At 42.5% G+C, this 57671-nt stretch carries 50 protein-coding genes (2 of these 50 running past the window's edge); 10 read left to right on the plus strand and 40 right to left on the minus strand.

Annotated elements, in window-relative coordinates:
• The 3 genes from MTO98_RS29540 to MTO98_RS29550 all read left to right on the plus strand — a co-directional run.
• A protein-coding gene (locus tag MTO98_RS29540) for a bifunctional YncE family protein/alkaline phosphatase family protein (RefSeq protein ID WP_243482631.1) crosses the window boundary here: on the plus strand, nucleotides 1-1400 show its 3' portion. 1048 nt of this gene lie to the left of the window's left edge; the window shows 1400 of its 2448 coding nt (coding positions 1049-2448); its start codon lies beyond the left edge, outside the window; it ends in the stop codon at nucleotides 1398-1400.
• Nucleotides 1401-1511: 111 nt separating this feature from the next.
• On the plus strand, nucleotides 1512-2381 hold the full coding sequence (locus MTO98_RS29545) for an aldose 1-epimerase family protein (protein WP_243482632.1): 870 nt from the start codon (nucleotides 1512-1514) through the stop codon (nucleotides 2379-2381).
• 89 nt (nucleotides 2382-2470) lie between these two features.
• On the plus strand, nucleotides 2471-2809 hold the full coding sequence (locus MTO98_RS29550) for a hypothetical protein (RefSeq protein ID WP_243482633.1): 339 nt from the start codon (nucleotides 2471-2473) through the stop codon (nucleotides 2807-2809).
• 253 nt (nucleotides 2810-3062) lie between these two features.
• On the opposite strand, the gene secG is transcribed toward MTO98_RS29550, so the two are convergent.
• From secG to MTO98_RS29580, 6 genes are all read right to left on the minus strand, one after another.
• Nucleotides 3063-3434 (minus strand): preprotein translocase subunit SecG, encoded by a 372-nt coding sequence (gene secG / locus MTO98_RS29555; RefSeq protein WP_243482634.1) that lies wholly within the window; start codon nucleotides 3432-3434, stop codon nucleotides 3063-3065.
• A 9-nt stretch (nucleotides 3435-3443) separates the two neighbouring features.
• Nucleotides 3444-4805, minus strand: a complete 1362-nt coding sequence (locus MTO98_RS29560; RefSeq protein ID WP_243482635.1) for a hypothetical protein — start codon at nucleotides 4803-4805, stop codon at nucleotides 3444-3446.
• Between the two features lie 21 nt (nucleotides 4806-4826).
• The gene (locus MTO98_RS29565; RefSeq protein ID WP_243482636.1) at nucleotides 4827-5351 is read right to left on the minus strand and encodes an LptE family protein; all 525 of its coding nucleotides are present in this window, start codon (nucleotides 5349-5351) and stop codon (nucleotides 4827-4829) included.
• Nucleotides 5352-5356: 5 nt separating this feature from the next.
• The gene (locus MTO98_RS29570) at nucleotides 5357-6616 is read right to left on the minus strand and encodes a sigma-54-dependent Fis family transcriptional regulator (RefSeq protein WP_243482638.1); all 1260 of its coding nucleotides are present in this window, start codon (nucleotides 6614-6616) and stop codon (nucleotides 5357-5359) included.
• Between the two features lie 84 nt (nucleotides 6617-6700).
• A complete protein-coding gene (gene miaB / locus MTO98_RS29575; RefSeq protein WP_243482640.1) occupies nucleotides 6701-8125 on the minus strand; it encodes a tRNA (N6-isopentenyl adenosine(37)-C2)-methylthiotransferase MiaB in 1425 nt (474 codons plus the stop codon).
• A gap of 147 nt (nucleotides 8126-8272) precedes the next feature.
• Nucleotides 8273-9130, minus strand: coding sequence for a hypothetical protein (locus MTO98_RS29580; RefSeq protein WP_243482642.1), 858 nt, complete (start codon nucleotides 9128-9130; stop codon nucleotides 8273-8275).
• A 247-nt stretch (nucleotides 9131-9377) separates the two neighbouring features.
• On the opposite strand from MTO98_RS29580, the gene MTO98_RS29585 reads away from it, so the two are divergent.
• Entirely contained in the window at nucleotides 9378-11180 is a 1803-nt protein-coding gene (locus MTO98_RS29585; RefSeq protein ID WP_243482644.1) for a hypothetical protein, read from the plus strand.
• 61 nt (nucleotides 11181-11241) lie between these two features.
• On the opposite strand, the gene MTO98_RS29590 is transcribed toward MTO98_RS29585, so the two are convergent.
• From MTO98_RS29590 to MTO98_RS29665, 16 genes are all read right to left on the minus strand, one after another.
• Complete coding sequence (locus MTO98_RS29590; RefSeq protein WP_243482646.1) at nucleotides 11242-11532, minus strand: type II toxin-antitoxin system RelE/ParE family toxin; 291 nt, start codon at nucleotides 11530-11532, stop codon at nucleotides 11242-11244.
• A complete protein-coding gene (locus tag MTO98_RS29595; RefSeq protein ID WP_243482648.1) occupies nucleotides 11529-11735 on the minus strand; it encodes a DUF2683 family protein in 207 nt (68 codons plus the stop codon). The genes MTO98_RS29590 and MTO98_RS29595 overlap by 4 nt, the downstream gene beginning before the upstream one ends.
• 144 nt (nucleotides 11736-11879) lie before the next feature.
• The gene (gene sprA, locus MTO98_RS29600; RefSeq protein WP_243482650.1) at nucleotides 11880-18893 is read right to left on the minus strand and encodes a cell surface protein SprA; all 7014 of its coding nucleotides are present in this window, start codon (nucleotides 18891-18893) and stop codon (nucleotides 11880-11882) included.
• Nucleotides 18894-18917: 24 nt separating this feature from the next.
• Complete coding sequence (gene ruvA, locus MTO98_RS29605) at nucleotides 18918-19502, minus strand: Holliday junction branch migration protein RuvA (protein WP_243482651.1); 585 nt, start codon at nucleotides 19500-19502, stop codon at nucleotides 18918-18920.
• Nucleotides 19503-19782: 280 nt separating this feature from the next.
• A complete protein-coding gene (locus MTO98_RS29610; protein ID WP_243482653.1) occupies nucleotides 19783-22062 on the minus strand; it encodes an NADP-dependent malic enzyme in 2280 nt (759 codons plus the stop codon).
• A gap of 146 nt (nucleotides 22063-22208) precedes the next feature.
• Entirely contained in the window at nucleotides 22209-22577 is a 369-nt protein-coding gene (locus tag MTO98_RS29615; protein WP_243482654.1) for an iron chaperone, read from the minus strand.
• A gap of 501 nt (nucleotides 22578-23078) precedes the next feature.
• Nucleotides 23079-24353, minus strand: a complete 1275-nt coding sequence (locus MTO98_RS29620) for a lytic transglycosylase domain-containing protein (RefSeq protein ID WP_243482656.1) — start codon at nucleotides 24351-24353, stop codon at nucleotides 23079-23081.
• 66 nt (nucleotides 24354-24419) lie between these two features.
• Nucleotides 24420-25844, minus strand: coding sequence for an Asp-tRNA(Asn)/Glu-tRNA(Gln) amidotransferase subunit GatA (gene gatA, locus MTO98_RS29625; protein WP_243482658.1), 1425 nt, complete (start codon nucleotides 25842-25844; stop codon nucleotides 24420-24422).
• 103 nt (nucleotides 25845-25947) lie between these two features.
• A complete protein-coding gene (locus MTO98_RS29630; protein ID WP_175490113.1) occupies nucleotides 25948-26121 on the minus strand; it encodes a twin-arginine translocase TatA/TatE family subunit in 174 nt (57 codons plus the stop codon).
• A gap of 32 nt (nucleotides 26122-26153) precedes the next feature.
• Nucleotides 26154-26594 carry a twin-arginine translocase TatA/TatE family subunit gene (locus MTO98_RS29635; protein ID WP_243482660.1) on the minus strand — a complete coding sequence of 147 codons (441 nt, stop codon included), beginning with the start codon at nucleotides 26592-26594 and terminating at the stop codon, nucleotides 26154-26156.
• 59 nt (nucleotides 26595-26653) lie between these two features.
• Nucleotides 26654-27964 carry a murein hydrolase activator EnvC gene (locus MTO98_RS29640; RefSeq protein ID WP_243482662.1) on the minus strand — a complete coding sequence of 437 codons (1311 nt, stop codon included), beginning with the start codon at nucleotides 27962-27964 and terminating at the stop codon, nucleotides 26654-26656.
• A 14-nt stretch (nucleotides 27965-27978) separates the two neighbouring features.
• On the minus strand, nucleotides 27979-28764 hold the full coding sequence (locus MTO98_RS29645) for a DUF4292 domain-containing protein (protein WP_243482664.1): 786 nt from the start codon (nucleotides 28762-28764) through the stop codon (nucleotides 27979-27981).
• Complete coding sequence (locus MTO98_RS29650; RefSeq protein WP_243482666.1) at nucleotides 28742-30442, minus strand: tetratricopeptide repeat protein; 1701 nt, start codon at nucleotides 30440-30442, stop codon at nucleotides 28742-28744. Before MTO98_RS29650 ends, MTO98_RS29645 begins: the two co-directional genes overlap by 23 nt.
• Nucleotides 30443-30643: 201 nt before the next feature.
• The gene (gene dut, locus MTO98_RS29655) at nucleotides 30644-31078 is read right to left on the minus strand and encodes a dUTP diphosphatase (protein ID WP_243482668.1); all 435 of its coding nucleotides are present in this window, start codon (nucleotides 31076-31078) and stop codon (nucleotides 30644-30646) included.
• The gene (locus MTO98_RS29660) at nucleotides 31075-32619 is read right to left on the minus strand and encodes a lipopolysaccharide biosynthesis protein (RefSeq protein ID WP_243482671.1); all 1545 of its coding nucleotides are present in this window, start codon (nucleotides 32617-32619) and stop codon (nucleotides 31075-31077) included. The genes dut and MTO98_RS29660 overlap by 4 nt, the downstream gene beginning before the upstream one ends.
• Nucleotides 32620-32632: 13 nt before the next feature.
• Nucleotides 32633-32914, minus strand: a complete 282-nt coding sequence (locus MTO98_RS29665) for an acylphosphatase (protein WP_243482673.1) — start codon at nucleotides 32912-32914, stop codon at nucleotides 32633-32635.
• Nucleotides 32915-33044: 130 nt separating this feature from the next.
• On the opposite strand from MTO98_RS29665, the gene MTO98_RS29670 reads away from it, so the two are divergent.
• Nucleotides 33045-33566, plus strand: a complete 522-nt coding sequence (locus MTO98_RS29670; RefSeq protein ID WP_243482675.1) for a YceI family protein — start codon at nucleotides 33045-33047, stop codon at nucleotides 33564-33566.
• Nucleotides 33567-33820: 254 nt separating this feature from the next.
• Here the strand turns inward: MTO98_RS29670 and MTO98_RS29675 are convergent, their stop codons facing one another.
• Nucleotides 33821-34990 (minus strand): amidohydrolase family protein, encoded by a 1170-nt coding sequence (locus tag MTO98_RS29675; RefSeq protein WP_243482679.1) that lies wholly within the window; start codon nucleotides 34988-34990, stop codon nucleotides 33821-33823.
• 156 nt (nucleotides 34991-35146) lie between these two features.
• Between MTO98_RS29675 and rlmN the strand changes: the two genes are divergently transcribed.
• Nucleotides 35147-36214, plus strand: coding sequence for a 23S rRNA (adenine(2503)-C(2))-methyltransferase RlmN (gene rlmN / locus MTO98_RS29680; protein ID WP_091219047.1), 1068 nt, complete (start codon nucleotides 35147-35149; stop codon nucleotides 36212-36214).
• A 23-nt stretch (nucleotides 36215-36237) separates the two neighbouring features.
• Complete coding sequence (locus MTO98_RS29685) at nucleotides 36238-36936, plus strand: ComF family protein (RefSeq protein WP_243482681.1); 699 nt, start codon at nucleotides 36238-36240, stop codon at nucleotides 36934-36936.
• Between the two features lie 170 nt (nucleotides 36937-37106).
• On the opposite strand, the gene MTO98_RS29690 is transcribed toward MTO98_RS29685, so the two are convergent.
• The 6 genes from MTO98_RS29690 to MTO98_RS29715 form a co-directional block, all read right to left on the minus strand.
• Complete coding sequence (locus MTO98_RS29690; protein WP_243482683.1) at nucleotides 37107-40235, minus strand: PAS domain S-box protein; 3129 nt, start codon at nucleotides 40233-40235, stop codon at nucleotides 37107-37109.
• Between the two features lie 3 nt (nucleotides 40236-40238).
• Nucleotides 40239-41525: a serine hydroxymethyltransferase gene (glyA, locus tag MTO98_RS29695; RefSeq protein ID WP_243482685.1), complete on the minus strand. Its 1287-nt coding sequence runs from the start codon at nucleotides 41523-41525 to the stop codon at nucleotides 40239-40241.
• Between the two features lie 382 nt (nucleotides 41526-41907).
• Entirely contained in the window at nucleotides 41908-42507 is a 600-nt protein-coding gene (locus MTO98_RS29700; RefSeq protein ID WP_243482687.1) for a flavodoxin, read from the minus strand.
• 9 nt (nucleotides 42508-42516) lie between these two features.
• A complete protein-coding gene (locus tag MTO98_RS29705) occupies nucleotides 42517-43005 on the minus strand; it encodes a nuclear transport factor 2 family protein (RefSeq protein WP_243482689.1) in 489 nt (162 codons plus the stop codon).
• Between the two features lie 30 nt (nucleotides 43006-43035).
• Nucleotides 43036-43494, minus strand: a complete 459-nt coding sequence (locus tag MTO98_RS29710; protein ID WP_243482692.1) for a cupin domain-containing protein — start codon at nucleotides 43492-43494, stop codon at nucleotides 43036-43038.
• A 12-nt stretch (nucleotides 43495-43506) separates the two neighbouring features.
• Nucleotides 43507-44358, minus strand: coding sequence for an aldo/keto reductase (locus tag MTO98_RS29715; RefSeq protein ID WP_243482694.1), 852 nt, complete (start codon nucleotides 44356-44358; stop codon nucleotides 43507-43509).
• A 150-nt stretch (nucleotides 44359-44508) separates the two neighbouring features.
• Here MTO98_RS29715 and MTO98_RS29720 point away from each other — a divergent pair, with 150 nt between their 5' ends.
• Nucleotides 44509-45405: an AraC family transcriptional regulator gene (locus tag MTO98_RS29720; protein WP_243482697.1), complete on the plus strand. Its 897-nt coding sequence runs from the start codon at nucleotides 44509-44511 to the stop codon at nucleotides 45403-45405.
• Nucleotides 45406-45617: 212 nt separating this feature from the next.
• Here MTO98_RS29720 and MTO98_RS29725 read toward each other — a convergent pair whose 3' ends face one another.
• A complete protein-coding gene (locus MTO98_RS29725) occupies nucleotides 45618-46379 on the minus strand; it encodes a ScpA family protein (RefSeq protein ID WP_243482699.1) in 762 nt (253 codons plus the stop codon).
• A 264-nt stretch (nucleotides 46380-46643) separates the two neighbouring features.
• Here MTO98_RS29725 and dxs point away from each other — a divergent pair, with 264 nt between their 5' ends.
• Both dxs and MTO98_RS29735 read left to right on the plus strand, forming a co-directional pair.
• The gene (gene dxs, locus MTO98_RS29730) at nucleotides 46644-48575 is read left to right on the plus strand and encodes a 1-deoxy-D-xylulose-5-phosphate synthase (RefSeq protein WP_243487959.1); all 1932 of its coding nucleotides are present in this window, start codon (nucleotides 46644-46646) and stop codon (nucleotides 48573-48575) included.
• Nucleotides 48576-48632: 57 nt separating this feature from the next.
• The gene (locus MTO98_RS29735; protein WP_243482701.1) at nucleotides 48633-49148 is read left to right on the plus strand and encodes an alpha-ketoglutarate-dependent dioxygenase AlkB; all 516 of its coding nucleotides are present in this window, start codon (nucleotides 48633-48635) and stop codon (nucleotides 49146-49148) included.
• Between the two features lie 10 nt (nucleotides 49149-49158).
• On the opposite strand, the gene MTO98_RS29740 is transcribed toward MTO98_RS29735, so the two are convergent.
• The 10 genes from MTO98_RS29740 to MTO98_RS29785 form a co-directional block, all read right to left on the minus strand.
• Nucleotides 49159-49488 carry a type II toxin-antitoxin system PemK/MazF family toxin gene (locus MTO98_RS29740; protein ID WP_243482703.1) on the minus strand — a complete coding sequence of 110 codons (330 nt, stop codon included), beginning with the start codon at nucleotides 49486-49488 and terminating at the stop codon, nucleotides 49159-49161.
• On the minus strand, nucleotides 49473-49691 hold the full coding sequence (locus MTO98_RS29745) for a hypothetical protein (RefSeq protein WP_243482705.1): 219 nt from the start codon (nucleotides 49689-49691) through the stop codon (nucleotides 49473-49475). The genes MTO98_RS29740 and MTO98_RS29745 overlap by 16 nt, the downstream gene beginning before the upstream one ends.
• Before the next feature lie 56 nt (nucleotides 49692-49747).
• Nucleotides 49748-51334, minus strand: coding sequence for a capsule assembly Wzi family protein (locus MTO98_RS29750; RefSeq protein ID WP_243482708.1), 1587 nt, complete (start codon nucleotides 51332-51334; stop codon nucleotides 49748-49750).
• 27 nt (nucleotides 51335-51361) lie between these two features.
• Nucleotides 51362-52498, minus strand: a complete 1137-nt coding sequence (gmd, locus tag MTO98_RS29755; protein WP_243482709.1) for a GDP-mannose 4,6-dehydratase — start codon at nucleotides 52496-52498, stop codon at nucleotides 51362-51364.
• Between the two features lie 143 nt (nucleotides 52499-52641).
• Nucleotides 52642-53205: a DUF3109 family protein gene (locus MTO98_RS29760; RefSeq protein ID WP_243482711.1), complete on the minus strand. Its 564-nt coding sequence runs from the start codon at nucleotides 53203-53205 to the stop codon at nucleotides 52642-52644.
• 13 nt (nucleotides 53206-53218) lie between these two features.
• Entirely contained in the window at nucleotides 53219-54013 is a 795-nt protein-coding gene (locus MTO98_RS29765; RefSeq protein ID WP_243482714.1) for a DUF3108 domain-containing protein, read from the minus strand.
• Between the two features lie 93 nt (nucleotides 54014-54106).
• Nucleotides 54107-54622 (minus strand): DUF2480 family protein, encoded by a 516-nt coding sequence (locus MTO98_RS29770; protein ID WP_243482716.1) that lies wholly within the window; start codon nucleotides 54620-54622, stop codon nucleotides 54107-54109.
• A gap of 220 nt (nucleotides 54623-54842) precedes the next feature.
• Nucleotides 54843-56975: a peptidylprolyl isomerase gene (locus MTO98_RS29775; protein WP_243482718.1), complete on the minus strand. Its 2133-nt coding sequence runs from the start codon at nucleotides 56973-56975 to the stop codon at nucleotides 54843-54845.
• 96 nt (nucleotides 56976-57071) lie between these two features.
• On the minus strand, nucleotides 57072-57650 hold the full coding sequence (lptC, locus tag MTO98_RS29780; RefSeq protein WP_243482720.1) for an LPS export ABC transporter periplasmic protein LptC: 579 nt from the start codon (nucleotides 57648-57650) through the stop codon (nucleotides 57072-57074).
• Nucleotides 57651-57658: 8 nt separating this feature from the next.
• On the minus strand, nucleotides 57659-57671 hold the end of the coding sequence (locus MTO98_RS29785) for a hypothetical protein (protein WP_243482722.1). 1310 nt of this gene lie beyond the right edge of the window; only the last 13 of its 1323 coding nucleotides appear in the window; its start codon lies off the right edge, out of view — the gene reads right to left on this strand; it ends in the stop codon at nucleotides 57659-57661.

The raw sequence follows: 57671 nt of genomic DNA on the forward strand, positions 1-57671 counted from the left end.
ACCCGAGAGGGCCGCAGCCGGTTAAAAAAACGGACAACAGCGGTTATAAGCAAGGTGCTATAAACAGCCGGGAGCAGTATATCGGCGGCTTGTTCAAAGGCACATTGTCCTTTATCAATACACCAACCGATGCAGAGCTAAAAACTTACACTAAACAGGTTTACGCTAATACCCCATTTAATGCCCAGGTTGAGAAAACGGCAAAAGGCGAAGAAGGCAATCCTATTCCACGCAGGGTGGGTGAAAAATCGCCCATTAAATACGTGTTTTATATCATTAAAGAAAACCGCACTTACGACCAGGTTTTAGGCGATATGCAGCAGGGGAACGGAGATACTTCGCTTTGCATTTTCGGCAATAAAGTAACACCTAACCACCACGCCATAGCCAATGAGTTTGTATTGCTTGATAACTTTTATGTTGATGCCGAGGTGAGCGCCGACGGGCACAACTGGAGCATGGCCGCTTATGCTACCGATTTTGTGGAAAAAACATGGCCAACCAGTTATGGCGGCCGCGGCGGTAACTATGATTTTGAAGGTACCCGTAAAGCTGCCTATCCTCGCGATGGATTTATATGGGATTACTGCAAACGTGCTGGTGTAAGCTATCGTACTTACGGCGAATTTGTGAGCGATGGCAACCCCGGCAAGGCAAACCTAAAATCGCTTGAGGGACATTTTTGTGTCCAATCACCGGGGTTCGACCTAAATGTTAAAGATGTTAAACGTACCGAGATCTGGGCGCATGATTTTGATTCGCTGTTAACTATAAATGCTGTGCCGCATTTTAATACCGTGCGTATTTCAAATGATCATACCAGCGGGCAGCGCAAAGGTGCAATATCGCCCATTGCAGCTGTTGGCGACAACGACCTTGCCATTGGCCAGTTCATTGAGCATTTATCGCATAGCCCGATCTGGAAAGAATCAGCAGTTTTTATATTGGAAGACGATGCCCAAAACGGCCCCGACCACGTAGATGCACACCGTTCGCCGGTATTTGTTGCCGGTCCTTATGTAAAACGAAACGCGGTAGTCCATGGCATGTATTCTACCTCGGGTGTTTTACGTACCATGGAACTTATTTTGGGCTTACCGCCAATGAGCCAGTATGATGCGGCTGCTATGCCCTTGTATGATTGCTTTACCAGCAAACCCGATTTTACACCATATACAGCCAAACCCGCGCAGGTTGATTTGGAGCAGCGTAATATAGCTGTAAACGAAAGTAGTAAACGCTCGGAGTTGTTTAATTTTGCTAAAGAAGACGCAGCACCCGACATCGACTTGAATGAAGTGGTTTGGAAGTACGTAAAAGGTGAGTCATCTGTCATGCCTGCGCCAAAAAGGAGCGCCTTTGTAATTTTAGAACCTAAAAAAGAACAGGATGATGATTGATTTGTTAACTTCGTTTAACCGGAAGTTGTCCAATTAACGAATCTTTAATACATTAGTTTAAAGCCCGGTTACTTGTTTGTAACTCCGGGCTTTCACATTAATTATACTCCTATGATCACTTATTTAGAAAACGAGCACATTAAAGTAGCTATTGACACCAAAGGCGCTCAGCTTAGTTCATTTATTAACAAAGCCACAGGTTTTGAACACATGTGGCAGGCCGATGAAAAAATCTGGCCCTGGCACGCCCCCAACCTTTTCCCTATTGTTGGCGGCCTGATCAACAATGAACTTTTGGTGGATGGCGAAAAATATGCAATGTCACGTCATGGGTTTGCCCGGCAGTCGGAGTTTTTTTTATTAGAGTCGGATGAAACTTCCGCGAGTTATTCCTTACCCAATTGTGAGAACACTTTAAAGGTTTATCCCTTCAAATTTGATTTCCAGATCTTGTACCACCTTATCGACAATGCACTCCGCATTACCTATAAAGTGATCAACCTCGATAAAAAGTCGATCTATTTTTCGGTTGGCGGTCACCCGGCCTTCAATGTACCTTTCAATAAAGGCGAAAATTATGAAGACTATTATCTGGAGTTTGAAACCGAAGAGCATTTTGACACGCATCTTTTATCAAAAGATGGCTTTTTCAATGGAGTAACCCACCCCGTGCCAACGCCTAATAAAAAGCTTCATTTAACCCGAAACTTATTTAATGACGATGCGCTTGTTTTTAAAGATCTAAAATCGCGCATGGTAACTATTAAAAGCGACAAGCATGACCAAACCCTGGCGCTTGAGTTTCCGCATTTTAATTATCTTGGTATATGGGCAAAACCCGGGGCTGATTTTGTTTGCATAGAACCATGGCTTGGCTGCGCTGATACAGAGGGCAAACACGTTGATATTAAAGAAAAGGAAGCTATTCAAAAATTAAGCGCGGGGCATGTTTTTGAATCGGCATATTTTGTTTGTTTGTAAACATCAGGTTTACTTTAATTTTAAATTTAGATAAAACATTTTTCACAGTTTTTCTCTTTCATAAAAAGAATCACTTAAATATGAAAACTATGAAAACTAAAATTTATTTATTAGCTCTTACTGTATTGCTGTCGTTTACAGCACTGAATACTTTTGCTGCCGACAGCCACGCGCTTACCCCGCTAAGCAAGGAAGAAATAGCCACCATGACAACCGAGCAAAAACAAGCCCGTGTTGAGGAAATCAAGGCCCGTGTAAATGAGATCAAAGCGATGGATAAATCGGAGCTTACAAAACAGGAACGCAAAGAGCTTCGTACCGAACTTAAAGGGATGAAAAAAGAAGCTAATGCCCTTGGCGGCGGCGGTATTTACCTTTCAGTAGGCGCTATCATTATCATTATTTTAGTATTGATCCTGATATTATAATTGGAATTACTTTGTATAGTAAAAACGCCCCCGACGAAAATCGGGGGCGTTTTTTGTTGGGTTTGATTTATAAATATAACGTTTCCACTACGTCATTGCAAGGTACAAAGCAATCGCGAACTATACAGGGCAGCTCTGTAGGTCGGGTATTGCTTTGTACCTCGCAATGACGTTTTTATATCCCATTCAGAGTGCAACAAAAAAGCCCCTAAACATATTCAGGGGCCTTTAATATCTTAATTAAAATACTTTATTATTTTTTGCCAGTGTCTGCTTTAGGAGCTGCTGCCGGTGAAGCAGATGGTGTTAATGCCGGAGCTGTTGAAGGAAGCGCGTTGCTTGGTTTTGAAGCCTTTTCAATTTGCTCACGTAATGCAGGGTTATCATTGCTTGCAGATGAGCCACCTTTTACAGCTACGTTAATAGCTAATGACAGTACCATCAAAGCGATAGCTAATGCCCAGGTACCTTTTTCTAAAAAATCGCCGGTTTTTTGTACACCCATTAATTGTGATGAGCTTGAAAAATTTGATGACAAACCACCGCCTTTAGGGTTTTGGATAAGTACGATAAGCCCTAACAGAGCGCATACAATTACGGTAACAATGATTAAAACGATATACATTTCTTTATATTAATTAGTTTTCTTTTCTAACTGCTCAATTTGGCTTGCAAAGTAACGGCTTTTTTCCGGGAATTTCAACATCAATTTTTTGTAAGTTGCAATAGCTTTATGATACAACATCTGGTCGATGTAAATCTGTGCCAGGGTTTCACTTACCAGGTCGTTTCTATCTTCCGAACTTTTCTTTGCTTTATTCTCGTTATCAAGCTTATCCATTGATGGCGGCCTGATCTGGGGTTCTTCCTTAATAAACTTCTCAATGATGATATCTTCCTTTCTCTTTATCTCCGGAACATCGGGCTGAGGGGTTCTCTCCAGCTCCTCAAGAGATTGTGAATGGAAGATATTTTCATAATACTGATGCTGTAGTGCATCGGCAGTTTGATTATCGGAAACCACAGGCGCTTTTACCTGTGCAGCTGTTTCAATATTATAAGGCTGATAAGTTGATGCATACTCTTTACGGGTTTTATCTAACCACCACATAAAGGTATATGGCATTTTTTCGTCGTGGTATTTTGATACCACTTCAGGCTGCTCAGAAACCCCACTCTTTGAGGGTTGAGAAACTGGCTCCTGCTCTGCAACTTTGTCTTCGCTTCGTGTATCAGCTACCGAATTATCGAATAAAAAATAATCTGTTGAAGCAATATTACCGATTATCCATTTTTCGGTTACATCGTCCTTTACGTCCTTAGCCTCATCAACAGCAACCGGAGTTGCCGTCACTTCCTGACCGGCGGCATCAGTATTATCAACAGCGGCAGGCTCATTCGCATTAGCCTGACCTATGCTTATATTTTCAATCCCTACAATTTCATCGTACACCTCATCATCTATATCATGAGTGGTGTCAACTGTTTCCCTGTTAGGTTCTGCAACATCCGGGCTGGCACCAACAACTTCTGCCACAGGCTCTGCAACTTCAACTTCATGATGACCGGTACCTGTAAAATCAAAATTGTCCGGCTCTTGATCCGTGCTAAGGGCAGCCCCTTCCGGAACAGGCGGTGGTAAAGTATCCTGAAGCTCATCAACAGCAGTACCAATATTAAAATAATTTTCGGCAACCGGTGTGTTGGCTACAGGAGTAAGATCGCTCAGATCAACTATCTGCGAGGGATTTACCGGAACAAGAACATCCGGTTCATGAATCAGTTTATGTAATAAAGCAGGTTGGTAATAAACCGCTGCACGCTGCACATCTTTTATAGTACCTGCATGAGCAAGCAGGGCACGTAAAATGCCACTTTGCGGGTAGGCATCAACCAGTTGCTGCAGGTTATAGCCGTAAAAAGAACCTGTCTCGGCCGGATTGGCCAACAGTTCATCTAATATTTCGTATTGCCTGCTATTCAAATATTGATCCACGTGGTTGAAAATACAAATTGCCTACCAATTAGAAAAGGCTGCGTTAAAAATATCTTCTATTAACTGCTTATTAATTTGCTGTATCAGGTTCTGCTCCTGCGCAGAAATATCCCCCCGATAGTCGGCAAACTTAGTAAAACTTTGCTCAAAACTCAGCTTTTTCTCTGCCGGAGTTTTCGCGGCGTCAAATGAAAACTTAACCCTAACGGTGATAGTAAGCCTGTTAGCATCGGCAATGGGCGCAACATTATTTGCTGTAGCCTGTATAGAAGCAGGAGCGATAGAATAACCAGTAATGGCACCCGACATAGTTGCATCGGCTTCGCCGCGTACTAAACTGAGGCTGGTTTGTGTACGGATCCTGTCTTTTAACGCTTCGGTAAAAGTTTGGCTCAGGTTATTAACCACCAACGCAGCATTGTTTTCAAAAAACTGTACATTAATGGTTTTAAGACCGGGCGGGATTGATTGATTTTTGAGCGTGTAACATGATGGACATATAAGCACCAGCACTAACACCGAAACAAGTCCCAAAAGTTTTTTCATCAATATTATAAGTTTAGCTCTTTTATCTTCCTGTATAAAGTACGTTCAGAAATTCCTAATTCGTTAGCGGCAAGCTTACGTTTGCCTTTATGCTTTTTCAAAGCCTTACGGATCAGGTCTGATTCCTTTTCAATCAACGACAGTGATTCTTCCACTTCTTCGGCATCATGAGTTATATTAAAGCCGTCGATAGTGTTGTTATTATTACCGCTGTTATTTGTAACGGTATTAACGGGTTGTTGCAAAGTAAATTGTGACTCGTTATTGCCATGCAGCTCAATATCCCGATAAAGCTGGTTTAAGGTTTGCGGATTGTTGGCATAATGCGGCGAAACACCACCATGCTCAATAATATCAGCCACCAGCTTTTTCAGTTCCACCATATCCCGCTTCATGTCAAACAATACTTTGTACAGGATGTCCCGTTCGGAGAAATCCTCTTTAGGTTGATTATCCAGGCGCATGGGCAGGTTGCGTCCGCCGGTTTCATGCGGGATATAAGTAAGCAATGTTTGCGCCGTGATGATCCTGTCGCGCTCCAATACTGCCAATTGCTCGGCCATATTTTTCAACTGCCTTACGTTGCCGGGCCACGAATAGTTTGATAATACCTGTTGCGCCTCTTCATCAAGCTGAATTGGGGGCGTACGGTATTTATCAGTAAAATCGGCGGTAAACTTTCTAAACAGTAAAAACACGTCTTCCTTCCTGTCACGCAATGGCGGGATCTTCAAGGGCACCGTGTTTAAACGATAGTAAAGGTCCTCGCGAAATTTCCCATTCTTTACGGCCTCATACACATCAACATTGGTAGCCGCAATAACGCGCACATTTGTTTTTTCAACTTTTGATGAGCCTACTTTAATATATTGGCCCGATTCAAGCACCCGCAGCAAACGGGCCTGGGTGCCCAGCGGCATTTCGGCAATTTCATCTAAAAATATGGTACCGCCATTTACGGTTTCAAAATACCCTTTACGTTCGCCAACGGCACCTGTGTAAGCACCTTTTTCGTGGCCAAAAAGTTCTGAATCGATAGTACCCTCGGGTATTGCACCACAGTTAACCGCAATGAATGGGCCATGCTTACGCGGGCTCATCTGGTGTATGATGTGCGAAAAAACCTCCTTGCCACTACCACTCTCGCCGGTAATTAATACCGAAATATCAGTAGGCGAAACCTGGTTTGCTATAGTTATAGCCCGGTTAAGCAATGGCGAATTGCCAATGATCCCAAAGCGTTGTTTTATTTCTTGTACTTCCATTGTTTTGTTAGTGAGTGGTTGATTGGGTTTATTAAGTGAATGGTTAATCACCTAACAACTACTCACTCAATCAACCTAATAAACTCAATCAACCACTTTACCGATCAACGTTGCTGTTGTGCTGCGTTCGATAAGTACGTTTACATATTGACCTGGTTTGTAATTTTCTCCAACCGGGAAGATCACCATTGCGTTTTGATCGCTGCGGCCACAATAGTCTTTATCTGATTTTTTGGAAAAGCCTTCAATCAGCACACGCTCTACCCTGCCTATACGGGCCTGCATCCGGTAAAAAGAATACTCCTGCTGTTTGGCTACTATTTCGGTTAAGCGTTTTTGCTTTACTTCTTCCGGGATATCATCAGCGTAGCGTTTCGCTGCCAAAGTTCCCGGTCTTTCGCTATACTTAAACATGTAGGCAAAGTCATACTTTACATAATCCATCATGCTAACAGTATCCTTGTGTTCCTCGTCAGTTTCGCTGCAAAAACCGGTGATCACATCGGTTGATATAGCGCAATCAGGAATGATACGACGGATAGCATCTATCCTGTTGATGTACCAATCCCGGTCATAAGTGCGGTTCATCAGGTCAAGGATGCGGCTATTGCCCGATTGTACCGGCAGGTGGATATAATTACAGATGTTATCATATTTATTGATGGCATAAAGCACATCATCAGTAATATCCTTTGGATGCGAGGTTGAAAACCTAACCCTCAAGTCAGGATTGATAAGCGCAACCAACTCCAGCAGGTTAGCGAAGTTGGTTGTAATAACATCCTCTCCGGTAGTTGAATATTTATATGAATCTACGTTCTGCCCTAATAAAGTAACTTCACGGTAGCCTCTGTCAAACAGATCGCGGCATTCGGCTACTATTGATAACGGATCGCGGCTGCGTTCGCGGCCACGGGTAAACGGAACCACGCAAAATGAGCACATGTTGTCGCATCCGCGCATAATGGATACAAAGGCATTAATGCCATTGCTATTTAAGCGCACCGGGCTGATATCGGCATAAGTTTCCTCACGCGATAGCAATACGTTAACCGCTTTTTGCCCATCATCAACCCGGTCTATCAGGTTTGGCAAATCACGGTATGCATCCGGGCCAACAACAACGTCAACTAATTTTTCTTCTTCCAGAAACTTTGATTTCAGACGTTCGGCCATGCAGCCTAACACGCCCACAACCAACCCCGGATTTTTTACTTTGGCAACAGTGAACTCCTTTAAACGGTTACGCACACGCTGCTCCGCATTTTCGCGGATAGAACAGGTATTGATGAAAATAACATCAGCAATGCTATAGTCGGTAGTGGTTTCAAAACCGCGTTCTGCTAAAATAGAAGCTACAATTTCACTGTCAGAGAAGTTCATGGCGCAGCCATAACTTTCAATATAAAGCTTGCGGCCATTATTTTTAGCTGTTTCGGCTTTTAACATTAACGCCTCGCCCTGCCTGCCCTCATCATGTGTTTTATCCGGAATAAGCAAATCCATCATTTATAATAAAAATTAGTTTGCAAAAATAAACAAAATTTAAATACCTGAATGACATATTGTCAGTATTAAATAAAATCATGTTTTACTTTACAAAAAACGGGTAATACGCTCGTATTACCCGTTCATTAAACTCGGTTTTTATAACGCTTATTGCGTTAAAGCTACCGTATTAGTGTTATTGATTTGCCATATAGCCGCGCCCGGGGTAGGGAAGCTAACCCCCTTGGTACTCCCTTTAACACCATTATCCTGGCCAAAATAATACAATGGATGCCCTTTGTATACCAGTTGTGTTTGCCCAAATACGGTGATCACATCAAAGTCGGCCTTATTTAAAATAGAAGGTACGTTTTGAACTGCGGTTACCGCATCAATTGGCCAGTTGGCATCATGAGCCGCCACACCTGTACTAAATTTGTTTGCCTTAAAGGTATCTTTGGTAAACATATACAGGGTATGTCCGTTAGCATCAGTTATATATTGCGAATTTTCGGCACCGGCAATACCTTTACTGGTGTATTGATTACCATCATGCCCTATTAGCTGTGCATATGAAACCATTACACTGTAATCTGCCTTCGCTATAAACCATGATTTGCCAACACCATCGCCGGTAACATCAGTAGCGGCAACATCTTTTGAATAATAATACAAAGGCCAACCTTTATAGGTAGTTTGCTTGTTTCCATCGGCATTTGTGATAACGCCAAAATCGGAAGCTGTTAAGCCGGTGCCTACAGATGGGTTTTCTTTGTAAAATGCCGGCCAAACTACGGCACACCCGCCGGTACAGGTTGAAACGTTAGCAGCATCATCCGAGAACAGGTAAAGCGCACGGCCATTATTGTCTGTAATGATACTGCCAAAGGTTGCATTGGGAGTAAGCTGAACACCGGTAACAGCCGGAGGATTGGTTGGGTTGTTGTCGTGATTCTTTTTACACGATTGCGCCAATAAAGTTAAGGCAATTAAGCCTGTTAAGGCTAAGTACATTTTTGTTTTCATCGGGAGTCCTAATTAGATTTTAATAATCGTTATGTATAGGTATAACGCCACTAATTTCACGGGGGTTGCTTCTCAGTTAACCAAAAACACAATAACAGTTAAGCACCGGTATATAAACGTGTTCAATGAATGATGAATTAAGTATGAGTTTTAAGAAAAAAACGACCAGTGCCTGTATCAACTGTAACAAAAGTTGCTAACTTGCTGTTAAAGCATTAATACAAAGCAAAAAAACAACAACCGGTAAATGGCGTTAAATTTTTTAAAGCACAAGTGGCAAAAAAGGACATTTAAGTTTGTGCTGATACCGGTGATAGTAATATTACTGCTCGCTGTAGTAGTAAACCAGTATTGGTCGCCTATATTGGCCGGCAAGGTAAAGGATGTGGTATTGAGCAGCAGCGACAGCCTTTATACAGCCGATTTTTCGGATGCTGAACTTCATATCCTGCAGGGCAAGATAGTGATTTACAACATTACGCTTAAGCCCGATACTGCAGTTTACAATCAAAAAAAGCGGTTACGCCTTGCCCCCAATACACTGGTTGAGCTTAAGGTAAAGCGGTTAGTGCTTAACCACGTACACCCCTTCAGTCTCTATTTTCAAAAAAAGTTAAACATTGGCCAGATCATCCTGAACGAGCCGCGGCTGAATGTAAGCTACCAGTTAAACCATACTAAAGATACCGTTGTTAAAGATCACCGCACTGCATGGCAACGCATTTCTAAAAGCTTACGTTGTATTCAAATAGGCGAAATTTTATTGAATGATGTTAACCTGAAATATGAGGACTATTCTGGCAATAAGGTGGCCATTTCCAAACTTAAGGAACTTAATTTTAGTGCCACCGACTTACTGATTGATTCGGCCACGCAATACGATAAATCCCGTTTACTTTACTGCAAGGATATTATAACCGAACTAAATAACTATACCGGGGAAACACCAAGTGGTTTATATACCTATAAAATCAGGCATCTTAAACTTTCAACATTTACATCACAGCTAAATATTGAGGGGCTTGCTATGCAGCCGGCCAAATCAGACGTATTTTTTGGTAAAAGTCAAAAGGACCGCATTGGCCTGCTGGCCGATTCGGTGCAGCTCAATAACTTTGATTATTTAAACTACCATAAGTACCGCACCGTTTCCGCAACGAACCTAACGCTTGCAGGCGGCAAGATAACTGCTTTCACTAATCCGGGAAAAAAACCTGACTCGCTTACTGACAAGGTTAAAACGTTCCCTAATATGATGATCAGGAAATTAAATCTTGACTTAAGGATAGATACCATAAAACTCAGGCATGTGGATGTGATCTATAATGAGTTCAATAAAAAATCGCAAAAAACAGGCACTGTTGCTTTTTATAACACCAGCGGGCGTATTTACAACATAACCAACAATCCATCGGCCATAGCCAAAAACAATATTACCACGGCAGATCTGACAACCTATTTTATGAACCGCGGCCGGTTTGATGTTCAGCTAAAGTTCAATTTAAGTGATGAAGATGCCGCTTTCAGCTATAAAGGCACATTAGGCCCTATGGAGTTTAGCAGGTTAAACCCGGCTACCATGCCCTTGGCCATGGTAAAAATGACATCGGGCAATGTTAAAAAATTCAGCTTTGATATCCAGGCCAACAGCAAAGTATTTAAGGGTAAAGTAGATTTTTTGTATAACGATTTAAAGGTGGTATTGCTAAAACCCGACACTGCTAATGACCGCTTCAAAAGGAAATCGATCATGTCGATATTTGCCAATCTGTTTGTGATCAGGCGCAGCAACCCCGATGATAAGGGAAAACTTACTTCGGCAATGGTAATTTATAAACGCTCTAAAGATTCGCCGTTTTTTAAAACAATATGGAAAACCCTGCTTACCGGGATAAAGCCTTGCATCGGTCTCGACGAAAAGAGTCAGAAAGCCACAAAAGATCGCATTGACGAACATCTTGAAAACAAAAAGGAACGGTTAAAAAGCAAGGCAGACCGCCAAAAGAGGAAAGCGGAGCGTAAAAAGTTAATGGATCAGGGAAAGTTTTGATTTGAAAATTTTCTGATTTGAAGATTACTATCGCCGCTGTTGGCGTTGATTGGAAAGTCAGTTATAAAAACAACTGATCCCGTCGATTATCCCAAAAATATAATAGATGAACAGATGTTTCGGTAACTCTGTAAAATAGCGAGGTTTGTTTACTGATAGCTGCTATTCTTACATTATTATCTATAGATGTGCCTTTATACATGAAAGGATGCTCTGCAATTAACGCTACAACATTTTCAGCTTTTTCCAGAAATTTATCGGCAGATTTTTTTCCGAAACGAATTTCAATAAAGTCATAAATTGCGATAAACGTTTCGTCTGAACTTTGTGTAGATAAAATCTTTAAGCTCATCTCCGGTTCAGTACATCTCTGAATCCGGTGTATGATGTTAATTTCCCCTCATCGGCTTGCTTTAGAGATTCTTTAACCCCCTTAACCACATAATCCGGGTAAACTTCACTTTTTTGTTCAAAAGAGATTTTCATGGCTTTCATAACTGCTTTTAAAGCTACCATCTGCTCTTTATTCTCGGGGTAAACAATCAATGCATCCATATAACAAATATACCCTATGCTTTTGTAAGCACCAAATATTGAGTTGTGGCCATTATTCACTTTCCGGGTAAAAGTTATCAGTGACAACAACGACACAGCATCTCATTTTCAAATCTTCAAATAAACACATTCTCAAATCGGCCTTTACTGCAGCAGCAACTTCAAATTAATACCAAAGTTTGTAAACGATGTATTAAACGTTTGCGAGGTATAGGGCTTGGTAAGGTTTGAATCGTAAAACAAATTCAGGTTAAAACGCTGATTGATCACATAATCAATAGATGGCCTTACGGTTATGTTCTGTGCACCGGATGAGATCTCGGCCGATTCAACATCTGCGCGGTAAATGAGTGTTTTGTTATCCCGAAGCGAAAAATCAAGCTTAAAGTTCACATCCTTATGCTGAAGGCCTTCAAACCAACCAAACGGAAAATGAAAATCTTTGGTATGGTAGCCAAAACCCAAAACAATGATCTTTTCGTTTTGCTGCGCCAGCTGGCTGTTAAGCATACTTAAGCTTAATGAGCGGCTCTGCCGATATTCGGCGTTGGCGGTCATACTGTTTTTGAAACGCATACTTGCACCCAACAGCGGCACAAACTGCTCAAAAATAGTAACCTGCGAAAACTGGTACAGCGGCAGGAAATCATTATTTAAATCGCGTGCAGATGAAGCACCATTTGCTTCCTGGTATTGGAGTAAGGATGTAAAACCACTTACGTTGTATGATGAACGGTACCCGTGGCTCAAATCAAACGAATCAAAAAGATCCTGAAACCAGGAGATTTTGCCCAATCCATTATATGTTACCTGCCAGTTAGGAATTGGTATCTTGGGAAATTGCGACAAACTACCGCCCGACGCATTTTTACCCGCGTACGCCGCCAAAAATGCCGGCACCAATACATTTTGTGAATTTGGGCCGTAACCATCGGCATAACCATCAGTAACACCACTTGAGTTTGGATTGGTATGCCCTAATCTTTGCGATATCACGGTACGGGCATCTAAAAACTTTTGGAAGGTGCTGGATACATTGTTGATCCCCTTGGCCGATTCAAATGCGGTACCAATGGTAAGGAACGATACGCTGTAGTTACCTGACGTTACCGGGCTTAGGGTTTCAATACTATTGCTTGATGCCAGGTATTTAAAGTTAGCCTGGTAATTATGGTCCTGGGTTTTAAATGCAGTAAGTTCGATACGCAAATCTTTAAAAGGCTCTATGATACCCCTAAAGTGCATATCTTCATTTAGCGATGTGGTATACAATTGATTTTGTAAGGTATCACTGGTGATCCAGCCATTTGCAACTGCCTTGGCCCTGATATCCGTTTGGCTGCCCAATAAAAATCCAAGGCCGGGGGCACCGCCGTTTGCGCCAAAAAATCCCGATTGCGGCAGGTATCCCGGCAAAAATGTGCCTTGCGTACGGGTGTAGGTTGCACTAAGGTTTTTAACACTGGTAAGCAAACCAATCAGGATATTGCTCTTCTTATTATTAGGATTATTAGCCTTACGTATAAAAGGGAATTTATTGTAAAACGAAACCATGTTTAAGGTAGGGTTAAGCTGGATAGCCCTTGAGTTTTGAATGCTGTTACCCACATCGTAATCAGTACTGTTGATAGCAAACAATGGCTGTGTTTGCCAGTTAAAGTGTGTACTGTAACGCGCCACGGCCGTTACCCAATCTAATCCCGGTATTTTGTTGATAGGTACCGTATAATTAAAGTTGATGGTATGGTTATAGTTAGTAGTACGGCCAAGCTTTTTCAGATTGTCCCAAAGTGTATCACGCTTTAAACCATTGATCCTGCCGGCGGGCTCATCCACAACCGAAAGATTGGTTGCGTCAATATCCATCTGTAAAGATTTCGACAGGTTCCAGCCTATACCGTATACACGGGTTATGTTGAAATACTTATTGAAAGTAGTTGTAGGGATAGGGATATAATTATTAGGATCATTATCGCGCAGCGTATTCTCTGAGTAAAAACGATCAAAGTTGATACTGAAATTTAACCGCGATGGCAGAATACTAAAGTTCAGGTCCCTGAACAGTGCAAGCATATTGCTTTTGATGATCTTGGCAAAAGGGCTGTAGTATTTGGGCTGATTGGTATAATTGTAAGCGACTGTAAGATTATATGTTTTTTCCACATCATTCTGCGTCACAAAATCATGATGATTGTATTCGGTGTATGCGTAGGTTGCATTAAAGTTTTCGATATCCCAAATATGGTTTAAAGCATTTTGATTAGTCCTTGCCTTATGTACATTGGTAAAGTTGATGCTTTTACGCGTGGTAATGTCAATAGCTGCATTCCTGATAGAGTCGCGCTCTTTGTTGCTGGTGGCTGCCGCCAATGATGCTTTTAACTCAACATCGGGTGCACCGGGATCATACTGCGGCATACTCCTTTGCGACGACAAATTGATGTACGCAGGGATGTGGATACCGCTTTTATCCGGGAAGAATTTGCCGAGCTCCATATTAGCCGATACATCATAGGTTTGGTCATCACTCTGGCTACGATCATTCAACCTTGAATCTAGGGTACCAAAACCAATGGTAGTTTTACTGCCCGATACCGTTATATCGGCAAAGTCGGCGAGCTTGGCATCCATCCTTGCAGTAGCCGCCCAACCGCCGCGCTGATCAAAATCGGTAAGGCGCAACTCATCAAACCAAACAGTTCCTGATTTATCCAGCCCATCATCCGGCAGTACATTGGTACCCTTATACGGATTCCGCACACCAAGCATAATGGTACGCAGTTTGCTCAAATCGGGCTGGCCTTTGATATAAACCACCTTATCCCCTTCTGTGTACTTGAAGAGCTGATTGTATGCCACATTGGAGTGGTTACGGGCCAGCTTTGCCCTGATCAGTAAATCGAGCTCAAGGTCCATCTGATTAACATCCGGCCATATCGCCCCTGCATCACTGGTGCCTGGCTGGGTTATTTTTAATGGCAATTCGTATTCATAGTAGTTATCCTGGTAATCAATCCCGAGGCGGATAAATGCATTCAGATCGTTATCCTTTAAATAGTCACCTTCGGCGTGGATAAACATCTGCATACGTTTGTATTTGCGCAGGTCATTATAAAAAGTACGGAAAGCAGCCCTTGAATACCCATCGCGCAGGCTTTTTACATTTAGGGACAAAGACTGCTCATTAAGCTTGGTATTGGTTTGCAGGTTATTGTAATTACGCTGGCGGTTAATACCGGGCGGCACTACATAAGGTATTGGTGTACGGTTACCGTTCTCTTCAATATTTACCGCCTGTACATCAATGGTCGAATTATCTATCGGCGGATTTGAGATAGCCGGATCGGCAATCACGTTCAAAGGATTCTTTTCAGTATTGAAAGCACGCCATTCGCCGCGAACCAATTCCAATGTAGCGAAACGAAGCACCGCGGTATCGGCAAAGTTGGTCATGAACATCCTCATAAAGCGGATGGCCTTAAAATCCTGGATGTTGCCCACCTTCGATTGATAATCGGTAATAGGGATCCGGAACTGGTACCAGTTAACCGCCTGTGTTGTGCCATTGGGTAGTTTTACCTGTGCAGTAACTTTATCGCTGATATAGTTTTGCCCAACAACCATATCGGCAGGGCGCATAGATACCTTATACTGGAAGTATGAATCCTCCTGGCTCATGTTATTGTCGCGGTTAATATCCTCGCCATCGGGCAGGGATGTTGAAGCCGAATTTTGCAGGCCAAGCTCAGCCTGCGATTGCTGCGCTGTTTTTGAGTTGCCGTCCGTACCGTTGTATTTACTGTAACGGTCAAGGATCCCTGCACGGGCCTGGTCAAGTGCCGGCCCCTGGTAGTACTGGTAATCATCCGATGACGGGTCGGCGGCAATGGCATTTGCCGCCTGCGCATTCAGTTGCCCTTTGATCTGCTGAACAACAGGGGCAAATTTGGTTTGCTCGTCCTGGTCATTCATACCATCCAAACCAACGTCCTGCAGTTTACGCGCATCCGGATTATTATCAAAAGCATTAATAACCGGCTGCAGTTTGGATACACGGCCCCAGTTGGTTTCATCAACCTTGGTCATATCGCCGTCAACTGGCAAACTATTCTCCAAACTTTTACGCCCATCCTTCAAAATATCTTCAGATATTGAGCCTAAGTTGAAATACAGGTCGCCACCGGCCGAGTTGGGTTTATATATGAACGGATCCAAAACCCAAAACTCAATGTATGATACGTTTAACGATTCAAAATCATTTGTCTCCAGCTTTCTGAACATACCGCCCCAGCGGGTTTTAGGGTTTTGCAGGGTACCATCGGGGTTAATACCGGTTGTAGTATAGTTATACGGACCACGAATGGTTGGATAAAAAGCCATGTTCAAAGTGGCCAGGCTCAATGGCTGCCCTGTGGCCGATTGCTTGTACGGAAAAACTTCCTGCTCTATTACCTGCCTCACATAATGATTGGAAAGCTCGCTTCTTGATATCGGGATCGACCCTGTGTTGGTATAAAATACAGGGTCGATATTGTAAAATGCAAGGCGTGCACGGTTATAGCCATAACTCAGGTTATCAAACAGGTTCGATTCGCCAAATAACTGTGGGGTTCCTGAAATTTGCCAGCTGTTGGCCCCTTTAATATCTATTACCGATTGGCTGTTTTCAAAATCATCGAGATAGGATGTACCGTTTTTTGAGCCTGCAAAATTCAATGCTCCGGGACTGCCGGGCATCAGTTTGGCAAACTCGCCATAAAAATTAATAGACGATGGTACCTTGGTATGAATACCGGGGATCTTATCAACCAGCCTTGTTAAAAAACGGGAGTTTGAACTATAATTGGCATCAAATCCCCAAATGGTATTTGAAATGGATTCTTCGCCGGCAATTTCATTTTGGGTGATGGGCTGTTCGGTAAGGTGCATCAAAGTAGCACCTAACTGAAGCTTATCGCTTGCATGATAATCAAGCCTTGTACCATACAGTGATTTTTGCTGCACGCCGAACAATTCGTTATTCTCCAGCTTTACGGTAATTGGCTGACCGGAAGATAACAGCGCCTGGTTCAGGATCCTGATCCTCCCTGCATTATAATCAACAGTATAATCATTCCCCTCGGTTAGTTTTACAGTACCTGCAGTTACATTTACTGAGCCTTGCGGAATATTAACCGCATTCAGCTGGTACTCCGAACCACCCGTTGAGGTATAAGTTCCCTTAATTACGTACCTGTTTAATGCCGGGAAATATTGCTGCGCGATGGTTTTGGTGGAGTCATATAATGGCTGATAAACGTATCGCTTAACAAGGTCAGTCTCACCCGAAGTAAATTTAGCGGCAAGGTCCGAACCAAAAGGCTCCACCACCGGGAACGAAATGCGCCCGTTTTGCGAATCAATGGTGATCCCCTCTAAAAAGTCAAAGTAGCCATCGGGCTTTTTATCACTTTGCTGGTTGAGGTTATCAAGTCCAGCCACCTGGAGCCACAATTTACCTTTCAGATTTTGCCCCTCTTCCATTACCGTTTTTTCAATTCCTGTTTTATCATCAAGGCGGGTAACGGTTAATTTAAAATCGGTAGGTGCTATCTGGAAAGCGCCGAGGGAGTAGATGTTTTTCATCATCAGGTCCCAGGTTGGCAGGTTGGTTTTCAGCAGCTCACCTTTCAGCAATTTCACAAACAGTACGTTAGGGGTATTGGGGTTAACTGCAACGTCGCTGCTAAACTCACCCACCTGGTATTGTACCCCGTTAACCGTATATTGGTAAGCCACCGCCAGTACCTCATCATTATTTAAAGGATAATTTAAGGAGATATAACCTAATTGCGGGTGCAGGGTATATTCCTTATCGGTAAGCTTGCGGGCATAGGTCAGTTTTGAATAGTTATCTGTAGCGCCCGATCCCTGGAAAAAGCTGGCAACATCATTGGAGTTGGTAAGCCTCGCATTTTGCGGCAAAACAGTTAACAGGTTGTTTGATTGCTGTGCAAAGCCAGGTCCCTTAAAACCGGCTGGCAATGCACTGCCGCCACCTACGATTCTTGTTTTATTATAAGGGTTATTTTCACCAAGGTCAATAAAGCCCAATATATCGCGCGAATCGGTAGTTACATTGGTGCGATTGGTTGTCCAAACCTCAATTTTAGTAATGTTGACATTGGAACTGATGATCGGGATATTGGCCAGCGCCCTGTTGTAGTTATTTCTGAAATATTGCGACAGGAAGAAGTGCTTGTTGGCCTCATAATCGGCAGGCGTTAAGCGAAACTCGCCCTGCTGTGAGCCATTGGTAATAGTTATAGTTTTTGATTGCGAGCGTTGCTGCGAAAAGATACTTGTCACGTCAAGCCGCCCGAATTTCAGTTTGGTTTTAACACCGAAAAGAGCCTGGCTACCAGTGATCAGCGTGGTGTTAAGCGGCATACTAACGGTACCGGCTTCAATTTTCTGAATGATCTCATCGGGCGAACCGGTATAATCCAACTTGATCTGGTTTTCAAACTGGAACTGCGCATCGGTATTGTAATTGGTGGTGATCTTTAATTTATCGCCAATGTTACCGGTTACATTCAACTGAATACGCTGATCAAAGTTAAAATTGAACTGACTGCGCTGGCGTGTATTAAAAAGCGGGTTTTGATTTTTATTCACCTGCCCGGCCATAATCATTTCTGCCGATCCCTGCGGACGGATATCAATCACCGAACTGCCAAAGATCTGTTCAAAGGTGCGGCTCCTGATCTTTATAGGAGGTATAAAGCCCGGCTGCTGCGAATCATAGGCATAATTATCTGCCAGTTGCTGGAAATATCCCCGTTGGGTTGATCGTTGTTTAAGTTTTAAATATTGCTCAAACGTAAGGTACTGCGGCGGGCGGTAAAGTAAATTCCCTACCCGTTCATATAAAATATAACGGTTTGTGGCAGGGTCATATTCAATGGTACGTACCAGGCCTGCCGGGTCGGCATTGAAAATACCTTCCCTCATCCGCTGGCTTCGTGGCGCGGTTAGGTTTATCGGTGCATTTGATTTGGCTGTATCATTTTTAGCCGCAGGAGCAGGCTTTTGTTGTGCATACACATTACCCAGCCCCCCGAACACCACAATGAACAACACACTTATAAGTGTCTTATAAGTAAATACTTTGGTCAAAAGTTAGTAGATATATATCCGTAATTATAGAGTTTTTAGTGCGAACTTAATAAGCTCTTCAACCGTTAATTCGCTATTATTTTTCTTTATCTCCTGGTCTAATACCTTTTCGGCGGTGTTGCGGGCAAAACCAAGCATCACCAGTGCCGACAGCGCTTCATCCTTAACCGTTTGGCTCACCGGCACAACAGTTAATGTATCTGGCCCCTCCTTACGCAGCTTATCCTGCAGTTCCAAAATTATCCGCTGGGCAGATTTTGGGCCGATACCTTTTATCCGCTGTATCAGCGAAACATTACCGCTTACAATAGCTGCCTGAATCTCGGCCGGACTTATGGATGATAACATCATCCTTGCCGTATTTGGCCCGATACCTGAAATGGAGATCAAATGTAAGAACAACCTGCGTTCACCCTCTGTAGCAAAGCCGTAAAGCGTGTGCGCATCCTCTTTTACGTGTAACCACGCAAAGAGTTTACATTTTTCGTCGTCGCTAATGCCCGAATAGGTATTTACCGAAATATTAATATGATACCCTACCCCTCCCGCATCTATAACCACATACGATGGGCTTTTAAACATTAGTTTCCCACTAATATAATCATACATATATTATTACTTTATTAAGTTTATTAAAACAATGATGTTAACGGCAAAACAGCCTTTGCAGTGATTATCCAAAGATAAAACTCCGGCGTCATTATATTATATAATGATAAATAAAAAGCTGCTGTATACTTACCTTAAAAAATAAAGACGCTAAGCATTTAAATACCAGCGTCTTTATCAAAAAATATATTATTAGCCCCACCCAAACCCTCCCCGAAAGAGAGGGCATTTTAAAAATTCTCAATAAAGTCTCCCCTACCCGGGGAGATTTAGAGGGGGTTTAACTATTAGTAGCAGCTTTTGCCTGGGCATCAACTACAGCAATGGTTACCATGTTTACAATTTCGCGTACCGAACTGCCTAACTGCAGTACGTGAACCGGTTTTTTCAGCCCAACCAATATTGGCCCTACAGCTTCGGCACCGCCAATTTCCTGCAAAAGTTTATAGGCTATGTTACCTGATTCCAGGTTAGGAAAAATCAGGGTATTGGCCGGTTTACCATTAAGTGTTGAAAACGGAAAGTTATCGTCAAGCAAATCGGCATTTAGCGCAAAGTTGGCCTGCATATCACCATCAACCACCATATCGGGATACTTTTCATGCAATATCGCTACTGTTTCACGTGTTTTTTCAGGAACCTCACCTTCGTTTGAACCGAAGTTGGAGTATGACAATACAGCAATTCTTGGGCTGATGTTGAATTGCTTTACAGAGCGCTCTATCAGCACCGTAATATCAACCAGGTCATTAACGCATGGGTTAACATTCACGGTGGTATCACCAAAAAATACAGGGCCCTTGGCTGTGATCATCATATACATACCAGCCACACGGTTAACGCCATCCTCGGTACCGATGATCTGCAGGGCAGGCTTCACGGTAGTAACGTAATTTTTTGTCAAGCCGGAGATCAAAGCATCGGCCCTGCCAAACTGCACCATACAAGCTCCGTAATAATTACGGTCGACCAGTAATTTTTTGGCCTCATACAGAGTAACCCCTCTGCGCTGACGTTTGTTGTATAGAAACTCGGCGTACTCATCCATATGTTCACAACCTTCGCGCGGGTCAATGATATGCACATCGCCTAAATCAAGGTCATTATCATGGATGATCTTTTTGATCCTGTCGATATTGCCCAGCAAAATAGGAGTTGCAATCCCCTCCTCCTTTACAATCTGTGCCGATCTTAAGATCTTATAATTATCGGCTTCGGCAAATACCACGCGTTTAGGGTTTTGCTTTGCTTTGGCTGTAAGGTTACGCAGCAATTTATCATTGGTACCCAGGCGTGTCCTGAGTTCCTCGGCGTAAGCATCCCAATCGGTGATCACTTTACGGGCTACCCCCGATTCAATAGCTGCTTTTGCTACCGCCATTGACACTTCGGTGATCAGCCTTTGATCCATCGGTTTAGGGATGATATAGTCTTTACCAAATTTAAGGTTGGTAAGATTATAGGCCAGGTTAACAGCTTCGGGAACTGGCTTTTTAGCCATTTCTGCTATGGCATGCGTAGCGGCTATCTTCATTTCCTCGTTAATGGCAGTGGCCCTAACGTCAAGCGCCCCGCGGAAAATATAAGGGAAACCAAGTACATTGTTCACCTGGTTAGGGAAATCAGAACGGCCAGTTGCCATAATGATATCATCGCGTGTTCCGGCGGCAAGGTCATAATCAATTTCGGGCACCGGGTTGGCCATAGCGAAAACGATAGGTTTTTTTGCCATAGTTTTCAGCATATCGGGCGTTACCACATTACCAGCTGAAAGGCCGACAAATACATCGGCATTTTTCATGGCATCGGCCAGTGTTTTGACATCGGTACGGGTGGTAGCAAACTCCATCCTGATCTCGTCAAGATCGGTACGTTGCTGGTTTAATACACCGTTGATATCAAACATCACCAGGTTCTCTTTTTTAACCCCTAATGACAGGTACATTTTTGAACAGGATACCGCGGCGGCACCGGCACCATTAACAACCATTTTTATCTTATCCAGTTTCTTCCCCTGAATTTCGCAGGCATTCATCAAAGCAGCGCCCGATATAATGGCAGTACCATGTTGATCATCATGCATAACGGGAATATTCATTTCGGCCTTTAGCCTGCGTTCAATCTCAAAACAGGTTGGGGCCGAGATATCCTCCAAGTTTACGCCGCCAAATGTTGGCTCAAGCGCCTTAACGATGTTCACAAAATCGTCTACATTTTTAGCGTTCAGCTCAAGGTCGAACACATCTATGTCCGCATAGATCTTGAACAGCAGCCCCTTGCCCTCCATTACAGGCTTGCTGGCCTCGGGACCAATATTGCCTAAACCAAGCACGGCAGTACCGTTGCTGATCACCGCTACCAGGTTGCCTTTGGCGGTATATTTATAAACATCTTCGGTATTATCGGCAATCTTTAAACATGGCTCGGCAACACCCGGAGAGTAGGCCATGGTTAAGTCGCGCTGCGAATTTGTTGGTTTGGTAGGTACAACTTGTATCTTTCCGGGACGGCCTTGCGAGTGGTAATTCAGCGCGTCCTGTTTTCGGTTAGTTTTATTCATTTTTTTCAAATTGAAGCGCCCAAAATTACAATTCTTTTTATGGAACAAACATAAAAAAGCCCCTTTTTACGATTATGTTAAAAAGAGGATAAAATATGGTTAATGTTTTGATAAGATCGATTTAAAAGAATGGATTTGGCAATGTTCTATTTTTTCTTCGTTGCCTTTTCCATATTCTTCTGCACCCTGAACTTTACAATTTTGGTAATTAGGTCAATAGGCAAAGGCTTATCCAACGGAAACTGAACCGAGCCCTTGGCCCCTTTATAGCCGGAAAGCTCTTCTTTAAACTCTTCCAAACCCTGTGGAGCAGGATAAAAACCGATGTGATTTTTGAAACCACCAAAGTGCACCAGGTTACCGTTAAGAATAAATGTTGGGATGGCGTACTTGATAGCTTCTTCAGCATCCGGCGCGGCAGCTTTTATAGTAGCACGCACGGTTTGAAGTTTCTGCTGAACCTCCTCCGGGAAAGCGGCAATGTATTCATCAATAGTTTCTTTTGGCTTCTCCATGTTGATGTTGATTGGTTGAATAAATTTACGAAGCTTTTTTGGCTTTGGAAATTTGAGGCCGCGAACTATAGCAATGACATATCGTTTTTTTTGCTCTCTTGCGCTCGTTTGCAAGTTTAAAAAACAGCTAATCTGCTTCTGCTACGGCGGCCAGAGTCCGCTCGATAGTTGTCACTCGCCAGGAGGCGAGCGGCGGCGTGAGAGTAATTTGGCGCAAACCTTTTGAATTCCCCTCTCGAGAGGGGGCGCGTGGGAACGTGTTGTAGCAGGGGTGTGTTATACAAGCGATAAGCCGCACGTAGAATAACACACCCCTCCACCTCTCTCAAGAGGGGAATCGCACATTCCTACGCTTTTGAGGAGCTTTTTACTTTAAGTTAACGACAATAGCCGGAGGCGGGCGGCGGCGGAAAAAGCTGCTATAAATTCTATTAAAAAAAATCCGAAAGCTGGGTTTCAACTTTCGGACTTGCAGACATCGGACTTTCCAATTAAAAAAGCTTAATTCTTCGAGTACGGCCCGTCATCCTGCACATTGGCAGCTACTTCGCCTACTGATACTTTCAACATAGCCCCTACCGGTGCACGGTTTGTTTTAAGATGGTTCCAAACTTTCAAATCAGATACTTCGCAGCCAAATTTATCGGCAATGGAAGCCAGCGTTTCGCCTTTTCTAACTTTATGATGCGTTGGTATATGGCGTTCAGATTTTACAGAAGGGTATTGCACAGCAGCATAAGCAGCAGGCTTGGCGGTGGCGGTTACCGGAGCATCAACACCATTTAGCACATTATACAATGCCGCATAATTATCTTTTGCAGTTTGCGGAATGATGAGCCTGCGGGGTGTTTTAGGACTGCCGTTAACTACAGCCATCCTGTACGACGGATTAAGAATGGTGATCTCTCTTACACTAACATCAAGCGCCTGGGCAACGCTGCTTAACGGCACTATCCTTTTTACCATTACGGTATCGGTGCGGATAGAGAAGTTACAGGCCTGAGCCACTATGTTATGTTTATTAAAATAATTCATTACATAATTCATGGCAATGAAAGCCGGTACATATCCACGGGTTTCTGCGGGCAGGTACTGACGGATGCTCCAGAAATCGGTTACACCGCCTGCTTTTTCCACAGCGCGTTCCACATTGCTTTTACCGCAATTGTATGAAGCAATGGCCAGCAGCCAGTCGCCAAATTCCTGGTAGGCATCTTTTAAATAAGCAGCCGCAGCATAGCTCGACTGGATAGGATCGCGGCGGTCATCAACATAGTTGTCCATGTTTAGGCCATAGGTTTTTGCTGTTGTACCCATAAACTGCCAAAGCCCGGTTGCCCCCACTCTTGATACCGCATTAGGGTCAAGCTTGGATTCAACAATCGACAGGAATTTTATTTCATCGGGGATCCCGGCTTCGCGGAAAGCCTTTTCGTAAATGGGGAAGTAATATTTGGTTAACCCAGCCACCTGCCCCATTTCCTCGCGGTTGTGCATGTACAGATCGATGTAGGCCTGTACATACTCATTGTAATCAAGCTGGATATCCTTACGGATAGAATCTAACCTGCGCTTATACACCCCACCATACGTACTTAACGGCAACGACTGGTTAAGTACCGGCAAAATAGTAGTATCGGCATTTACAGCATCAGGGTTAAACTTAGTTACTCGGTTTACCGGCGTAAATGATTTTGCCGGGTTTATTGTATTTGTTTCGGCGTGTAAAAGTTGGAGTGATAAGAGGCAAATGGTCAGCGTAAATAATCTCTTCATTTATTCAGGGATTTGATTAATTTATAATGCCCAAAGCATCAGCATTTTACTAAAATATCATTTTTATTACAGATCGAGAAAATATTTGGCAAAATCTAACAGTTGCTGCTCGCCAAAGTGCTTTGTTAATAACTGTAAACCTAACGGCAAACCATTGCTGTTATTGCCCGTAGGTATTGATATAGCCGGAACACCGGTTAGTGAGGCTTGTACGGTAAATATGTCAGAAAGATACATTACCACCGGATCTTTCTCTTCCTTGCCTAATTCAAAGGCCGGTTCGGGAGCCGATGGTACCAGTATAAAATCATACTCTTCCAATATTTCGTTAGTTTTTTCCTGGATCAGTCTGCGTACTTTTTGTGCCTTTGCATAATAAGCGTCATAATAACCGGCACTCAATACAAATGTGCCCAGCATAATGCGGCGCTTTACCTCTTTGCCAAACCCTTCAGACCGGGAACGTTTATAAGTCGACTGAAGATCGGTAGCCAGCGGACTACGGTAGCCATAATGCACACCATCGTACCTTGCCAGGTTTGACGATGCTTCGGCCATAGCCAGGATGTAGTAAGTTGGCACCAGGTAATCCAGCAATTCAAAGGCTATCGGGGTAACTGTATGCCCATCGGCACGCAGCTTATCAATATATTGTACAAGATTATCTTTTACTTCGTTATCAACACCGGGGCTTGATATGGCTTCCTGTAAATAGGCGATTTTCTTTTTACCCGGCTTTTGAAGATTAGTATATGATGCCGGGGGCGGGGCTTGCGATAGCGTGCTATCATAATCATCGGGCCCGGCAAGTACTTCAAGCAATAATGCAGCATCTTCAACAGATTTGGTAATAGGCCCTACCTGGTCAAACGACGAAGCGTAAGCAATAATGCCATGCCTTGAAATTGATCCGTAAGTTGGCTTTAACCCTACAACGCCGCAAAACGAAGCAGGCTGCCTCACTGAACCGCCTGTATCAGTACCAATAGCAGCGTGACACATACCGGCCTGCACAGCAACAGCCGAGCCACCTGATGAACCGCCTGCTACTTTAGTTTCATCAGCATGGTTTTTCACCGGGCCAAAATATGACGACTCGTTAGTAGCGCCCATGGCAAACTCATCGCAGTTACAGCGGCCTATGATCACTGCGTCTTCGGCCAGCAGGCGTTCAACTACAGTTGATGAAAAAATAGAAGTGAAACCGGTTAAAATTTTTGATGAGGCACTAACCTGGTGCCCTTTGTAGCAGATATTATCTTTAATACCTATCACCATGCCGGCTAATTTACCGGCAGTGCCATTCTTTATTTTATCGTCAACGTTTTTTGCAGCAACCAATGCTTCATCGGCAAACACTTCGTTAAAAGCGTTTAAATGAGCATTTTTTTCAATCTCAATCAAATAGCCTTTTACAAGACCTTCAACAGTAATTTCTGCACGTTGCAACCCACTCTTTATTTCGGTTAAAGAGGAATAAATATTAGCCATGGGGCTAAAATAAAAAACTTATCCGTTGAAATAAGAAATAAATCAACAGATAAGTTCATATACTAAATAAAAACGGTATTAAAACCTAATCCCTGTTAGGGTATTAAGCTTTTTTCTCTTCAGATGATGAAGATGAGCCGTCGCTGTTTTGTGCGTCTTTAAATTCCTTAACGCCTTTTCCTAAGCCTCTCATTAATTCAGGGATCTTTTTACCGCCGAATAATAAAAGTATCGCAATGATGATCAGAATAATTTCTGGTGCGCCTAATCCACCCATGATTTTAAGTTTTATGTATGATTAATATTATATTATGACTTGTATTCTTCTTCCTTTTCGGCATCCAAATGGCTACCGGTAATCGTTTTATCTAAATTGATATGACTTTGGTGTTCTGGTTCGGTTGGGGTATTTACGTGATAATCACTTATAGCGATTGTATTTGGAACAGTATTTTCAACAACCGGTTTCTCATGTTCGGTTACAGCTTCAGGAGCTTCTGAGGCTTTTTCATCTAACAGAGGGGTTTCCTCTACTTTAGGCGCAGGTTTCTTTTCTTCGTAATTGTTGATCTGATTGTTGATCTCACGTTTAACATCTTCCGAAGCGTCTTTAAAATCACGGATACCTTTACCAAGGCTCCTTGCAAGACCAGGCAACTTTTCGCCGCCAAATAGCATTAATGCTGCAAAAAGTATCAGTACCATCTCGCCCGTACCAATATTTAAAAATAACAAAACTGAACTTAACATAGCATTCTATTTAAGGATACAAATATATGGAATTAAATTTTCTTATAGTTCATAACTAATTAGTTAGGCGCCAGCCAGATTTTAGGGTTAACCGGAGTTGTTCCTTTATAAATCTCAAAGTGCGCCTCTGTCTCGCCGGTAGATGGATCGGTAGCTACCGTACCTATGGCTTGTTTAGTAGTTACTTTTTGACCACGTGCAACAGTTACCGACCGTAAATTACTGTAGGCCGTAAAATACTCGCCATGCAATATAATTACCAGGTAAGTACCGCTCACATCCCCCACTTTTACAACCGTACCGTCAAACACAGCCCTTACGGTACTGCCCTGGTTGGTACGGATATCAACACCTGTACTTTCACTCCTGATACCTTCAGGTGTAGTGTAAGTACCAAACCCCTGGGTTATTATACCGTTAGCTACCGGCCATGGCAAACCGCCGCGGTTACCCAAAAAGTCGTTAGACAATTTGGCGGCTTCAGGTGTAGCATTCAATACACTTGAAGTACTGCGGGTTGCAACCGGTTTAGCCGGGGCAGGAGTTGCTGGGGCCGGTTTATTATCGGCCTTTGCACGTGCTGCGGCCAACCTTGCAGCTTCTTCGGCCCTGCGCCTTTCTTCTTCTTCGGCCCTGCGCCTTGCTTCCTCAATCTCCCTGCGGATAGCATCATTAATAGCGCGGGTTGTTTTAACAATTTTTACCTGAAGATCTTTTTGCTGTTTCTTAAGGATACCCTCATGCTGCGACAGGTCGCTTACTACTTTTACCTGGTTATTACGCTCATTACCCAGCGTTTCTTTTTCTTTTTGCTGATCTTTTAAAAGGTTACTTTTTTCGTCCTTGGTACGGTCAAGCTCGTTGATCTTAACATGCAACTCTTTCTGCGTACCTTGTATGTAGGCGGCCTGCCGCTCGCGGTAGGTACCAAACTGTTGTAAATATTTTAAACGCTTATAGGCCTGGTTAAAGTCTTTCGACGCAAAAAGGAACATCATTTTATTATATGCACTCTGGTTGCGGTATGCAAACAGGATCATAGCTGCGTACTCCTTTTTAAGCTGATCTAACTGTGACTGTAAGCTACGTACGTTATTATTGCTCTCAGAGATTTGGTTATCCAAAAGTCTTACTTCAGAATTAATGTTCTCTATTTTTTCCTGCCTCAGGTTTATCTGTGCCTTGAGTATACTTAATTGCTTTAATGAAGCCTTCTTGTTGTTTAAAGTTTCATTGTAATCTTCATTTAATTGTTCAAGCTCTTTATTTAGCTGTGCCTTACGACGTTTCAGTTCATCACTGCTTTGAGCACGTACCGTGACGGCCGTTAATATCAATAGTAAAAAGAAAACTGCTTTTAAAAACTTCATTAAATAAATATTAATTATTTGCCAGGCTCGTATCCGTCAGGAATGCTGAACGGATAGTTTTGCTCTATTTCAAAATCGGCCTTAGTATAATGCAAATTAACTTGTATTTTTTTATCTTTTACTACAGATGCTATATCTATTTGTGATGGCAGTACCCGGTTTGTTGCCTGGATAAAGGTATTATTGGTAACCTGTAACGATTGCGCCTGGCTTTGATTATCTAAATTAGTTTGCGTAACCTTATTATCCGGACCAAGTATCAGCTTGTAAACCAGATCATTCAAAACTCCGCTCAGGGTTGTGTTCCCATCAGCATGATCAATAGTTGCCTGCTCATTAACCAGTTCGGGCACCGCGTTACCAATCAGCAACGATTCGAGCGTTTTATAGTTAACCTGCTTGCTGGCGTAAGTATATATATAGCTGAACGGCTTTTTAATATAAACGCTTTGCAGGCGGTTAATGATCATGATACTATCTGGTGTTATTACCGCCCGGGCTGCTTCAATACCCAATAACGCAGTAATAGAAACCCAGATCCTTTTATCTTTTGCAATCCTGATGTTAAGTGTAACATCATTGCTATTGTTGTTAATGCTAAGCTTGGTTTTGGCTTTACCCGCAAAAGTTGTAAAGTTTACCTGGCTTGCCCTTATGGCTGCCAGCTTGCTGACCATGTCATTCGGTTTCGCCGTCGAATCGGCCTTACGGGCAACCAACACCTGTTTACGTGCCTTACAGCTTACCAATACAAGCAGGCAGCAAGCTATAAGTAAACTATTCGCTATATTTTTTTTCATTTATCTTACGATCTAAAACAGGTGATTGTTCACCAAAGCCTTTCGCTTTTTTCCAGTTAGCTACGGCAGCATCTGTATCTCCAAGGAAAAACAATATATCGCCATAATGTTCATACTTAACCGCACTATTTTCTTTATCATGCGTCAGGGCCTTTTCCATCCACTCTTTTGCCTGGGCATATTTCTTTTGCTTAAACAAAATCCAGGCATAAGTATCTTCAAACGATGCTGTGTTAGGTTGTAACTCGTTGGAGTGTGCCGACATTGCTGCCGCCTTTTCCAATTGCTCATTCCTTAACGATAAATAATAAGCATAATTGTTTAATGTGAATGCATTATCCGGATTGTACGTAAGCGCCTTCTCATAACTCTCGTCAGAACTTTTTATGTTCTTTAACTCATGATAGCAATCGCCCAATAATGAAAAACTTAACGAAAGTAGTTCCTTATCCTGAAGTTCTAATGAAGTAGCATTTTTAACATAGCCAACCGCCTTGTTATTATCTTTTTTTTGCGCCCAGGCTACGCCTACAAGATAGTTCATCCATGCCTGGTTAGGGAATAATGACAGTGCATTTTCACCATCTTTAATAGCTGCGTCGAGATCATTATCACCCAATTCCAGCCTTACCAGTTGTTCCTGAACATTGTATACCTGTGCGTTAAGCTGGGCCGATTTTTTAAGTACAGGTTTTGCCTCTTTATATTTGGCATTCTGGATCAGCATATCGCCATAAATAGCATAGGCCCTGGCGTCATTAGGATGGGCAACAGTTAAAATACGGCTCAGTTCAAGAGCGCTGGCTTTAGCATTGGCATCCGGAAACTTAGGAAAGTATCCGGATATGATATTGATCTTTTGATCGATGCCGATATCAGGAATGGCAAAACCCTGGGTAAGCTCATTGAAACTGGCTTCGTTGTTCTTTTTGTCACGATAGATATCGGCCAGTGCAAAATGCACCATGCCGTTACGCGGATCAAGCTTTTCGGCTTGCTGCAGTATTTTGAATGCCTTATCCGTAAGTCCGTTTGAGTTATAGATCTCGCCAAGGGCCAGGTAATAACGGATCTCTGCCGGGTTAGCAGCTATCTGCTTTTCCAGCTCGGAAGCGGCCTGTTCAACTTTGCCTTGCTTTAAATAGATCTTTTGACGGTTGGCTAAAAGGTCATCACTTGGCCCGTTCAGCTTTTCAAGCTCATCATAAACCTTCAGGGCGTCATCATATCTTTTCAGGATTGTGAAAGCATTTGCCTTGTCAAAGTAATATTCAGACTTATCGGGGTTAAGCCTGATGAGCTGGTTAAAAACGTTTTCGAGTTTATCAATGGTATTCGTTTTTTCATAACTATCGGCCAACGCGCCCCAATACCATTCATTATCTTTATTGACAGTTACGGCATGCTCCAAAAGCGGCTCGGAACCGGCAAAATCATTTTGCTGGCGTTTAAGGTTGGCCAGCTCATACATGGAAGCGTCATTTGCAGGGTCGGCCTGTAAAATGCGCTCAAACATTTCGGTAGCAAGCTTATAGTTTTCAATCGTTTTTTCGCGCAGGGCCGAAAAGAAAAGCTGTTTCACTAACGCACTGTCCTGGTAGCTCATCACTTTACCTGCCGATGTAAGGGTTTTATTATCACTGCCTTTTTTACGCTGAGCCTGAGTAATCAGAGGCAAGATTTCAAGAAGCAAGAATAAAGACACAAGAATTGGGACAGAAAACACGTTAGCTTTCCAAATACTGTTCAATTCAATATTGCTTTTTTCAATCTTCATTCGTCTTGTCTCTTGACTCTAATAATCTTGATTTCACTGTTTCTTGTTTCTTGACTCTAAAGCCCTGATTCTATCACTTTCTTGACTCTAAAAGTCCTGATTCTAAACCTTCCCTGTGTGCCCGTAGCCGCCTTCGCCCCGCTGAGTTTCGTTCAGCACCTCCACCTGTTCCCAGCTAACACGCTCGTGTTTGGCAACTACCATTTGGGCTATCCTGTCGCCGGTGTTGATCTCAAAATCCTCTGACGAAAAATTGATCAGCAATACTTTGATCTCACCGCGGTAATCAGCATCAATGGTGCCGGGTGAATTAACAATACCTATACCATGCTTAAATGCAAGACCGCTTCTCGGGCGGATCTGCGCTTCAAAACCTTCGGGCAATTCGATATATAAACCTGTTGGAATGAGTTTACGCTCCATTGGTTTAAGCGATACTGCAGTTTCTATATCGGCCCGCAGGTCCATACCCGCCGCGTGTGCTGTTTCATAAGCAGGCAAGGTATTTTTTGATTTATTAATTACACGGATTATCATCGTTTAAATATAGCTTTTAACTCGTTGCGCTCAAAGTAAAGCGCGCCGGCTGCAAATAACAGTAAAAGCCCGTTACCAACAAAAATATTACGATTAAATACCGTAAACGACAGAAAAACAAACACTACCGCGACAATTATATACGCTATATTCTTTTTTAAGTTGTACGGGATAGGATAATTTTTTTGCCCCCATATGTATGATAGCACCATCATGGTTGCATAGGCCGTAAGTGAAATCCAGGCCGAAGCCATGTAGCTGTATTTAGGGATAAAAATAACATTGAGCACGATGGTAATTACCGCCCCGATACCCGATATATACAAGCCATAGCGCGTTTGATCAGACAGCTTGTACCACACCGATAAGTTCATATAAATACCCAGGCTTACATAACCTAAAAGCAAGGGTGGTATTACGCGCAACCCGGTCCAGTACAAGGCGGTTTGTTTTGCGTCTTCGCCTTTTATAAAATATTTCAGCATTTCGATATTGGCTACAATACCAACGAATATGATACAAATTGCTATCACAAAATAATTCATGATGCGGGCGTAGGTTTGCCCTGCATTTTTGTTTTTAGCCTGACTAAAGAAAAATGGTTCGGCCCCGAGCCTGAAAGCATTCACAAAAATACTCAGGAAAACGGAGATCTTGGCACAAGCCCCGTAAGTACCAACATCAAGCAGGCTGTTTTCGGGCAGCAGCTTACTAAGTAAAATTTTATCGAGATTTTCGTTTACCAGGTACGATAAATTGGCTATCAATATCGGCCAGCTATAGCTGTACATACTCGCCAGCATTTTACCATCTATACTAAAGCGAAGCTTCAACAGTTCGGGAGCAAGCAGTATAAGTGTGATAACACTTGATATCAACTCCGACACAAATACGTAACCTACCCATTTTGGCGTATACCACCGCATGATCCATTCGGAGCCTGCGTAATGGTGATTTAGCCAAAGCGGAATGATCTTTATAAAAACAAAGTTAAATGCAACAAAAATGAGTACGCTTACCAGTTTAATAATACCATATCTGCCAGGCCTGCCTTCGGCACGGATCTTAACAAAGGGAATTGCGCACCAGGCGTCGATAATCACTATTGAAAAGAAAAGATATAGATATTTCATGAAATCGGCATGCGAGGTACCGGTCAGGGCTTTAACCTCGATCCCTTTTGAGGCCATTTTTTTGGTGTTACTTGCGTCGACGAAATCGGCAAAATGGCTTGCAAACGGCAAAGAACAAAGCAGGAAAATAACAGTTACTGCAAGCACCGAGGCAAAGGCGTTGTTGTAAACCTGTTGTTTTTTATCCTCATGCTTGTTCAGGTACCTGAAAAAGGTAGTTTCCATTCCGAACGATAACAATGCATTCATCATGGAAACATAGCTGTACATAACAGTTATGATACCATATGCCCCGGTAGCGAAAGACCGCGTATAAAGCGGGGTCATTATAAAGGTGAGCACCCGGCTGGCAATGGTGCTTATACCATAAACAGCGGTTTGGCCGGCGAATTTTTTAGCGGTAGACAATGATGATATTTATTTATGGGCGCCTTTTAATAACCTCAAAATTACGATAGTTTTTCAATTCGCCCTCATGGCTTTCAACAGCATTTACTTCGGCATCCTGGGGACCTTCATTGCACCATTCAAGAAACATATCCAAAAAGGTATTATCTGCCTCGGCTTCAATATATACATCGCCATTAGGCTCATTTAGTACAAAACCGCGCACGCCAAGCTGATCGGCAACGGCTTTGGTTGCTTTGCGGAAAAAAACGCCTTGCACCTTGCCTTTAACTGTAATATTAAGATGTTTTGTCATCAGTTTTGTTGGATATGAAATATTACAAAGTTAACTTTTTTCCTGCTAAGCAACCTGCTTTACTTAACAAGCGTACTTATTATAAAACGACTATAGTTTAATTTGATTGATAAACACTAAAATCTATTTTATGAAAAAAATTATTTTTTCGGCACTGATCGTTGCTTTCACCGCCTTTTCGGCATTCGCGATTTTTAGCAACTGGAAAGTTAAAGGCGATGAAGCCCAGGTAACTTTTGAAGGCCACAGGGTAAGCGGTTCATTCAGCGGTTTAAAGGCCGATATAATATTCGACAAAGACCATCCCGAGCAAGCCAAGATTTCGGCAACTATTGATGTTACTACGGCAGCAACGGGCTTTTTCATTAAAACCAGCCACGTAAAATCGGCCCTCGGTGCTGATGATTACCCAACCATTAAATTTGAATCGACCTCGATATCAAAAAGCGGCACCGGCTATGTTGCCAATGGTAAACTAACTATGAAAGGCAAAACTAATCCCGAGGCCATCCATTTTACGTTTGATGACAAAGGCAGCGAGGGTATATTTAAAGGCGACTTTAAAGTAGCTCCACCTAAATATGGTATCGACAGGAGTGGAACTCCTCCTGAAGTTACTATTCATTTAGTTGTGCCGGTGAGTAAAGGATAATATCTACACGAATCCGTGCATAGACTATTACAATTTAATCGAATTACACGAATTTTCCTTGACATCATTCGTGTAATTCGATTAAATTCGAGAGAATTAGTGACAAACCTTTATATTAATTTCTTCACTCTGGTTTCGGGAGAGATCTTATCTACACGAATCCTTGTACAGATTGTTATAATTAAATCGAATTACACGAATGCTGCCTGAACGTTATTCGTGTAATTCGATCTGATTTGTAAAATTCGTGTCGATTATATTAACTTCTTTACTTTGGTTTCAGGAGTGATCTTAAACCCATCCAAACCACTGATAAGGTTAAGCCCGGGGGTTTTACCCACTTCAATTGTACCCTTTTCATCGTTAATGCCCAAATATTCGGCACCATTACGGGTACCCCATTCAACCAGGCGGGGCAAGCTTATTGAAGGAAACTTTTGCTGAATAGCCCGCATCTCGCTCAGTATGCATAATTTACTATTTGATGCCAGACTATCAGTACCAAGGGTAATATTAAAACCCTGATCAATGAAAAGATCTATCTTGGGCAGGCGTCCTTCAATATACAGGTTAGCATTGGGGCAAAAGCACCAGTTTATTTTCCTGTCAAACCGTTTTATAAAATAAATATCCTTCAGGTTAGTACACGTGTTATGTACCAGCAATACCTTTTGCCGGTTGGAGAGCAACGGGATGATTGATTGTACCGAGTTACGGGCCTGCGGTTTAAAGTAGGATATATCCATACCAAAATGCTCGTACAACTCTAAAAACGCACCAAGCTTATAGCGATAAAATTTATTCTCATCCTCACACTCCTGGTTATGGATACTCAGGAGGTTTTCATCGTCGGTGTCGCTATGTTTTTTGATGAGCTTAAAAAGTTCCTTTGATACCGAATAGGGAGCATGCGGGGTTACAGAACATGAACCCGGCTTAAATTCATTAAGCAAGGCAAGCGCCTTTTCAAAAACTTCGGTAGCCTTTTCGGGTAAAAAACCAAAAGTTTCAACAAAGGTATGGTAGTATAATTTGCTTTCCTTCTTCATCGCAACACTGTTATTAGTGTTGGAGATATCGCCAACGGCCACAATACCATTATCATACATTTCCTGATCGGCTTTAACAATTGCGTCAAGAACTGCCTGCTGATCGGTATTACGTAAGGATTGTACGTCTTTTATAAAACTTACCAGGCCGCCTTTGGGTTTTACTTTATCTTTTAGGTGTGAAAGTTCGGTATGGCAGTGCGTATTAACAAATCCGGGACAAATAATACCGCTTACCTGCTGTACATTTCCTCCCGGGTGCTTATTACTATCGGCAACAGCGATGATCTTCCCCTGATCATCAACAGTGACTATACCATTTTTAATCGGATCGGCATAAACTGGAAAAACGTAATCGGCTCTAAAACTTTTCATTAAAATTTAAACTTGGTATCGTAACACATAACGTTTTTCAAAACAAACTATCCTGCAAAATAAGTACAATTAACTTTTAGTTATTGTTTTTTATTCAGCCAAAAAGAATGACTTTAAAAAAAGATAGATTTTTTTAAATTTAAGTACTTTTGCACTGTGAACAATACAAAAGATAAAATTGACATCCGCAGCCTGAGTCTGAATGCTTTACAGGAGCATTTTATCCGCATGGATGAAAAAGGCTTCAGGGCAAAACAGGTTTATGAATGGCTTTGGAAAAAATCTTGCTTTTCTTTCAACGAGATGAGCAATATTTCAAAAGAACTCCGTGCTAAACTGGATGCAAATTTTGTAATTAATAATGTAAAAATTAATTCTTCACAGGTTAGTGCTGATAAAACTATAAAAAATTCTTTTATTTTACACGATAACCATTTAATTGAGGGTGTTTTAATCCCTACTCCCGGCCGTATGACGGCCTGTGTATCATCGCAGGTGGGTTGCAGCCTTACCTGTAAATTTTGCGCTACAGGTTATATGGAACGCAAAAGGAACCTCAACCCCGACGAAATTTACGATCAGGTAGTTTTAATTGATCAGCAAGCCCGCGAAAACTATAATCAGCCTTTATCAAATATTGTTTACATGGGCATGGGCGAACCATTGCTTAACTATGCCAATATGATGAAGTCTATAGAGCGCATTACTTCTGAAGATGGGCTTAATATGGCTGCTAAACGGATTACCGTATCAACTGCCGGCATTGCTAAAATGATCAAAAAACTGGGCGACGACCAGGTAAAATTTAACCTGGCCCTTTCCCTCCATGCTGCAAACGATGAAAAGCGTAATACCATTATGCCTATTAATGAGCAAAATTCATTAAAGGCATTGGCCGAAGCTTTGAAATATTACTATGCCAAAACCAAAAACCCGGTTACCTACGAGTACATCATTTTTGATGGTGTAAACGATGGCATCCAGGATGCGATAGAACTGGCCAAGTTTTGCAAACACCTGCCCTGCAAGGTTAACATCATTGAATATAACCCCATTGCCTTTGCCAGCTACATCAACGCCGGCGAAGATAAGGTTGAGGCATTTGCAGACTACCTTACCAAACAAGGCATCAACACACACCTGCGCCGCAGCCGCGGTAAAGATATTGATGCCGCCTGCGGACAGCTCGCCATCAAGGAAAAAGATAAACTGGCCGAAGTTTAAAAAATCCGTATTAAATTAAGGGCATGAAATTACTGCGTGCCTACCTTGCTGATTTTGCTGCCCTGCTGTTTCCTGAGCTTTGCCCGGCCTGCCAGGCAAGTTTAGTGGCCGGTGAGCACATCATATGCAGCGATTGCCGCTTTAATTTGCCTTTTACCAATTTCCATCAGCAGCCTGCTAATGTTGTAGCCCAGCAGTTTTGGGGCAAAATTAATGTAGAGGCCGCCTATGCACTTTATTATTTTCACAAAGGGGGAAAGATCCAGAACCTGATGCACCACTTTAAATACAAAGGCATGCATCAAATAGGCAACCTGCTTGGCAGCATAGCCGGGGCGCAACTGGCCTCAAATGATATTTTTAATGCTACAGATATAATAATTCCTGTTCCCCTGCACACAAGCCGCCTGCGCGAACGGGGTTACAACCAAAGCGCCTGTTTTGCTTACGGCCTTGCGGAAAAGCTAAATGCTGTTGTTGATGAGCAGAGCCTGGTGCGTACAGTAGCTACTAAAACGCAAACCCAACGGTCGCGCTTTGCCCGGTTTGAAAACATGCAGAATGTATTTGCGGTTAAAAATCCTGCCGCACTTGAAGGTAAACACGTTTTATTGGTTGATGATATAGTAACCACCGGCTCAACGCTTGAAGCCTGCGGTGTCGAGTTATTGAAAGTACCCAGGTTGAAGTTGAGCATAGCTGCGATAGCTTATGCGGTGTAGGATTAATTTGTGGCTAATGGTATAACCTATGTCATTGCGAGGAGCAGCAAAGGTGGTGTAAGGGCGCGACGTGGCAATCGCATGCTATACAGGGCGGCCATACTTCCGTGCGATTGCCACGCTATCGCTCGCAATGACATGGATTTTGACCAATCTCTAACCACTAAAAGCTACTGCTGCTGATACCTGCTTAATTTATCATAAAGCACCCGCGGATCAAAAGGTTTGAGGATATAATCATTCATACCGGCATTGTTGATCTCGCCCATTTGGTTACTGAGCATGGAGGCCGTAAGGGCTATGATTGGCAATTGCTGAAAATAGCTGTCTGTTTTTGCACGGATAATGCCTGTGGCTTCCAAACCACCCATTTCAGGCATGTGAATATCCATCAGTACTACATTGTAATTACGGTTGGCTTCAACCTTTTCAATAGCTTCAATGCCGTTTTCGGCAAAATCAGCATTGGCACCCCACTTCTTTAAGATTTTGTTAATGAGGAGGCGGTTTATCTGATTATCATCAACTACTAAAACATTAATTTTAAGTCCTTCTTCCACGTTATTGCTATTTCTGTTTAACTGGTAATCACCCTTTTTAAAACCTATGGTAAACCAAAAGGTTGAACCCTGCCCCGGCACACTATCAACATTTATCCGTGAGTCATGCAGCTCAATTAATCGCTTGCTGATGGCCAGGCCTAAACCGGTACCACCGTACTTACGTGTAGTATCCAATTCGGCTTGTTTAAACTGTTCAAATATGGTGCCCAGTTTATTAGCAGCAATACCTATACCTGTATCAATTACAGCAAACCTGATACGCACATCCTGCTCAGTTTCCTGTATCACCCGCAAATCAATAGTGACACCGCCTTTATCGGTAAACTTAATAGCATTACCAACCAGGTTAAGTAGTATCTGGATCAGGCGGGTACGGTCGCCCAAAATAACTTTAGGTATGGCCCCATCAATGGTCTTGCTAATATAAATATTTTTTTCACCGGCTTTATACTGCATCGAACTTGTTATACTTTGAACAAGCTCCGTTAAATCAACCCGCTCTTTTTCAAGCTCAACATTTCCGGTTTCGATCTTAGCAAAATCAAGCACATCATTGATCAGCGTCATCAGGTTTTCGGCCGAGAATTTCAGAATGTTAAGATTTTCTTTCTGCCCTTCAAGCGGGTCGTCCTCCAGTAACAAATGCGACATACCAATTACGGCATTTAGCGGTGTACGGATTTCATGGCTCATCACCGAAATGAACATATCTTTTGCACGGCTCAGCTGCAAAGCCTCCTCGCGGGCAGTGATCAATTCAATTTCGGCTTTCTTTTTAGCTGTTATATCAATAATAACCTCTATATATTTATCTACCTCACCCCTGCTGTTGATGATCACCGAATTAATTACCGAAATCCACAACGGTTGCCTGTCTTTACGGTAAACCAACAGGTCAACCTCAAACGATTGTTTATTGCGGGACAGCTCACGCGCCTTTTGAATAATGGATACATCCGTAAGCTCGCCTTTAAGCACATCCCCAAGGTGATTATTTTCTACCTCGAGCAAAGTGTAACCCGTTATTTGCTCAAAGGCTTTATTTACCCATTCAACCTTACCATCACTGTTGTTAATTACCACGCCGCTGGCTGTACTGCTGGCCACTAATGATAGCATGGTCAACTGCTCTTCGGTTTTCTTACGCTGCGTGATATCAACCATTACGGCTATCTGCCGTTCAACGCTGCCAACCTCATTAAACAATGGGCTATTTGATAAAAACACCCAAATTGGGGTTTTATCTTTTTTGTAAATTTTTATTTCAATCTCGTAGCCACGCTTTTCCTCCACAGCCTTTACCGCTGCCTTAAATACATTGAGGTCGGTATCTTCGCCAAGCAACATGGTACCAAACATCTTGCCCTGCATTTCATCAAGGGTATAACCTGTAATACTTTCAAGGGCTTCGTTCATCCAAACCACCTCGCCCGTATTACTGCGGATAAGGATACCGCTGGGCGACTTGCGTGCTGCAAATGATAATATTTCAACTTCCTGCTCGGCCAGTTTACGTTTGGTAATATCTATGATAATCCTGATGGATTTATCAACCGTTCCGTCACTTTTATAAATGAGGGAATTCATTACCGAGATCCATTTAGATGCGCCGTTTTTTGCATTGAAGAACAGTTCAGCCTCGTACGGTACTTTATTGCGGATTGCCTCGTCCAGTTTTTCTATAGCTTCTGCACTTAAAGGTTTTCCCTTTATTACATCCCGCAAACGGAGTTGCTTAACATCGGCAAAAGTATAACCTGTTATATTTTCAAAGGCATCATTTGTCCACAATATGCGGTCGTGCGCATCACTGATCACTACCCCGTTGCTCACCTTACTTGCTACCAGCGAAAGGAGTTCGAGATCATGCGCAACCTGTTTCTGGTATGTAATGTCGCGGCCGCTGGCAAACCATTTATCGTTTTTGAAGGTCACCGACCAACTTATCCACTTACTATCCCCATCTACGGTAATTACAGGCGTTTCGATTTCAAATTTACGCTGTTGTTTACCGATACCTTTTTTTAGCGCATCCAATGATTGTTCGCGTGCCCATTCGGGGAAAAACTTCCAGATAGGCACACCGCATACCTCGGCCACAGCATAACCCAAAACAGATTTTACCGCGCGGTTAATATGCCCGATATTAAAATCCCTGTCCATGATGCAATGAATATCGGGCGAGCTGTCAAAAAGGTCATGAAATTCCTGGTGGCTTTTAAGGTTTTTTTCCAGTTCCAGTTTCTGTTTACGCAGCAGCAAATGAGACATAACCTCATCGGCCAGTGTGCGAAGCGCATCGCGCTGTTGGGCAGTAAGCCTGCGCGGCTGCATATCGATCACACATAACGAACCTAACCGGTGACCATCCGGATCAATCAATGGGGCGCCTGCATAAAAACGCACGCCCATTTCATTAGCACTGGGGTTATGCTTAAATTCCTCATCCTCCGCAGAATCGGTTATTTCAAGAAGCGCATCGGATTGAATAGTACGGTTACAAAAAGCGTCGGCGCGGGGTGTTTCCCCCACGTCGACGCCGTATGTTGATTTAAACCATTGCCTTTCGGCATCAAGCAACGTAATTAACGCTACAGGCACCTGGCATATATAAGAAGCTAAACGCGTAATAGCGTCATATTCCTTTTCGGGCATGGTATCCAAAACATGGTACGATTGGAGCGCAGCTAAACGCTTATCTTCTATGTTTGATGGATCTTCCTGCCTTGGTGTCATTATTTATTCTGAGTCCGTATCTCTGTACAACGGGAAATCGTACATTAACTTGTGAACCCTTTTACGTATTTTTTTGATAGAATGTTCATTTTCAGGATCAGAAATTACGGCATCTATCAACTCAACAATATGCTCCATATGTTTTTCCTTCATGCCACGGGTTGTGATAGCGGCAGTACCCACACGGATACCAGAAGTTACAAATGGCGATTTATCATCATAAGGCACCATGTTTTTATTCACGGTGATATCTGCAGTAACCAAAGCATTTTCAGCAGCTTTACCTGTAATATTTTTATTACGCAGGTCGATGAGCATTAAATGGTTATCGGTACCGTTAGATATGATCTGGTAGCCCAGTTTTACAAATGCTTCGGCCATAGCATCGGCATTCTTTTTAACCTGTACAATGTATTTCATGTAGCTATCGCTCAAAGCCTCGCCAAAAGCTACTGCTTTAGCGGCAATGATGTGCTCTAACGGACCACCCTGCGTGCCAGGGAATACAGCCATATCCAGCAATGATGACATCATCCTGATCTCGCCTTTAGGCGTTTTGATACCGAATGGGTTTTCAAAATCCTTACCCATCATAATTAAACCACCACGCGGACCGCGTAAGGTTTTGTGGGTTGTAGTAGTAACAATGTGGCAATGCGGCAGCGGATCGGTCAATAAACCACGGGCAATTAAACCCGCCGGGTGCGAAATATCGGCCAGCACCAAAGCACCAACCTCATCAGCTACCTTACGGATAAACTCATAATCCCAATCGCGCGAGTATGCCGAAGCACCGGCAATGATCAATTTTGGTTTTTCGCGCAGGGCAACTTCTTTCAGTTGGTCATAATCAACCAAACCGGTTTCTTTTTTAACCCCATAAAAATGCGGCTCATATAATTTGCCCGAAAAGTTAACAGGCGAACCATGTGTTAAGTGACCACCGTGAGAAAGATCGAAGCCTAATATTTTATCGCCCGGCTGCAATACAGCAAGCATAACTGCTGCATTTGCCTGTGCACCTGAATGCGGTTGTACGTTAACCCACTCGGCGTTAAACAATTGCTTGGCGCGTTCAATAGCTATGGTTTCAATTTCGTCAACAACCTGGCAGCCGCCATAATAACGCTTGCCTGGTAAACCTTCGGCATATTTGTTGGTTGCAACAGAACCTGCAGCTTCCATAACCTGCCTGCTTACAAAATTCTCAGATGCAATAAGCTCAATGCCTTCTTCCTGGCGTTGCTGCTCTTCATCCAATAGCTTAAATATCAGTTTGTCTCTTTTCATTGTGTGTTTTTAACGGCGCTAAGTTAGCGAAAAAGATAGATTTGAGATGTGAGATATTAGATTTGAGACGTAAGCTATGTTAGATTTTATTTAGATAAGAACAAACGCAATATAATTTGCTAATCAAGTGGTTGTGACGAATAAATTATCAGGAAATCTTTTATAACCGCAATGATCAGGGAAATAGTATTTAAATAGTTCGGGCCTTTGGTTTAAATCTCATGCCGAAAAATTTCTACACGAATGATTTTCAAACCTTACACAATTAATCGAATTACACGAATCTTAAATTATTACCGATTCAAAATTCGTGTAATTCGATTAATACGTAAAAATTCGTGGAGAAATTTTTCACTTATTCGATTTCACCGGCATATGGTTATCACTTTTTAATTTTTATTTCCCGTAACCACTCCTTGATTCCCTCACGTGCCTGTTTTTCACGTTCGCCCTGCATTACAAAATAAATACCGTCCCGCTCAATCCCGCCTTTGGTTGTAAAGCCATCTAATACCCGGCTCTTGGGGCATAACTCTTTTACTGTTTCAAAAGTACTGCCAATGCCATAGCCTGCATTGGTATTGAATGGAACAATTGTTTTTCCGCTCAGATCATATTGCTTTAGGAAACTTTTCACCGGCGGCGGCAGCTTCATGCCCCAGGTAGGGAAACCAACAAAAACTACATCATACTGATCGATGCTGTCAATTTTCGTTTTCAATGGCGGCAGGTAGCCGGTTTCATTTTCTTTAACAACTTGCTGTACTATGGCCTGATAATTTTCAGGATATGGCTTTTCCAGCTCCAATGCTATTAACTTTCCGGCTACCTGCTCATGTATGATATTAGCTATCGCCCTGGTATTATTTGTTCGGGACAGGTATACGATCAGGATCTTTTTTGCCGGTATGGGTTGCGCGTTGGAGCAGGCAGAAATACTGCAGAGCACGGTTAACATCAAAACAAAGCATATCTTTTTCATAGGCCTGTTTTATTGCTTACCTGGTGCTTCCATTTTAACCGGCCTTAGCAATTGTGAGAAAGTGAGTGAACCCATTTTCCATTTGCCGTTTTCTTTAAGGTATACCTCAGTTACCATGAAAGCGTGAGTAACTTCGTTTCCATCAACTACTGCCAGCAAGTCGATATCATTTAACAAAATGGCCGTATTACCAAAAATGTTTACTGAAGCAGAATAGACCGCTGCCTTTTTATACCAGATCCCTCCGGATTTAATGACATTGAGTTCCTGTGATTTTCCCCAGCTTCCACCCATGTGAACAAACACGCATTTTTCATCAAACAATACATTTAACGAATCAACATTTTTATCGGCCATCCAGGTCCACTTAGCTTTAGACAGATCCATAACCTGCTGCTCTGCCTTTGTAGGTACGGCCGGTGATGCAGTTTGCGCCTGTGTGCGGGATAATTGTGCGCCTGTTATTAACAGGAGCAGTGTGATAAGTGATACTTTCATAATTTTTGCAGGATTATTGGTATTGATAAGTTATTTCACGCTGTTATATTCTTCATCGGTTACCCTTTGCAGCCATTGTGTTTTATTGGTTGCCCCTTTAGTGCTTACAGCTATGTAAGTAAACGTCGATTTAGGCGATGCACCATGCCAGTGGGCTACGCCGGGAATGCATTTGATTACATCACCCTGATGTACCACCTGGATAGGTTTGCCTTTTTCCTGGTAATAGCCGGTACCTTCGGTGATCATCAGGATTTGCCCGGCCGGGTGGATATGCCAGTCGAGCTTAGCGCCCGGCGCAAATGTTGCCGTAGCGATATTGCAATCAATCACGCTATCGGCCTTATTCAATTCCGTAAGCCAAACATCGCCCGTGTGGTTATTGGTTTTGGATAATTCGCCTTTGGCGAAGATAGGCCCTGTTTGCGCCGTTGCGCGTGTAGAAGCCATCGCTCCCAATAAGATCATTACATACAGTACTTTTTTCATGTTGTTGCAGGTTTAATTATTTAATTTTCTTTCTCCAAGCCATTTCACCATTGCCGGATCCCGGTGGTCAAAAAAACTGCTTGCTTTGGTATCTAATGTTTTAATAGCATCCATATCTTCTGCGCTCAGTTCAAAATCAAAAATGTCAATGTTCTCTTCCATCCGTTCTTTGCGTACTGATTTGGGAATTGCTACCACGCCCCTTTGTGTAAGCCAGCGAAGGATGACCTGGGCAATTGATTTATTGTACTTCCCGGCAATGGACTGTAGCAGTTCATTATGAAAAATGTTGTTTTTGCCTTCGGCAAATGGCCCCCACGATTCAATCTGTACCTGATTGTCAATCATGAACTGTTGTGCGTCATTTTGCTGATGAAAAGGATGGGTTTCAACCTGGTTTACTGCGGGAACAATCTCGCTGTGAACGATGAGGTCAATCAACCGGTCGGGATGGAAATTACTTACACCGATAGCCCTTACTTTTCCTTCTTTATACAGTTCTTCCATCGCCCGCCATTCGCCGTAAACATCACCATAGGGCTGATGAATCAGGTATAAGTCGAGATAATCCAATTGCAGCTTTTTCAGCGAGCTTTCAAAAGCCTTTTTTGCCCCGGCATAGCCATCCCGCTGGATCCAAAGCTTAGTAGTGATAAACAATTCTTCCCTTGCTACACCGCTGGTTTTGATAGCCTTACCTACAGTCTCTTCGTTCATGTAAGACTCCGCCGTATCAATCAAACGATAACCTGTTTCTATAGCGTCCCTTACACTTCTTTCACACTCCGCCAGGTCTGTTACCTGGAACACACCAAACCCAAGGATGGGCATTTCGACACCGTTATTTAATTTAACTTTTTGCATAGCTGATATTTAACATCACAAAGTTGAGGTCTTTTGTTTGCCGAAACAGGATACAGATTACGGATGTTTATACCATTATTACTGATTAGGTACGCCCGGGTGCCAACGCATTGATTAATAGCGTAAATTCGAACTAAAATAAGAGTGGATATGGATAGCATGCGCCGTTTCAATACGATAAGTGAATACAATGCATTTAACAACAACGAAACCAAACACCCATTGGTGAGCGTTGTCGATCTGTCAAAGGCCGACCCGCGGTCGGGCTCCCGGATGTATTTCGGCTTTTACATTGTGTTTTTAAAAGATGTTAAATGTGGCGACATGGTGTATGGCAGAAATACCTATGATTACCAGGAAGGGACGTTGGTTTTACTTGCCCCCGGGCAGGTAGCCGGCATAAACAGCAATGGTGAAATCTATCAGCCTAAAGGTAATGCGCTGGCCTTTCACCCCGACCTCATACACGGCACTTCGCTCGGCAGGCGAATCCAGGAGTTTACTTTTTTCGGCTATCAATCCAACGAGGCATTGCACTTGTCCGAACGTGAAAGAAATATCGTTTTGGATTGTTTTTCCAAAATAGATTATGAACTGGAGCGGGGTGTGGATAAACACAGCAAACGCCTGATCGTGGCTAATATCGAATTGTTCATGGATTACTGCACCCGTTTTTACGACAGGCAGTTCATCACCCGTGATCATATACACCAGGGAATTTTAGAAAGATTTGAAAGCCTGTTGAACGATTATTTCGGGTCGGACAAGCCACAAACCATCGGGTTACCGGCCGTAGCCTGGTGTGCAGACCAATTGAACCTTTCGGCCAACTACTTTGGCGACCTGGTTAAAAAAGAAACAGGCAAAACTGCCCAGGAATATATTCAGGCCAAACTGATTGATATGGCTAAAGAAAAGATCTTTGACGGCAGCAAAACCATTAATCAGGTTGCTTACGAATTAGGGTTTAAATATCCACAGCATTTTGCCCGATTGTTTAAAAAGAGAGTTGGCCATACGCCACAGGAGTACCGCTCATTAAATTGAAAAGCAGGTAGATTATTTGAAGCAAATGAATTTCAATCCGCAGCAGGCGGTAAGGCATCACCAACGTCAGATTGGTGATTTAGTTGATTACCTGTACTGGTAACGGTGTTCCGGGGTGAGATCCGGAACATTTTTGTAAAAAAGCTGAAAGCCTAAAGCTAAAGGCTCAAAGCTTTTGTATCATCTGCCCAAAAGCTTTCGGCTTTAAGCCTTTAGCTTTCAGCTTCAATCCCGGCTTTCGAAGAGATCCAAAAGTTATTGTATCCCAATCCTATCTGGATATCGATCAAATCCTGCTGCAGCATTTCAAGCACGGCCAAAAAGTTATAAACAAAATGCACCTTATTTTCAGACTCCTTAGCGATGGCTTTAAAATCGAGCATTTTATTGATTTTCAGCAGATCGGCAACTGCCTTCTTTTGCTTTTCGATGGTGTAGGGATATTGTACTACGGTATGTTTTACTTCCTCGCTGCGCCTGGTAAAATTACGGATCATCCGCTCATAAACAACCATGAGGCGGTAAAGGGTTAGCTCGGAAAGTTCTTCGCCGGGCACAGCCACTTTTTCAACCTGTTCAAGATCATGTTTAATATTGCCGCGCTTTTCCTGCTTAAAGCGCTCATCTTCCATGGGCCTGATCTCTTCGCAAACCTCCTTGAATTTTTTGTACTCGATGAGTTTTCTGATCAGGTTTTCTTTGGTGTCCGGGTCATCACCTGCTTCCTCAGTGCCATAACGGGGCAGCAGCATTTTGGCTTTAATACGCATAAGCGTTGCCGCAACGAAAATAAACTCGCTGGCAATTTCCATGTTGAGGCTTGTCATCTGGTGCAGGTAGTGCAGAAAATCATCGGCAATTTTTGCTATCGGAATATCATGGATATCCAGCTCATCGCGTTCAATGAAAAACAGCAGCAGGTCAAACGGGCCTTCAAACTGGGGTAACCTAATGGCAAAACTATCGTCGGTCATAAAGGGTCAAAAATAAACATTTTACAACATCAAATAATTACAAATCAGCCGCCTTAGTCAAGGCTCTTACTTGTTACAAAGAGATTCACTAATTCAATGACGCCCCGGTTAATAAGTTTAAATATTAAAGCCAATAGTTAGCGAGGCTAACTATTGTACTTTCCGCGGCATACAGCGTACCTGCAAAACAATTAATACATTTATATGTCCTTACTTTAACAATAATTAGTTTATTTTGCAGGTTAAATATCCTTACAAATGTCAATGCAGGTACCGGCCGGGAATTTATTACAAAAAATAAATTATCCATCTGATTTAAAGCCACTTAATGAAAATGAGCTTGAACAGGTATGCAAGGAACTACGCCAGTATATTATTGACGTGGTATCAGTTAATGGCGGGCACTTTGCTGCAAGCCTTGGCGTGGTTGAACTTACAGTAGCGCTGCAGTATGTGCTTAATACGCCATATGATCAGTTAGTTTGGGATGTTGGCCACCAGGCCTACGGCCACAAAATACTTACCGGCCGCCGCGACGAGTTTCACACCAACCGCATTCACGGTGGTATTAGCGGGTTTCCAAAACGCTCGGAGAGTCAATATGATACTTTTGGTGTAGGCCACTCATCAACATCTATATCAGCAGCGCTGGGTATGGCTGTTGCTTCCCAATATAAAGGCGAAACCGACAGGCAGCACGTAGCTGTGATAGGCGATGGCTCGATGACCGCAGGTATGGCTTTTGAAGCACTTAACCACGCTGGTATCGAAAACTCAAACCTCCTGGTGATCCTGAATGATAATAACATGGCCATCGACCCTAATGTTGGCGCGTTAAAAGAATACCTGACCGACATCACTACCTCAAAGCCATATAATCGCTTCAGAGACGATATCGCCCATGTGCTTGCCAAGTTATCATCAATTGGGCCTGATGCTTTTAAAATAGCTCAAAAGCTTGAAAAAAGCATCAAAGGCACACTGCTTAAACGCAGCAACTTTTTTGAAGCCCTTAAGTTCAGGTATTTTGGCCCTATTGACGGCCATGATGTAAATCATCTGATAAAGGTATTGAAGGACCTGCGCGATATCCCGGGCCCTAAATTACTGCACTGCATCACAGTAAAAGGGAAAGGCTATGCCCTTGCCGAAAAAGACCAAACCAAATGGCACGCTCCCGGCTTGTTTGACAAGATCACCGGAGAGATCAAAAAAACTAAATACGATAAGCCTCAGCCACCTAAATTTCAGGATGTATTTGGGCATACCATAATTGAACTTGCCGAGCAAAACCCTAAAATAATGGGTATTACCCCGGCAATGCCTTCAGGTTGTTCACTGAACCTTATGATGAAGGCTATGCCGAACCGAGCGTTTGACGTGGGCATTGCCGAACAGCATGCGGTAACATTTTCTGCAGGTTTAGCAACTCAGGGGCTTATTCCTTTTTGTAACATCTATTCCAGCTTTATGCAACGGGCATATGATCAGGTGATCCATGACGTAGCTATACAAAAGCTCAATGTAATATTTTGTCTTGACCGTGCCGGTTTTGCCGGAGCAGACGGGGCCACGCACCATGGCGCTTATGACATGGCATACATGCGCTGTATACCAAACATGATCGTATCTGCGCCCATGAACGAGGAAGAGCTCCGCAACCTGATGTTTACTGCCCAGCAGGAAAACATGGGGCCGTTTGTAATCAGGTATCCACGCGGCAACGGCGTTATGGTTGACTGGCAGCGTCCGTTCAAAGCTATCCCAGTAGGTAAAGGCCGCAAGGTTTGTGATGGTGATGATGTAGCGATCCTCTCTATCGGGGCTATAGGCAACGAAGTAGTTAAAGCCACAGCCGAACTTAATGCCGAAGGGTACAATCCTGCCCATTACGATCTTCGGTTTGTAAAACCGCTTGATGAAGCTTTACTGCATGAAGTATTCAAAAACTTCAATAAAGTAATTACCGTTGAGGATGGCTGTATTGAAGGCGGCATGGGCAGCGCGGTGCTCGAGTTTATGGCCGACAACGGCTACACTAACATCCGGGTTAAACGCCTGGGCATTCCTGATAAATTCATTGAACACGGCGACCAGCCTGAACTTTGGGCCGAATGTGGGTTTAATGCCAGTGGCATAGCCCAGCAAGTACGCAGCATGGCCGAAAAGCGAAATGTGAATAATATAGCATCGTAAATGCCGGGCTTCATAATTGTATAGAAGAAGCTTTTCTTTCAATCATTTTTCAGATAAATGGAAGGCATACTTTATATAGAAAATTTCATTGCTGATCCTGCGTCACTATTCAGTTTCCTGACAATGAACATTGTTTGGGACGAGCGAATGGCGGCTCGGAAAACTGCCAGCTACGGTGTGGCTTATAACTATTCGCAAATAAGCTATCCATTTCGGCAATTTTTGCCCGAGTTGTATGTAATCATACAACAACTTGCAAACACGCTTGCTTTTGAGCCTAACAATTGCCTTTTGAATTATTACCTTGATGGAAAGGCCAAGATGGGATACCATTCTGACCAAACAGATATTCTTTATCCTGGTACTGGCGTCGCAATTATTTCGGTAGGAGAACCGCGAACTTTTAGGTTCCGAAATATCGAAAATAAGGATGAATTTGTTAATTATGAGCTTGCATCAGGTAGCCTGATATATATGACACAAGAAGTTCAGGAGCAATGGGAGCATGCCATACCGCCATCGGATACCGAAAACGGGAGGATAAGCCTAACATTCCGAAAAATCAGCGGCTAACCAAGTTTGTCTATGTCAAAAGCTTGATAATCGCACCTGAAACTTTTGTGAAGCTTGTGCTTTTTAATGTACCGGCCGTGCGTATGATCATATTTTTATTAGCAGTAAAAATACGCGAAGGGCGAATATTTGAGGCTACGGGTAAAGATCCTTTCACAAAATCAGTCTGATCAATAGCAATAGCATAGGTATCTTTGCTTTGCTGGCTCGTTATCTGGCATAATATAATGTCATCGCCCTGTAAATCGGCTAACACTAAAGCCGGTCTCTTCTTGCTACCAGTTAAATCAGAAAAAGGAAATGGAATAACTACAATATCTCCTTTTACAAATCCTGCCATGCCTCATCTTCTTCTGCTGTCAACCAACTTTTAGCCAAAACTGCTTCTGTTGCAAAATGGGTTGTGATATTGTCCATACTTTCGATAGTGCTATCGGCTTCCTCAATGGTAAATGCAATAACCTCCACTTGTTTACCAACAAATTCTTCGGGTAAATTAATTGATATGTTACGATTGCTCGGCTTTACCACTGTTCTGATCATATTCAAATATACTAAAAGTAAAATTTAATTATATCGGTATAATATTGAATATATCATCAATGCGCTTTATAACTCACCAGATCATTATACACAGCACGGAACGAACTGCGGATACCAAATGTCAGCATCGAAGTTTTATCATTAAACTGATCATTTTTATCTCTGCGGATCAAGCCGCCCAGTTCAAACCTCAAGTTGTATTTAGGGTTAATTAAATAGGCTACTTTTCCTTCCATATATACCATATTGGTTGTTAAACCCTGCCCTGTATAATTGCCGTTTTGCCTTGCAGGATCGCGATATCCCTGAAATGGGTCTTTACCATAGTTCAGGCCATTAACGTCAAGCCCGTAGTGCCCGTAATCAACCTCGCCGGTAAAGTCAAACCGTTTGTATGAATAATTAAGCAACCCAACCGCCTCGCGGAAATTAGCGCCCCATGGATGCCCTATAGGCTCACCATTTTCGGTATAATTGATCACAGAAGAACGCTCCGAATAAGTATATGGCTTAACATTGTTTGTTTCGAGCAAATAGTTTAAGCCTTTAACGTTAAACAGGTTTGCGCCCCTTATACCCAACTGAAAACCATATTTATTGCGTGAGCTCCCTTTGCTTGAAAAAAAACTTGATGATTCAAATTCATCAAGTGCAAACTGACCGTATGCGGTAATACCATCAGTTAGCTTATACTTGGCAGTAAACCCTATTAAAGCATTATCAGGCGAGCCGTTTGAGGCTTCAACCGGCCTTAAAAATATTACCGGGTTTATATAAGTAAAATCAAACCCGCGCTTATGGCCTAAATCATCTTTAGCAGCCCAAACTACGGCATCAAAAAAGCCGAGTGACAGTCTGTTAGTTACATTCCAATCTAAATAATGAAACACACCAAATTTTTTCCTGTCGCCATTATCCACCTTCACAGAAAGCGGGTCATCAAAATAAGTCCACATGGCCATGTACCGCACATTGCCTAATGTTGCTGTTAACTTAAAAAAAGGATATGGCGACGCATAGTCAGATAATAACAACGAGCGATAACCATCTCCAATAAAAGTTTTATCGCGACCAGCACTGATATTCAAAAATTTTATAGGAGTATAAGATACGTTTGCCGTAATATATGACCAACGATACTCATTACCGTAAATGCCTGCGTATGCCTGTCCTGGCGATATGCCTACCTGGTTAACATAAGTTTGCAGATAATTGGGCAACACTGCGCGGTTTTCATAACCGGCCACGTTATATGAAAAGTTTTTCCCGAAGGTTCCGCCAAATTGAATTCCGAGTGTACCAAAATTGGTATTCTTTTTATCCGAAAAATCACGGCTCAAATTAAAGTCAGGTAACAGATCGGCATAAAAAGTAGAGTTACTGGTCTTTACATCAATCTGGTGCTCGTTAAAGAAGCGGCCTTTAATCCCATTCATGTTCATTAACGAATCATAATGAGTTTTCAAAAGCGAATCGTCAACCATGAATGGCTTTAATGAGCTATGTACACGCGTTTTGGTTGAATAAACATCTTCGTTAAGTTTTTGATAAAACTGGTAATTATAGGGTTGATAGTCGGACTGGGCTTTCGCAAGCCCGCTTATCAAAAACAATAAAATAATGCTTGTAAATATTCTCTTCATATATCGTTTATATGGTTTTTGCCATTGTTATTCAAAATAATTAAGCGTGTTAAAACCGCCTTTTTTCAGGTATTCGTCTTTCTTCACCAGCTGCAAATCTGAAAGCACCATATCAGTTACCAGTGCCTGCAGGTCATATTTAGGTTTCCAGCCCAATTTGGTATAAGCTTTGGCCGGGTCGCCAATCAACAGGTCAACTTCCGTTGGCCTGAAATATCGCTGATCAACCTTTACAACCGTTTGTCCAAACCTTAAAGCATCCAAATTTAATCCAAGCGCAATAACCCTTTCTTCATCAATATCAATGATCACGCCGCGCTCGTTCTCATTTTTTCCGCTAAATTCAACCTCAATGCCCAACTCCATAAATGCCATCCTGATAAAATCGCGCACGGTGGTGGTTACGCCGGTTGCTATTACAAAATCTTCGGCTGTTTCCTGCTGCAGCATCAACCACATGGCTTCAACATAATCTTTGGCATGTCCCCAATCGCGTTGTGCCGAAAGATTGCCTACATACAAACAGTTTTGCAGGCCAAACCCTATTTTTGACACCGCCCGGGTAATTTTACGCGTAACAAAGGTTTCGCCCCTTACCGGACTTTCGTGGTTAAAAAGGATTCCGTTGCAGGCATACATACCATAAGCTTCGCGATAGTTAACTACAATCCAATAGCCATATAGTTTTGCCACAGCGTAAGGCGAACGCGGATAAAAAGGAGTGGCTTCACTTTGTGGCACTGCCTGCACCAAACCATAAAGTTCGGACGTGGAGGCCTGATAAACGCGTGTTTTTTGAGTGAGGTTCAGCAGCCTTACTGCTTCAAGGATGCGCAGCACACCAACACCATCTGCATTAGCAGTGTATTCGGGGGTTTCAAAACTCACTTTTACATGGCTCTGAGCTGCAAGGTTATAAATTTCGTCGGGCTGAACTTCCTGAATAAGCCGGATCAGGTTAGTTGAATCGGTAAGATCACCATAATGCAGCCTGAACTTAACATCAGGCTCATGCGGATCATGGTACAAATGGTCTATTCTGTCGGTATTTAGTAACGATGAGCGGCGTTTAACCCCATGCACTTCATAGCCCTTCTTCAGCAAAAACTCTGCTAAATAAGCTCCATCCTGCCCCGTTATTCCTGTTATTAAAGCCTTTTTCATTAATAATGACCGTACATATATTATGTAGTACAATAATATCCAATTTTATTGTAATTACCCCTATTAGGCTCAATATATAGGAGCAGGCCGGTGTTGTGCTACTGTTAAATGATCAGGAATATTGCCCTTGATATATTGAAAAATTAAATCCCGGCTACGGTATCTTCCAATTCCTTATACCAATCGGCCCCGTATTTACGGATAAGCGGACCTTTCAAAAATTCATGGACGCGCACTTTTAACTCATCCCCAAATGAACAGGCCGGGCTGCAGATATTCCAGCGGTCGTAGTTTAAAACGTCAAACTCCGGGTATGAAGTAATGCGGATGGGATATAAATGGCATGAGATAGGCTTTTTCCAGCTAATGGCACCTTCTTCATATGCCTTTTCAATACCACATTTGGTAATACCGTTTTCCCATATTACGTAGGCACATTCCTTATTGGTATCAACACATGGCGTAGTATAATCTCCTTCAAAATCGGTTACATAAACTCCGTCCTTTTCTATGGTTTTAATCCCTTTTGCGGTAAGATAGGGCTTTACTTTGGGATAGATCTCTTTCAGGATATCAAGCTCATCGGCATTAAGAGGTGCCCCCGAGTCGCCTTCAAGGCAGCAGGCCCCCTTGCATTTATTTAAATTACATACAAAATTCTCTTTTACCACATCCTCGTGCAGTAATACATTGCCAACCTCAATCATTATCTTTTTAAAATCAATCTTTAATAGGGTTCAAAGGATATTTAAGTCCAGAGGCCGATTTCAAGTCCATTGTCACGCTGCCTATCAGCACTTCAACGTGGGCTTTTACCGGGATCCTGTTCCTGTCATTGGTAACCCAAAGGTACAACTTACTGTTTTTCCGAAAAATACGCCCCGGGATAATTGCCGGGCTAAATTTAAGACAATTAAACTTACCAAGCGAACACTCAACTGTTTCGGTACCAACATAGGTTATCTGCATACTGTGAAACCCATCTTCCAAAAAGTATTGCAGATCAAACGTCTCTCCCTGGTGCAGCTTTGAAACATCTATGGCCCGTGCAAAGTAATATGCCGATACAAAATCAAAGGACTCGCCCTTGTACGCAAATGTCCCTTTGTTTGCCGTTACCTTTTTATCTTTCTGATCAAAGGTAACATTATCTGTATGCCTGTATTTGCCCTCACGCCTGTTCTCGGTATAAAAATAGGGCATCAGTGTAGTTTCGTCAACGTATGACTCATAGCGGTTCCTGACCTTGTAAAACAAGTCAAAAGAACCTGCCGTTTTACCTTCGGCAACAAGATGAAATGCAGGGCGGTCATTAAACTTTTTATCGCTCGCCTCTACCCTGATGGTAGCCTCGGCGGCAGTAAATAAACCGTATTTCATTTTGTATTCCAGCTGTTCGCCAGGTTTAAAAATAGATTCATTGATCTTTTTCAACTCCTGGGTAAATCCTACCCGGCAACAGGCCATAAAAAGCAGTACAGTAAAAAAATATTTATTTATCAGCAGTTTTTTCATTGATTAATAGCCTCTTTAACGGGGCTTGAGATATGACAACTGCTATTATAAATGGTTTAAAGCCTTTTTTATTGCGTACTACTGTTTAAATACTTAATCCTTACGCTTATAGATAGGTACAGTTGAGCATGGCTCGCCAAACATGAGGCTTTTAACTACCGCAGTTAGCTTTTTGGTAAGCTCTACATAAGCAGATACCGGCACTTCCGTGTCGCCGCAACCTTTCAGCACAATGCGTTGCCCGCGATACTGTTCAAAATCGGCTTTAGCTATTTCTTTTTCAAAAAGTACGGTTTCTAACACCTCTTTGTCACCAAAAACAATTTCGCGTGCATAAGGGGCCATACGGTTGGCCAGCAGCATATATGCCCACGCAGGTACAATAGCATCGGCAGTGCAGGTGATGCCTACGTTCTTGCCCTCGTATTGTGTCCAGTCATGTTCTTTTATAAAATCCCTGAAATCTTTCTCACGCAAAATGAGGCCATGGAACAGGTTATCCTTTATATCATAAATAACACGGTCGCCTGCGGGATAAAACGAAGCCGGGTCTAAAGTAACAAGGCCACTTTGAGCTACCTTGTTTATTATGTTTTCCTGTATATCCATATCATTTATATGAAAGCTAAAAGCAAAATGCGCAAGGCTTAAAGCTAATTAGCTTGATTGATTATTAATGTTATTATATAAAAGCCAAACGCAAAAGGCTTAAAGTTTGATTATGATTTTATTTAATGGCTATGTTAAAACTTAATAGCCTGTATATAAAACAAAAAATCCGGGAACAGCTTCATGCTATTCCCGGATGCAAATTTACTTTAAATTTTGTTTAGAAGAATTTAGCCCTGTTATCTTTTACAATTGCATTATCTTTTAATGCATCCAGCACCAAACCTTGTGAGCGTTGTAAAAGCGCCTGGTTAATTTGCTCTTTTTGTTTAATGGCATTAGCAAGTGCAGGCGGGTTGGTGAAACCGTTAACTACAAATACATAAACACCTTGTGTTCCATCAACAGGTTTTGAAATTTTGTTGATAGCCGAACCAAAAATTGAACCGATAACTTTGTACTCTGCAGACTGGCCAGGGATAATAGGGTTGGCAAACACAATGTTTTCAACCGGAACTACCTTGCCGCCTACTTTTTGAGCAACCTGGTCAATTGAAGCACCACCATTAATGGCTGCATCAAATTTCTCTTTCAGTTGTTTAGCTTTAACCTCGTTACGTACCATTGGCTCAATCTGCTTTTTAATAGCTTCAAGTGCTAAAGTACCTTTAGGTTTGATTTCGGTAAGGCGGGTTACAATATACTGATCGCCCACGGTAAATACTTTATCAGTGATATCACCTTTTTCGGCTTTGTAAGCCCATCTAACTACATCACGTGCATTATCTAAGCCTGGCAAACCAGAAGCAATTGCAGTAACATCTTCGGCAGTACGTGGCTTTAAACCTTCTTTCTTAGCTTCAGCTTCAAAGTTATCAGATGTTAATGAAGCTAAAAATCCCTGCGCTTTGCTGTAAGCAACTGTTTGGGTTTTGCTGCTTGCGGTTAACGGCTTATCAACCACACCAACTTTAACCAGTTTAACAGAACCTTTTTGATCTTCAACCTGGATAACATGATAACCAAACTGTGATTTTACAACAATGATTTCGCCTTTGCTTGCTTTAAAAGCAGCATTGGTATATTCAGGAACTAAATTACCCTGACCGGCACCCATTGCGCCATTAGCATCAAATGCAGGAATATCACCGCCTTTTGCGGCGCTGCCTTTATCGGCAGAGAAAGTAGAGGCCAATTCGGCAAATGATTTACCGCCCTGTATCAATTTCTTAATTGAATCTGCTTTAGTTTTAGCTTTATTATCATCACCGCCTGCAGATGCAAGATCGATCAGAATGTGCCTGGTTTTAACCGAATCAAAAGTAGTTTTGGTATCAACCAGTTTAGCTACTTTGTAGCTGCCGTTTTCAAGATATGGACCATAAACAAATCCTTTAGCTGCACTAAACATCGTAGTATCCAGTTTAGGATCAAGGCTGCCTTTACGCTGATAAGCTAAAGGAGCTTTTGTTTCGGCATTGATCTGCACAAAAAGCGAATCGTTAGGAGTGGTTTTGAAATCATTCGCTAATTTTTCTGCCTGTTGTTTAACTGCCGCGCTATCTTCTTTTGAAGGAGCTGCATTAAAGCTAACATATTCAAAATCCCTTAGCTCCTGCGGAGTTTTAAAGGAAGCTTTGTGGGCATCATAGTACGCGCTGTAATCACCATCTGTTAAAGTAACTTTAGCATCAGGGATCGAAGTATAATCAAGAGATACGTATTTAAAGTTAGCCAGCTTGTTTTTTGCTTCGTAATCATCTGTGGCTTCAAGCGAATTTACATACAGGCCGTTGGTAACCAAGGTCATGTATTTAGTAGCTTTTTTAGCTTCGATCAAATCTTTAACAAAGTTATTCCATGCTTCTTTTTGAGCAGGATCGGCCTTGCCTGATTGAAGGTAGGCTTTAAACTGGTTGTACCTGCTGCGGTCAAACTGGCCGGTTTGCTGATCGGCAAACTGACGGGCAATTTGCGGGTCTGGATTATTATCGCCAACCATCACGCTTAACTCATCATCGCCAACATTAAGGCCAAGTTTTTCAATTTCTTTGCCTATCAGCAACTGGCTTAAATACTGGTTCCAGGTGGTTTCCTGCAAGTAGCTTGCTATCTGCGGAGAAATGCTCTGTCCCTGTTGTTTAAACTGTGCCGAATTTTGTTCCAGCTTTTCATTGAATTTGTCATAGGGCACTTTTTCGCCGTTAACAACGGCAAGCTCGTTACTATCGTCCCTGAAAAAGGAACCGCCCGATCTTACAACTTCGCTCACAATAAATGCAAGCAGCGCGAAACCAATAAAGAATGCGAGAATTTTCCCCATCCTTTCGCGCAAAAAACCCATTATACCCATATTACATTTATAATTATTCTATTCTTTTTTAAAGAGCGCGCAAGATACAATTTTTACTAAAATTCTATAACACAAATTTTTCGTTAAAAAAAGTCATTATTGTGTAGCTTTTTCATCTACGTGAAATATGCCGGTACTGCTTTTAAAGGAAGGGTTCAACAACTTGTCATCGCTTTCAAAGGTATCGCCATTCATAACGTTACCGCCACTTAGGGTGGCCTGTACCGGCTTATTGGAGTAAACGCGCTTGGTTACCTGGTCCCAAAACAATTCATTTGATTTAAATGTCTCGCCTTTGGCATTGGTTGCAACAACATTGCCATGAAATTCGATAAGCTTCTCCTGCTCCCGGTTAATGCCCGTATCGGCAATTATATCACCGGCAAACTGACCTGTAGCGCGGTCATAGTAATCGATCTTTACGCCTTTGGGCATAATTTTATAAGGCTTCTTGATCTGGTATTCGATCATCAGCGGAGCGGTAAGATGGATCTCGACCTTGGTCGAATCGCTCATGATCAAATCAAGCCCTGTACTGCGCTGGGCAACGGTATCAACCTCGTTAGCCGATAATTCCCTAACTTTTTTCAGATCGTTTTCGCACGAGGATATAAAAGCCGCCAATGGCAACAATAACAGGCATAAAGCCGGTATATTAACTGCAGGACGGCTCATTACGGCGATTAATCAAATTTA

Origin of the sequence: Mucilaginibacter sp. SMC90 (genome assembly GCF_022811725.1) — a bacterium.
Lineage (GTDB): Bacteria > Bacteroidota > Bacteroidia > Sphingobacteriales > Sphingobacteriaceae > Mucilaginibacter.

Excerpts from the sequence above, each read along its gene's own strand:
- MTO98_RS29545 (WP_243482632.1), top strand. The coding sequence starts at position 1,512 with ATGATCACTTATTTAGAAAACGAGCACATTAAAGTAGCTATTGACACC.
- MTO98_RS29550 (WP_243482633.1), top strand. The coding sequence starts at position 2,471 with ATGAAAACTAAAATTTATTTATTAGCTCTTACTGTATTGCTGTCGTTT.
- secG (WP_243482634.1), bottom strand. The coding sequence starts at position 3,434 with ATGTATATCGTTTTAATCATTGTTACCGTAATTGTATGCGCTCTGTTA.
- MTO98_RS29565 (WP_243482636.1), bottom strand. The coding sequence starts at position 5,351 with ATGAAAAAACTTTTGGGACTTGTTTCGGTGTTAGTGCTGGTGCTTATA.
- MTO98_RS29570 (WP_243482638.1), bottom strand. The coding sequence starts at position 6,616 with ATGGAAGTACAAGAAATAAAACAACGCTTTGGGATCATTGGCAATTCG.
- miaB (WP_243482640.1), bottom strand. The coding sequence starts at position 8,125 with ATGATGGATTTGCTTATTCCGGATAAAACACATGATGAGGGCAGGCAG.
- MTO98_RS29580 (WP_243482642.1), bottom strand. The coding sequence starts at position 9,130 with ATGAAAACAAAAATGTACTTAGCCTTAACAGGCTTAATTGCCTTAACT.
- MTO98_RS29585 (WP_243482644.1), top strand. The coding sequence starts at position 9,378 with ATGGCGTTAAATTTTTTAAAGCACAAGTGGCAAAAAAGGACATTTAAG.
- MTO98_RS29590 (WP_243482646.1), bottom strand. The coding sequence starts at position 11,532 with ATGAGCTTAAAGATTTTATCTACACAAAGTTCAGACGAAACGTTTATC.
- MTO98_RS29595 (WP_243482648.1), bottom strand. The coding sequence starts at position 11,735 with ATGGATGCATTGATTGTTTACCCCGAGAATAAAGAGCAGATGGTAGCT.
- ruvA (WP_243482651.1), bottom strand. The coding sequence starts at position 19,502 with ATGTATGATTATATTAGTGGGAAACTAATGTTTAAAAGCCCATCGTAT.
- MTO98_RS29610 (WP_243482653.1), bottom strand. The coding sequence starts at position 22,062 with ATGAATAAAACTAACCGAAAACAGGACGCGCTGAATTACCACTCGCAA.
- MTO98_RS29615 (WP_243482654.1), bottom strand. The coding sequence starts at position 22,577 with ATGGAGAAGCCAAAAGAAACTATTGATGAATACATTGCCGCTTTCCCG.
- MTO98_RS29620 (WP_243482656.1), bottom strand. The coding sequence starts at position 24,353 with ATGAAGAGATTATTTACGCTGACCATTTGCCTCTTATCACTCCAACTT.
- gatA (WP_243482658.1), bottom strand. The coding sequence starts at position 25,844 with ATGGCTAATATTTATTCCTCTTTAACCGAAATAAAGAGTGGGTTGCAA.
- MTO98_RS29630 (WP_175490113.1), bottom strand. The coding sequence starts at position 26,121 with ATGGGTGGATTAGGCGCACCAGAAATTATTCTGATCATCATTGCGATA.
- MTO98_RS29635 (WP_243482660.1), bottom strand. The coding sequence starts at position 26,594 with ATGTTAAGTTCAGTTTTGTTATTTTTAAATATTGGTACGGGCGAGATG.
- MTO98_RS29640 (WP_243482662.1), bottom strand. The coding sequence starts at position 27,964 with ATGAAGTTTTTAAAAGCAGTTTTCTTTTTACTATTGATATTAACGGCC.
- MTO98_RS29645 (WP_243482664.1), bottom strand. The coding sequence starts at position 28,764 with ATGAAAAAAAATATAGCGAATAGTTTACTTATAGCTTGCTGCCTGCTT.
- dut (WP_243482668.1), bottom strand. The coding sequence starts at position 31,078 with ATGATAATCCGTGTAATTAATAAATCAAAAAATACCTTGCCTGCTTAT.
- MTO98_RS29665 (WP_243482673.1), bottom strand. The coding sequence starts at position 32,914 with ATGACAAAACATCTTAATATTACAGTTAAAGGCAAGGTGCAAGGCGTT.
- MTO98_RS29670 (WP_243482675.1), top strand. The coding sequence starts at position 33,045 with ATGAAAAAAATTATTTTTTCGGCACTGATCGTTGCTTTCACCGCCTTT.
- MTO98_RS29675 (WP_243482679.1), bottom strand. The coding sequence starts at position 34,990 with ATGAAAAGTTTTAGAGCCGATTACGTTTTTCCAGTTTATGCCGATCCG.
- MTO98_RS29685 (WP_243482681.1), top strand. The coding sequence starts at position 36,238 with ATGAAATTACTGCGTGCCTACCTTGCTGATTTTGCTGCCCTGCTGTTT.
- MTO98_RS29690 (WP_243482683.1), bottom strand. The coding sequence starts at position 40,235 with ATGACACCAAGGCAGGAAGATCCATCAAACATAGAAGATAAGCGTTTA.
- glyA (WP_243482685.1), bottom strand. The coding sequence starts at position 41,525 with ATGAAAAGAGACAAACTGATATTTAAGCTATTGGATGAAGAGCAGCAA.
- MTO98_RS29700 (WP_243482687.1), bottom strand. The coding sequence starts at position 42,507 with ATGAAAAAGATATGCTTTGTTTTGATGTTAACCGTGCTCTGCAGTATT.
- MTO98_RS29705 (WP_243482689.1), bottom strand. The coding sequence starts at position 43,005 with ATGAAAGTATCACTTATCACACTGCTCCTGTTAATAACAGGCGCACAA.
- MTO98_RS29710 (WP_243482692.1), bottom strand. The coding sequence starts at position 43,494 with ATGAAAAAAGTACTGTATGTAATGATCTTATTGGGAGCGATGGCTTCT.
- MTO98_RS29715 (WP_243482694.1), bottom strand. The coding sequence starts at position 44,358 with ATGCAAAAAGTTAAATTAAATAACGGTGTCGAAATGCCCATCCTTGGG.
- MTO98_RS29720 (WP_243482697.1), top strand. The coding sequence starts at position 44,509 with ATGGATAGCATGCGCCGTTTCAATACGATAAGTGAATACAATGCATTT.
- MTO98_RS29725 (WP_243482699.1), bottom strand. The coding sequence starts at position 46,379 with ATGACCGACGATAGTTTTGCCATTAGGTTACCCCAGTTTGAAGGCCCG.
- dxs (WP_243487959.1), top strand. The coding sequence starts at position 46,644 with ATGCAGGTACCGGCCGGGAATTTATTACAAAAAATAAATTATCCATCT.
- MTO98_RS29735 (WP_243482701.1), top strand. The coding sequence starts at position 48,633 with ATGGAAGGCATACTTTATATAGAAAATTTCATTGCTGATCCTGCGTCA.
- MTO98_RS29740 (WP_243482703.1), bottom strand. The coding sequence starts at position 49,488 with ATGGCAGGATTTGTAAAAGGAGATATTGTAGTTATTCCATTTCCTTTT.
- MTO98_RS29745 (WP_243482705.1), bottom strand. The coding sequence starts at position 49,691 with ATGATCAGAACAGTGGTAAAGCCGAGCAATCGTAACATATCAATTAAT.
- MTO98_RS29750 (WP_243482708.1), bottom strand. The coding sequence starts at position 51,334 with ATGAAGAGAATATTTACAAGCATTATTTTATTGTTTTTGATAAGCGGG.
- gmd (WP_243482709.1), bottom strand. The coding sequence starts at position 52,498 with ATGAAAAAGGCTTTAATAACAGGAATAACGGGGCAGGATGGAGCTTAT.
- MTO98_RS29760 (WP_243482711.1), bottom strand. The coding sequence starts at position 53,205 with ATGATTGAGGTTGGCAATGTATTACTGCACGAGGATGTGGTAAAAGAG.
- MTO98_RS29765 (WP_243482714.1), bottom strand. The coding sequence starts at position 54,013 with ATGAAAAAACTGCTGATAAATAAATATTTTTTTACTGTACTGCTTTTT.
- MTO98_RS29770 (WP_243482716.1), bottom strand. The coding sequence starts at position 54,622 with ATGGATATACAGGAAAACATAATAAACAAGGTAGCTCAAAGTGGCCTT.
- MTO98_RS29775 (WP_243482718.1), bottom strand. The coding sequence starts at position 56,975 with ATGGGTATAATGGGTTTTTTGCGCGAAAGGATGGGGAAAATTCTCGCA.
- lptC (WP_243482720.1), bottom strand. The coding sequence starts at position 57,650 with ATGAGCCGTCCTGCAGTTAATATACCGGCTTTATGCCTGTTATTGTTG.